Source organism: Rhodococcus chondri, assembly GCF_036327435.1.
GTDB classification, from domain to species: domain Bacteria; phylum Actinomycetota; class Actinomycetes; order Mycobacteriales; family Mycobacteriaceae; genus Rhodococcus; species Rhodococcus chondri.
In genome coordinates, this window is record NZ_JAUZMZ010000018.1 from 1 (window position 1) to 46,181 (window position 46,181).

A 46,181-nucleotide genomic window follows, 5' to 3' on the forward strand; every position below is an offset into this window, starting at 1 on the left:
ACGTAACCGGCCCCGTGGGAATGGGCTCCGGGCAGCGCCGCGAACAGGTCACCCGGGCGGATCTCCTGGGCGCGCAGGTCGATGCCGGTGACGGCGGCGGAGGGTTCGGCGGACGCGCCGGGAGTGTCCGGACCCACGGTGCAGTAATCCGCGCCGAGGGCGGCGGCCAAGTCCCGGAGTTGCGTCACCGGTGGATGTTCGGGTCGGCGTCCCTCTTCAGGGGAGGCCGGATCCGGACTCGATGGCACAGGCACCAGGTTCCTCTCACGTCGCCGCAGCGTCCTTCGGCTGCTGATGTTCGAACGGTGGCGGGTCGCCCCGCCGTGTCACGTTACCGGCGTGCCAGGTTACCGACGGCCGGCGGTGGCACCGACAGTGCACACACCATTGGTGGTGGCACCGGCGGCGCGGGGTCAGTCGACCTGCAGGATCAGTTTGCTCCCCGGCACCGGCGACAGGGGCACCGCTGCGCGCTGAAGCAACCACGAGGCGACGTCGTGGAACAGCGGCGCCGCGGATTGGCCCCCGCTGCCGTCCGAGCTGCGGGAGGGGGCATCGAGCATGATCCCGATCACGTAGCGGGGTTCGTCCGACGGAGCGATACCCGCGAAGGTGATCCAGTAGTCGGAGTTCGAGTAGCACTTGCAGTTCGGGTCGATCTGCTGGGCGGTACCCGTCTTCCCGGAGATCTGGTAGCCCTCGATGGCAGCGCCGGTACCGGTGCCGCGCTGGTTGCCGGTGTCGTCCTGGACCACCGACCGGAACATGTCTCGCACGGTCGCCGCGGTCTGCGGGCTGACAACCCGGATCGGTTCCGGAGGCGTCGTCGCGGTTCGGGTGCCGTCGGGACCGATCGTGGCGCTGACCACCCGCGGGGGGATCCGCTCACCGTCGTTGGCGATCGCCTGGTAGATGGCGGTCATCTGCAACAGCGTCATCGACAGGCCCTGACCGATGGGCAGGTTCGCGAACGTACCCCCCGACCACTGTTCTCGGCTGGGTAGCAGACCGGCCGATTCGCCGGGCAACCCGACCTCGGTCCGTTGTCCCAGACCGAACAGGCGCAGCATCTCGGCGAAGCGGTCTTCTCCCACCCGCTCTGCGAGCATCAGGGTTCCGACGTTGGAGGACTTCCCGAAGATTCCGGTCGTGGTGTAGGGCACCACTCCGTGGTCCCAGGCGTCCTTGACGGTGGCACCGGCCATGGTGATCGAGCCGGGTACCTGGAGCACTTCGTCGGGTGTCGTGAGCCCGTCCTCGATCGCCGCGGCCGCAGTGATGATCTTGTTCACCGAACCGGGCTCGAACGGCGAGCTGACCGCAAGATTGCCCTGCTCCACGTCGCGCGGGTTGTTCGCGACCCCGATCGACGGGTCGAAAGTGCTGTCGTTGGACATGGCGAGCACCTCGCCGGTCTTCGAATCGAGTACCACGGCCGACGCATTGCGGGCGCCGGAGAGATCTTTCGCCCGCTGCACCTGTTGCTGAACGTAGTACTGGAGATCGTTGTCGATCGTCAGCTCGACCGAGGAGCCGTCGACTGCCGGATGGCGGTCGCGCCAGCTCCCGGGGATCACGGCGCCATCCGACCCGCGATCGTAGGTCGACGAACCGTCCGTACCCGCGAGAGTCGCATCCATCGACGCCTCGAGCCCGATCAGTCCGTGACCGTCCCACCCGGTCGCACCCACCAGATTGGCCGCGAGAGACCCGCCCGGGTAGAGCCGGATGTCCTGGCGTTCGAGACCGATTTTGTCATATTCCTCGACCAGGTCCGAGGCGACCGAGGGGTCGACGCCGCGGGCGAGATACACGAAAGTCTCGTCGCTTTCGAGTTTCTCGAGCAGCTCCTTCCGGGGGGCCGCCGCGCCCAGCGCATCGTTGACGGCCTCCGCGACGCCGGCGAGATACTCGGAAGCTTCCGGCGCCGAAGGGTTCTTCGCGTGCGCCTCGTCGAGTTCCTTGCGCACCCGCACGGGCTGGAAGGTCAACGCCTTCGCTTCCATCGTGTAGGCGAGCGGGTTTCCATGCCGGTCGGCGATGGTCCCGCGGGTGGCCGGTTCGACCAGCCGGGTTGTGCGCTGGTCGGCCGCTTCGGCGGACAGTGCCGGGGCCTGGACGAGTTGGATCGACAGCAACTGCGCGGCGACGAGCGCGAGAGCGAGGAACATCACGGCACGGCCGATCTTGTTCCGGAATCCGAACCCGCTGGTGTCGGCGCCCCCGCGGTTCGGACGCCAACCCGCCCCACCTCTGCGGGGCGCCGGGCGGCGTCCCCTGTCGGGGCGGCGAGATGAGGAGCCTCGGCTCACCGGCGCCCGTCCTCGGGCTCCGCCGGCACCTCGAGAGGCGATTCGTTCTGCGACACGGGATTCTCGGACGCGCCGGCCGTCGTCCCGGTGTCCTGCGGCAACTCCGTCACGGGCACCAATTGTTCCGCCTCCGGGCGGGGATCGGCGGCATTGCCCGGTACCGGCGTGGCGGTCGGCGCGGCGGCTGCGGTCCGGCGGTCCGGCACCGGAGCCTCCTGCGGGGTGGGTTCCTCCCCGACCGACGACAGCGGTCGGGGGTTCTCACTCCCGGCGCTGCCCGCGAGCGGTGTCTGCACGGGTGCGTCGGCACGCGGCCCCGTCGGGTTGAGCGGCGCCGGCGGAGCGCCCTGGGCGGGCACCGGATCGCCGACGACCTGCACGCTGCCGTCCTCTGCGACGACCAGCCTGGCCACTTCGTCGGTGGGGATCATGCCGAGCTCGGCAGCCTGCATCGCCAGTACGGGCGCCGAGTTGCCCGCTTCCACGTCGCGCTGGAGCACCGCACGCTCTTGGACGAGACTCTCGTTGTACGCCCGGGCGGTGCTGAGTTCGTAGGAGTCCTCGGCGGCGCGTGTGGTCAGGAGCAACGTCAGCGCCATACCCACGCCGAGCAGCGCGATGATGGTCGCCACGAAGGGAATTCGTGTCGCCACACGCCCGGTACCGGTCGTTCTACTGCGAAGACCCGGCGCGGCGTCGCGGTGGGCCGCGCGCTGGCTCCTGCGCTCGTATGCGCGCTGCGCCGCCGTGGATCGAGCCGGCCGGCGGCGGGGCGGTGATGCCACCTGTGCGGTCATCGGTTACCTCCTGGCGATTCGTTCTGCAGCACGCAGGCGAACGGGCGCCGAACGTGGGTTGACCTCGATTTCCTGCTCGGACGCTCGTTCGGCCCCGCGGGTGAGGATCCGCAGTTCCGGGCCGGTTCCCGGCAGTTCCACCGGAAGTCCTTCCGGGCTGCGAGATTTCGATCGGGGCGTCAGTTCCTGTTTGACCACACGGTCTTCGAGGGACTGATAGGACATGAACACGATCCGGCCACCGACCGCGAGAGCGTCGAGGGCGTCGGGCACGGCTGCCCGCAACGAGTCGAGTTCGGCGTTGACCTCCACCCGCAGCGCTTGGAATGTGCGCTTGGCGGGGTGGCCTCCCGTGCGCCGCGCGGCCGCCGGGATCGCGCGATAGAGGAGTTCGACGAGTTCCCCACTCGTGCGGAACGGCTGCTTCTCCCGGACACGAACGATTTCCGACGCGATCTTGCCGGCGAAACGTTCTTCCCCGTAGGTATTCAAGATCCGGGCCAGGTCGCCGTGCCCGTAGGTGTTGAGGACGTCGGCGGCCGTGATGCCGGTGGTGGGATCCATGCGCATGTCGAGCGGCGCGTCCCTGGAATACGCGAAACCGCGTTCGGCTTCGTCGAGTTGCATCGAGGACACACCGAGATCGAAGAGGATCGCGTGGACGGAACCGATCCGGTTCAAGCCGCAAGATTCGAGCGCGTCGGCGATCCCGTCGTAGCGGGTGTGGACGAAGTCCGCACGGTCGGAAAACGGCGCGAGCCGCCGCTGCGCGATGGCGAGTGCGTCGGGATCCCGGTCGAGTCCGATGAGCCGGAGCCCGGGGAACGTGGTGAGGAAGTGCTCGGCATGACCTCCGAGACCGAGGGTGGCGTCGACGTAGACCGCTCCGGCACCGTCGGCACCGGCTGCCTCGATCGCGGGGCGAAGGATCTCCACGGCACGATCGAGCAGGACGGGAACGTGCGCAAAATCGTCGCCCCGGTCCCGTGCCGAAGCTTCGTCCGCGTCCTCGCCGTCCACCATGTCTCCTTCGGAATCCTGCTCGGTTCGATGCGTATCTCGGGTACTCGGCCAGGGACGGCGGTCGGTCGGGTCTGTTCACTCGGATACGGCGGCGGCGAATGTCCGGAGGTCTCTGTCCGACCTCGGGGACCTGACGCCGGGGAAGTGCGTCAGGGCTCCTGATCCGTACCTGGCGCTGGGGAAGTGCGTCAGGGTCGGGCGTCGGGCAGAGGCCTCGCGGACACTCGCCGCGATGCCGAAGCTTCGTCACAGAATGTCGTGCAATGCCTCATCTCTTGCTTCGGAGAAGTCCTCTTCGTGTTCGGCCAGGTAGGCCTCCCACGCCTCGGCGTTCCAGATTTCGAGGTACTTGACGGAACCGATCACGACGCAGTCCTTCGTGAGCCCGGCATACTTCCGGTGCGCAGCGGACAACGTGATACGGCCCTGCCCGTCGGGACGTTGCTCGTCGGTGCCCGACGCGAGACTCCGCAGAAACGCCCGCGCTTGCGGATTGCTCCGCGAAGCAGCCGCCGCGCGCTCGGCGAGCGCCGCGAACTCGTCACGAGGGAACACGGTCAGGCTGTGATCTTGCCCTTTGGTGATCATCAGCCCTCCCGCCAAGTCGTCTCGGTATTTCGCCGGCAACGTGAGCCGACCCTTGTCGTCCAGTTTCGGCGTGAAGGTACCGAGAAACACTCGGCACCTCCCGTCTTCCCCGGACGGACCATTCGTTTTCGGCTGAGCCTCCCTGCTGCTCCGCCGCGACCCACAGTACCCCACCTTCCCCCACCAGTAACCGATTACGCCGCTACATACACGCGTGTTGCGCAGGAACGCAGAGGTCGCCGCGAGTGGAAGGCAGTGGGGAAACGTCGGCTCGTGATCAGCCCACCGCGGGGCACGCCGTGTGGCGCCTGCCACACGGCAGACACGAGGTGAGCCCGGAGAACCCTCGAAGCACGCGACCCCTACCGCGCGAGGCAACGCGGAGGAAAGTGTGGGCGCAGTGGGGAGACCGCGCCGCGGCCCCAACGACGGAACGACGCGACCCGAAAGGGTCGCGTCGTTCCATTCGATTGCGCGGTGGGTGCGTCTAGTCCTGCTCGAAGCGCCTCCGGAAACGCTCCTCCATCCGATTCGTGAATCCGCCGGTGGATTTCTTGGCGTTCCGGGAGCCGCTACCGCTGCCACCCTTCCCCGAACCCGATCCGCTCGGAGCTGCACCCGGAGTGCTGCGCCGACGACCGTCGACGAGAACCAGGACTCCGGCCCCGAACATCACGAGAAACCCGAGCAGGCTGATAACGGGAAAACCGCCCGGCTTCACCGGCAGGGCGACGCCCGCAATCAACAATGTCAAACCGAGTACGAACAGAGCGCCGGCTTGTAGCCGGCGTCGGTTCGACGCCGACCCCAACCGACTTCCGCGGACGGTCGAGGCGAACTTAGGGTCCTCAGCATAGAGCGCGCTCTCGATCTGATCGAGCATGCGCTGCTCGTGCTCGGAGAGTGGCACGGTACCTCCCCCGGCACTAAACGGTGGCCACCTATCCGTGGGTGGATTCGGTGGGGGGCCGACTTTGACGGCCGCCTGAGTTAATAATACGAGTACATGATGCCCGGGACCACCAACTCCCCGGGTCAGTTCCGGGACCGGACCGAAAATGCTGCTCGATCAGGGTCCGAAGTCCCCTTTCAGGCACCGATTTGGTCCTCCCGGTCGTCTTCACCGGACAGATACGCCTCCACTTCGTGAAGGAACCGGCCGACTTCGTCGTAGAACGAGCCCGCATCGTCGTCGCCGACTCCGCGCACGACACCGGCCTCGATGGACGCGCGTGTCGCGGAACGATCCGCGAAGAAGTCTGCCCATCCGGCGAAGGTGTCGTCGGCCCGGACCATGAGCACCCACGCATTGCGGGTGACGGGCCGTCGCGCGGTCCGCTGCGGCGCGCGCAGTTCGGCGGCTGCCACCATGGCCCCCGCACCTCGCAGCGCGGCAAGATAGGCCAGACGGAACCGCTCGGCGGCATTCTCGGCACCGGCAGCAGCGGACAGCAAGCCGTCCGCCTTCCTCAGGAGGGTGTGCGCCCGACTCGACACGAGCCGGCCGACACACGGGCCGGATCCCACTGGGCGCTCCGCCTGCGTCCGGGAACCCCGCCCGGAGCCCGTTGTCGCGGCGTCCGCTGTTCTGACGGTGTCCGCTGTTCTGATGGTGTTCACAGTGGCCATCGCCCGTGCACCTCCTTGCGCCTGGCCGACGATTCGGCCGCGGTCCCGGATGATCCGGGGATGTTCGCTTCCCTCGAACATCACCGGATCACCGGTGTCGAACACGCGTTCGACGTATTCAATATAGCTGCACCCACCGACACCTCGTCAAGGGAAGGCGGTACCCGTCCCCATATGAGCACCGACGCCCTGTGAACCCCACGAATGAGCCGCGGATGAGTACGGACCCCAACCGCGAACCCGAGACACCGATCCTCGTCGACCTCACGCCGGCGGAGTTCCGTGCTCGGCTACCCGAGCTCCTGCCCATCTACGTAGCCGCGATGAGATACCCCCGGGGCACCGAACACCACCGTGCCCCGATGTGGTCGGAGCACGCGACCCGCCCCGGATGGCGCGCCCTCGGTGCTGCGCTGCCCTCGGACCCCGACACTCTCGTCGGAGTCACGTACGGCTACCGCGGAAACCCGCATCAATGGTGGAACCAGCAGGTCCGAGCCGGGATGCGACACGCCGGCCATTCCACGGCGGCGATCGAGGCCCTGCTCGACGACTACTTCGAACTCACCGAGCTCCACGTTCGACCCGATGCGCAGGGGCATCGCATCGGCGAGTCGCTGCTCCGTGAACTGCTCACCGGCCGTCCCGAGCAGGCCGTACTGCTGTCCACCCCGGAAGTGCCCGGCGAGGACAACCGCGCATGGCGTCTGTACCGGCGTTTCGCATTCCGCGACGTCGTGCGCCGCTTCGTCTTCACCGGAGACGCACGCGCCTTCGCGGTGCTCGGCCGCGAACTCCCCCTCGACCCCCCGCCCGGCACGAATCAGGAGATACCGTGACACCCGTGCTCGATGCTGTCGTGATCGGCTCCGGGCACAATGCCCTCGTCTCGGCGTGCTATCTGGCCCGCGACGGATGGTCGGTGGAGGTTCTCGAACGCGACACCGTGCCCGGCGGAGGGGTGTCCACGGTGGAGCGGTTCCCCGGATACGCCGTCGATCGGGGGTCCTCGGCCCACATCATGGTCCGCCACTCCGGCATCATCGAAGAGCTCGATCTCGCCGCATACGGGCTTCGCTACCTGGACTGCGATCCGTGGGCGTTCGCGCCGCCACCGTCCGGCACCGACCGGCCTGGGATCGTCTTCCATCGCGATCTCGAACGCACATGCCGGTCCGTGGAAGCGGCCTGTGGCCCGCGCGATGCCGACGCCTACCGTCGTTTCGTCCAGGATTGGGGTCCTCGCAGCGCGGCGGTGATGAAATCCTTCGCCGCGCCGCCCACGGGCCGGCACCTGCTCTCCTCGTTCTGGGGACTCGACGCGCAGGGCGGTGGCAGCGCCCTGTCGCGGCGGTTCCTCACGACCGGCGATTCCCTGCTCGACGAGTACTTCGACGACGAGCCGCTCAAGGCGGCTCTCGCCTGGTTCGGGGCCCAGTCCGGCCCGCCGATGTCCGAACCCGGGACAGCACCGATGGTCGGGTTCGCGGCTTTGATGCACACCCTCCCCCCGGGCCGCGCCGTCGGCGGCAGCGGCGCCCTCACCCAGGCCCTGGCCCGTCGTTTCGCCGCGGACGGCGGCACGCTCACGTGCGGCGACGCGGTCACCGAGATTCGCCGCACCACCGATCACTGGTCGGTGCGCACCGGGTCGGGGCGCACCCTCGAGGCGCGCACGGTGATTGCGGGGTGCCACATCCTGACCACGTTCGATCTGCTCGACGAGGGCGGTTTCGACCGCACAGTGCTCGACGACTGGCGACGGCGGATCCGAGTCGGTCCGGGTATCGGGATGGTGCTCCGGCTCGGCACCGATTCTCTTCCCCGGTATGCGGGTACCTCCGGCGACAACGGCGAGACGACGGGGTTGCAGCTGCTGGTCGACAACCGTGCACAGTTGCGGCTCGCCCACGGTGCCGCGCTGGCGGGGGAACTTCCGCCACGGCCCGCGGTGCTCGCGATGAGTTTCTCCGCGCTGGACCCGTCGATCGCCCCACCCGGGGAACATCAGGTGACGTTGTGGTCCCAGTGGCATCCGTACCGGCTCAGCGGAGGCCGCGCATGGGAGTCCGTGGCCGAGCGCGAGGCCGGGAGGATCATCGCCGAGATGGAACAGCGCGCCCCCGGCTTCGAGACGAGCATTCGTCACACCCACATCCAGACCCCGGCCGACATCGAGCAGGAACTCGGCATGCTCGGAGGCAACGTGATGCACGTCGAGATGAGTCTCGATCAGATGTTCCTGTGGCGACCGTTGCCGGAACTGTCCGGGTATCGGGTGCCCGGAGCCGACGGCCTGTATCTCACCGGGGCCTCCACTCATCCCGGCGGAGGCGTTTCCGGTGCGAGCGGCCGCACCGCCGCGAGGATCGCGCTCGCCGACTCCCGGGGCAGTCTGCTCCGCCGCACGCTCGGCCGATTTTCCCGATGACCACCCGAGGGTCGGCCGCGCTCCCCTGGATTCTCCTGGCAGGTGCGATCGCGGCCCAGATCGCGTACCCGCTCACCGACGGCGCCGCCCGCGACCGGGTCACGGTCGCCGTGGTCGTATTGCTGGCCGCGACGTGTCTCGTGCATGCGACGCTGCACCGCGGCGCGCGGTGGGCAGCCGCGCTGTTCGGGATCACCGCCGGTGTCGGTTACGCCTCGGAGGTGCTCGGCACCTCCACCGGATACCCGTACGGGTGCTATGCGTACGCCGTCGACCGGCTCGGCCCGTCCGTGTTCGACGTGCCGCTCGTGGTCCCGCTCGCGTGGACCGCCGGCATGTATCCCATCTGGTGTGTCGCGTCACGGATCTTCCCGCGGCCCGCCGCGCGCCTGGCCGCCGTGACCGTCGCGATGGTGGGATGGGATCTGTACCTGGACCCGCAGATGGTGGCGGACGGCCAATGGACGTGGTGTCACGGCGGTGGCCTGCCGGGAATCGAACACATTCCGCTCACCAACTACGCGGGCTGGACAGTGGTCGCGGCGATGATGGCGCTGGCCCTGTACGCCGTCGATCGGCGGGCCGGCGCACTGTCGCCCCGCGGCGACGCGGTACCCACCGTGCTGTTCCTGTGGACGTGGCTCGGTTCGGCGCTTGCGCACAGCGTGTTCCTCGACGCCCCCGAACTGCGCTGGTCGGCGCTCTACGGTGCCGTCGTGATGGGGACGCTCGGTGTTCCGCTGCTGGGGAAATGGGCTGTGCGGCGACAGCGGGAGGCACGACGGCGACGCGCCGCGTCGGGCCGCGTGGTCTGACGAGGACGCCCGAGCCTGGCACGATTGACACCGTGCAGCCGTCCTCCCCTTCCCTTCGCCGCCGAGTCGTCATCGCAGCAGGGCTACTGCTTTTCGTGGTTCCGTTCCTCACGGGGTGCCTGCGGGTGCAGGCATCGATGGGTATCTCGTCCGACGATCGGGTGTCCGGCCAGATCGTCGCGGCCACGATCCCCGCCGACGAGAACGACGCCGGTCCGCAGCTCACCGTGCCGTCGTCGCTGGCCGGCAAGGTCCGGGTGCAGGAGTACACGCAGGACGGGTATGTCGGCAGCCAGGTGTTCTTCAGCGACCTCACGTTCGGGGATGTTCAGCAACTGTCGACGCTGTCCGACCAGAGCGCCGGCATGTTCCAGTTGAACCTGCAGCGCGCGGGTGACCTGGTGGGCCTCACGGGCCGGGTCGATCTCGAGTCGGCACCCGAGCAGGGCACCGACGTCCAGTTCACCATCGCGTTCCCCGCCCGCGTCGCCACCACCAACGGCACCCGCGAATCCGATTCGATCGTGACGTGGAAGCTGCCCGCCGGTGAGGTGAGCACCCTGCGCGCGGAGGTGCGCTATTCCGATCCCAACACCCGCGGCTTTGCCGGGTGGGCAGGAATCGTCGCCGGCGTCACCCTGGCGGTCGCCCTCCTGATCGCCGCGCTGGCCTGGCTGAACCGCAATCCGGCCCCGCCGCGTCGGTCCGCGCAGGCCGGAGACAACCCCTGAACCGCATGTCCGGACCGATCCGGACGGCGGTCGCCGGCGGTGCGATGTTTGCGACCGCAGGGGCCGGCACCGCGCTGGTCAACACGCTCACCCTGCCCCGGTTGGCGCCGGGCCCGACGGTCCTCGAACCGGTCGTCGTGGTCGTGCCCGCCCGCGACGAAGCCACCCGGATCGGCGATATCGTCACCGATCTGCGGCGACAACGCGGCGTGCCGCGGCTCCAGGTGATGATCGTCGACGACGCCTCGTCCGACGGCACCGCCACGGTGGCCCGGCGCGCGGCGGACGACGATCCACGCATCACCGTGATGCGCACGACCGAGCCCCCGCTGCCCGGCTGGACCGGCAAGGCGGCCGCGTGTGCCCGGGGTTTCGACAGCGCGACCCGCGACGGGCGGGGGCATCCGGTTCCGCCGGACGGCATCGTGGTGTTCGTGGACGCCGACGTTCGCCTCGAACCCGACGCGATCGCCGCTGCGGTCGCCCTGCTCCGCGACAGCGACGCCGCGCTGGTGTCGCCGTGGCCGTATCAGGTGGCCGGATCCCTCGCCGAGCACCTGATCCAGCCGCTGCTGTTCTGGTCCTGGTTCACCGTGCTTCCGGTCGCCGTCGCACATCGCACCCTGCATCCGTCGACAGCAGTGGCGTGCGGCCAGTTCCTCGTGCTCGATGCGCGCGCATACACGGAGATCGGCGGACACGCCTCGGTCGCGTCCAGTCCCACCGAGGATCTCGAGCTGGCGCGGACGCTGCGGCGGGCCGGGCATCGCACGGTCGTCGGCGCGGCCGGCCCGTACGCGTCGTGCCGCATGTATATCGGGGCGCATCGGCTCACCGGCGGCTACACGCGCTGGTTGTGGTCGGCATTCGGTTCGGCCGGCGGGGCCGCCGCTGTGGCCTCGGTATACACGGCCGGGTATCTGTTGCCTGCTGTCGCGGTGCTCGCCGGACGCGGCCGGACCCGCCGGTGGGGGCTGCTCGGCGTCGGCGCCGCGTTCACGTCGCGGATCCTCGCACGCTCGGCCGAGCGCGGTGGCCGGCCTCGGCCCGGCGATGTCGCCGCGGCGCTCACTCAACCGGCTGCGATCACGGGGTTCGTGGGCCTGACGCTGCGGTCGCTGTGGTTGCGCCGGGCCGGTCGCGCGGAGTGGAAGGACAGGATTCTGCCCTGACAGCGCCGACCGTCCCGATGCCGTCTCAGGCCGGCTGCGCCGCCGGCAACTGCATCTCGATCCCCAGTCGGGAAAGGACCTCGCTGGTGGCCCGCGCGAAGTTCAGAGTGATGAAGTGGAGGCACGGCGCGCCCTCGGCGATGAGCCGCTCGCACATCTCGGTGGCAACCTCGATGCCGACCTCCCGGACAGCGGCCCGGTTCTCCTCGGGGCCGTCCCCGGCGGCGCGCACCAACCGCTGCTCGAGCGCGGGAGGCAATTTCGACCCGGACAGTTCGAGGCTGCGCCGCGCCGACCGCAGCGAGGTGATCGGCATGATCTCGGGGATGATCGGCTTCGCGCCCTGCTCGGCGTCGAACGCCACCACCCGGTCGCGTAGACGCAGGTAGTGCTCGACGTCGAAGAACATCTGGGTGATCGAGTACTCGGCGCCGGCACTCAGTTTCCGGACCAGGAACCGAGTGTCGTGCTCGAGATCCGGCGACCGGTAGTGCCCCTCGGGGAACGACGCCACCCCGACATGGAAGTCACCGAGATCCCGCACCAGACGGACGAGTTCTTCGGCGTATCCGAGGCCTTCGGGATGCCGCTCCCACTCCCCGAGGGGATTTCCGGGCGGATCCCCGCGCAGCGCCAGGATGTTGGTGATGCCGCGATCGGCGTAGGCCCCCACCATTGCGCGCAGCTCGTCGACGCTGTGCCCGACCGCGGTGAGATGCGCCACCGGCAGCAACGTGGTCTCTTCGGCGAGCTGACCGGTCACCCGCACCGTCCGGTCACGAGTCGATCCCCCGGCACCGTAGGTCATCGACACGAACGCCGGTCCGAGCCGTTCGAACGCCCGAACGGCACGCCAGAGTCGCGCCTCGGCCTCGGCATCGCGAGGCGGAGAGAACTCGACCGAGAACGGAATTCGGGAAGAACGCGCACTCGAGAGTCGATCGACGATCGAGGGAGTGCGCGACCCCGAGCCGTCTTCGGTTCCCCGGGCGAAATCGCTTGTCACCCGTACAGCATAGGGTGCCGCCGGATGCGGCCGGTGACCGGCGACCTCGAAGACAGCCGGTTAGGGTATCTCTCAGATGCCGTAGCGGCCCGTCGTGCGGCCTCCGCACCCGACCAGGAGGATTTCCCTGTCCACCGGATCCGACCCCATTTCTGCTCCCCTCCTGCCCGAACTCGTCGAGGGTGCCCTGCGGCAGTTCTTCGTGTCCCGCGCACCCGTCGTCGATTCGGTCGGCGGCGGCTACCGGGATGCGGTGACCGCTCTGGAGTCCTTCGTGCTGCGCGGCGGTAAACGCGTGCGGCCGTCGTTCGCGTGGACCGGATGGGTCGGTGCGGGCGGCGACCCCAAGGGCACCGATGCCGGCGCCGTTCTACGCGCCTGTTCGGCGCTCGAACTCGTGCAGGCCGGAGCCCTGATCCACGACGACATCATCGACGCCTCCACCACACGTCGCGGCTTCGAAACCGTGCACATCGACTTCGCGCGGCGCCACCGCGGTGCGGGATGGCACGGCCGGCCCGAACAGTTCGGGGAGGCCGTCGCGATTCTCCTCGGCGACCTCGCGCTGGTCTGGGCCGACGACATGCTCCGCGACTCGGGCCTCGACGCCGAATCCCTGGCCCGCGTCGGTCCCGTGTGGTCGGCCATGCGCACCGAGGTGCTCGGCGGGCAGTATCTCGACATCGCAGGTGAGGTCTCGGCCGACGAATCGGTGGAGGCCGCGACCCGGGTCAACCGGTACAAGACCGCCGCGTACACGATCGAACGGCCCCTGCATCTCGGCGCGGTCATCGCGGGAGCCGACGATGCACTCATCGACGCCTATCGCAGGTTCGGCACCGACATCGGTCTGGCGTTCCAGCTGCGCGACGACCTCCTCGGCGTGTTCGGAGACCCCCACGTGACCGGTAAGCCGTCCGGCGACGACCTGCGCTCGGGTAAGCGCACGGTGCTGTTCGCACTGGCGCTCGAAACCGCCGACGTCAACGACCCGGTCGCGGCAGAGGTGCTGCGTGAGGCGATCGGCACCGACCTGACGGACGAGCAGGTGGAGCGACTGCGCATGCTCCTGATCGAACTCGGCGCGGTCGAGCAGGTCGAGCAGCGCATCGCCACACTTACCGAGCGTGCCTTCGAGGCACTCGACGGATCGACGGCCACCGAGGTCGGGAAGGCGCACCTTCGCGCATCGGCGCTGGCCGCGACGCTTCGCACGGCGTGATGCGCAAACTGCGCAGTGTTCCGGGTGCGCAGCGGGTCGTCGTGGTGGGCGCCGGTCTCGCGGGGCTGTCGACCGCGCTCCACCTGCTCGGCGCGGGACGGGACGTCACGATCCTCGAACGCCACAGTTCCGTCGGCGGCCGCGTCGGCACCTACACCGGGCCCGGCTACGAGATCGACAACGGCGCGACCGTGCTGACCATGCCCGAACTGATCGCCGACGCTCTCGCGGCAGTGGGGGCCGACGCCGAGTCGGTGGACCCGCCGCTGCGGACGACGCGGCTCACGCCGGCCTACCGGGCGCGGTTCTCCGACGGCAGCACCCTCGATGTGCACCCGGATCCGGACGCCATGGTCGCGGAGATCACGCGGGTGTGCGGACCGGACGAGGCCCGACGGTACCTGCGGCTGCGCAGGTGGCTCGCAGCCGTCTTCGACACCGAGTTCGACCGCTTCATGGATTCCAACTTCGATTCCCCGCTGGACCTGGTCTCCGGTCCCACCGCCGTGCGCGACCTGTTGCGCCTGGTGCGCCTCGGCGGATTCGGCAGGCTCGGATCGCAGGTGGGCCGCCGGATCTCCGATCCGCGGCTTCAGCGCATCTTCACGTTTCAGGCCCTGTATGCCGGTGTCGCGCCGTCCCGGGCGCTGGCCGTCTACGGCGCGATCGCCCACATGGATACGTCCCTCGGGGTGTATGCCGTCGCAGGTGGCCTGCGAACCGTGGCACGGTCGATGGCCGACGCGTTCCGGCAGGCCGGCGGTGACCTGCGCCTCGACGCCGAGGTCACCGGTCTCGACTTCGACGGGCCCCGAGTCACGGCCGCCTGCACCGCCGACGGCACCCGCTATCCGTGCGACGCCATCGTTCTCACCCCCGACTCCCCCGTCGTCGATGCCTTGTTGCCGACCCGTCGGCACCGGCGCACGATCGCGGCGCCGTCGGCCGTCGTCCTGCACGGCACCGTGCCCACCGCGGTCAGCGACGGCTGGGGAGCCGGGCACCACCACCAAATCGACTTCGGCACGGCGTGGTCGCGCACCTTCACCGAGATCTCCGCCCGGCGGGGCCGGGGGCGGTTGATGAGCGACCCGTCGCTCCTGATCACGCGGCCCGCCCTGTCCGATCCCGGACAACTCGTCGAACGTGAGGGCACCCGGCACGAACCGTTGTCGGTGCTCGCCCCGTGTCCCAACCTCGAGAGCGCGCCCTTCGACTGGGCTTCGCTCACCCGCCCGTACACGGCGGAGCTTCTCGCCGTCCTCGAGGACCGCGGCTACCGCGATATCGCCGCCGAATTCCGTATCGATCACATCGACACCCCCGCGACGTGGCATGCGCAGGGCATGGTCGCGGGCAGCCCGTTCTCGGGGGCACACGTGTTCCGGCAGACCGGCCCGTTCCGGCGCCGCAACCTCGACCCGCGCTATCCGAACGTCGTACTCGCCGGATCGGGCACTGTCCCCGGGGTGGGTGTGCCGACCGTCCTGCTGTCCGGACGCCTCGCGGCCGAACGACTGGGCGTTTCACGGAGGCCGGTGAGCCGACGGCAACAGAATTCGCGTCTCGACTAAACTGGGTCATCGTTCGTCGTCACTGCGCATCGCGCCGTCAGGATTTCCGGGGGAGGAACCCACACCCATGTCGTCCTCGGCCGCTCCTGACGCCGAGCCGCACCATCGTGCGGCGGCCGACCGGGCAGCAGGCCCGGGAGCATCCCATCGGTTCAGCGGTTTTCTGCGTAGCCAGGCGGGCAATGCGGCCCTGCTGGGTATGTGCGGTGCGGCGCTGCTGACCTTCGGCAGTTTCGGGGCCGGCAGTGTGCGTCGCGAGGACCCCCTGCTCGAAGACATGTATCTGTCGTGGCTGCGGTTCGGACACGGCCTGCTGCTGTCGACGATTCTCATCTGGGTGGGTGTCCTGCTGATGATCGGGGCGTGGGTTCGAGTCGGCCGTGCCACGCTGAACGGCGCCGTCACCTTGCGCGATCTGTGGACGATTCTGCCCGCGTGGGTGACCCCCCTGCTCGTCGCGACCCCGATGTTCAGCCGCGACGCCTACTCGTACCTCGCTCAGGGTGCGCTGCTGCGCGACGGCTTCGATCCGTATTCCGACGGTCCCGTCGTCAACCCCGGGGTGCTGCTCGACAACGTCAGCAACGTCTGGACCACGACCACCACCCCGTATGGTCCCGTTCACCTGCTGCTCGGCGCAGGCATCACGTCTGTCACCGGCGACAACGTCGTCTCGGGCACCTGGCTGTGGCGCCTGACCATGCTGCCCGGTCTCGTCCTGATGGCATGGGCGGTTCCCAAGCTCGCCCGGCGCTTCGGCGGCAACCCCGCGATCGCCCTGTGGCTGGCGGTGCTCAATCCTCTCGTGCTGATCCACCTCGTCGGGGGCGTGCACAACGAACTGCTCATGGTCGGGCTGATGGCGGCCGGAATCGTGCTCGTCGTCGAGGGCCGTCATGTCGGCGGGATCGCGCTGGTGTCGTTCGGTGCGGCCATCAAGGCGACGGCGGGCATCGCCCTTCCGTTCCTGGTGTGGGTGTGGATGGTGCACGAACGCGACCGGGCTCGTGCCGAGGGTCGCCCACCGGTGGCCCCGGTGCGGTTGTTCTTCAAAGCGGCCGGTACGGGCTTTGTGGTGTTCGTCGCGGTGTTCGGCGGTACTTCGCTGCTCGCCGGGGTCGGCATCGGCTGGATGACCGCGTTGTCCGGGTCGTCGAAGATCATCAATTGGCTGTCGCTGCCCACCATGATGGCGCACGTCGTGACCTGGTTCACGCCGTGGCGCCTCGGTTCGGCTCTCGATGTGACCCGCATGCTCTGCGCGGTTGCGCTCGTGGTGATTCTTGTCGCGGCGTGGTGGCGGTTCCGCCGCACCGAGCGCGATGCCGTGCTCGGCATCGTTGTCACCCTCACCGCCGTCACACTGCTCTCTCCCGCTGCGCTGCCCTGGTACTACTCATGGCCGCTGGCGGTTGCGGCCGCGTTCGCGATGTCGCCGCGCACCCTGATGATCCTGGTCGGCCTGTCGACCTGGCTGATGCTGATCTTCAACCCCGACGGCTCCATCGGCATGTACAACCTGGCGCATGTCGCCCTCGCCGTCGTTGCGTCGGTGATCGCCGCATTGTCGCTGTGCACCGAAGACCCCTTGCGTCTACGGGCCCGGCCACGGGAGAAATCCGCCTCCACCGCCGACCCCGCGCGGCAGTGACCGATCGGGGTTCGGGGACCGATCAGGGTCCTGGCGAGAGCGTTCATCTCGAGGCGGCGTTTCGGCACTGCGCGACCCTGACCGCCGCACACGGCCGAACCTACAACCTCGCGGCCAGGCTCCTCCCACCTTCACGTCGCCGTGCCGTGCACGCGTTGTACGGATTCGCGCGCGTCGTCGACGACATCGTCGACGTCGGTGCCGTCGACGACCCGTCCGGAGCCGCCCGGCAGGTCGACGCGGCGCAGGCGCGTCTGCACGCGGCGCTGGTCGGCGATCCGGGAGCCCCGGACGAGGTCGGTCTCGTGGTCCGGGCTCTCGCCGAGACGATCGGCCGCTACGGAATCCCGATCGACCACTTCGACGCGTTCCTCCGCTCCATGCGGATGGATATCCCCGGCACGCCCGAGTTCCGGCCCCGCTACCGCGACATGAACGAGCTGCGTGAATACATGTACGGTTCGGCGGCCGTGATCGGGCTGCAGTTGCTCCCGGTGTTCGACGTGGACGACCCGGATGCGGCGCCGTACGCGTGTGCGCTCGGAGAGGCGTTCCAGCTCACCAACTTCGTGCGGGACGTCGGCGAAGACCTCGAACGAGGGCGGATCTATCTGCCCACCGATCTGTGGTCGGCATTCGGCGTCGACGACGGCCTCCTGCTGCACGGCCGGCGAACCGGCACCGTCGACCCACGGGTGCGGCGGGCGCTGTCCCACATGATCGCCGTGACCAGAGCGGAGTATCGACGTGCCCGGCCGGGCATCGAACTGCTGCCCGAACGGATCCGTCCCGGTATCCGTGCCGCGTTCACGTTGTACGGGCGGATCCTCGACCAGGTCGAGCGCGACGGATTCCATGTTCTGGACCGGAGGGCCGCGGTGCCCCGCCGCACGCGGGCGGCCGTGGTCGCGGCCGCCGTCGCCTCGGGCGGCCGGCAAGCACTGGCCCGGACATCCTGACGGGTTCACCCGCCCGTTCGGGCAGGCGACTGCCCCGTCGGAACGCGAGGGCGCGGATCAACAGGCCTGAGCCGGGGTCAGAACGCGAGCGCCTGGGCTCGGCGCACGACCTCCCGCGCGGACTGGGTGTGCATCGCGGCGATGGCGCTGCCGCCGGGCAGCGAGTCGTCCTCCCGGAACATCCACTCCAAGATTTCCTCGTCGCGGTAGCCCCCGTCGTGCATTACCGCAATCAGACCCGGAAGTCCGCGAACGATTCTCCCGTCTCCACCGAAGAACGCCTCCGGAACCGACGGGACACTGTCCCTCCGTACCGCCAGAATCTGCCGGTCGCGGATCAGCTGGTGCACACGGGTGATGGGGAGATCGAGTTGTTTGGCGACGTCGACGAGCTGCAGCATGGACACGGAACTGTCCAGGATGTCATCGGCATAGGGAATGGCGCTCACATACCTACGGTATCGCCGTCTCGCGGCGGGCATGAAGGCAGGCATGTACGCGACAGGTGGTCGGTCGCTCTGGCTACGATCGACGGGGTACGACATCGGTCCCGCGACGGTACATCCGGTGCCGATACCGATCGACGCAATCGAGACACGGGGGTATTCCGGGTGACCGCTGGAGGTGACCGCACAGCCGGCATCGTGCTCGATCGCCGCTACCGCATCGAATCGCCCATCGCGCGGGGGGGCATGTCGACGGTGTACCGTGCGACAGACCTGCGGCTGGATCGACCGGTGGCGGTGAAGATCATGGATCCGCAGTTCGCTGCCGATCCCCAGTTCCTCGCCCGGTTCGAATTCGAGGCCCGCTCGGTGGCGCGACTCAATCATCCGGGGCTGGTGGCGGTATACGACCAGGGGCACGACGGCGATCACGTTTTCCTGGTGATGGAGCTCGTCGAGGGCGGCACGCTGCGCGAACTGCTGCGCGAGCGCGGCCCGATGCCCCCGCACGCGGCGACGGCGGTGGTTGCGCCGGTGCTGGGGGCACTCGCCGTGGCGCATCGGGCCGGGCTCGTGCACCGCGACGTCAAACCCGAGAACATTCTCATCTCGGAGAGCGGCGAGGTGAAGATCGCGGACTTCGGTCTGGTTCGTGCCGTCGCCGCCGCGACCACCACGTCGCGCAGTGTGATTCTGGGAACCGCCGCATACCTGTCGCCGGAACAGGTGACCACAGGCAGTGCGGATGCCCGCAGCGACGTGTACTCGACGGGTGTGCTGCTGTTCGAACTGCTCACCGGACGCCCTCCCTTCTCGGGCGACACCTCGCTGTCGGTCGCATATCAGCGGGTCGAGAAGGATGTGCCCGATCCGAGCGCGTGGATCGACGGCGTTCCGGAAGAGTTCGACGGGCTCGTGCGGCACGCGACCGAGCGTGAGCCCGGCGAGCGGTTCGCCGATGCAGGTGCCATGGCAGAAGCCCTCACCGCGGTCTGCGAAGCACTCGACCTGCCGCGCTACCGGGTTCCCGCGCCGCGCCGGACCGCCGCGCGTTCCGCCCCCGGCGCGGCGGCGACACCGCCGTCCGCGGCGGGGCCACCCGCCGCAGTCCCACCCACTGCCGTGCTCGCGTCGCCGGTGCGAGCGTCCTCCGCGCCGCCGACGGCGGTGCAGTCACAGGTGGGCGCCCCGGCCGCGGACGGCCACCGACCTGCCCAGCCCCTCGCGAACGCACAACACCCTGCGCCGCCTCAGCACACCAAGGTGGTGACCCAGCCGCATCCGCGATCCGACCACGGCGACCGTCCGGTGACGCCGCGCCTCGACTATGCGCAGGAACGCCGTCGGCAACAGCGCTCCACCGCGGGGTGGCTGATCGCAATTCTCGTACTCGCGCTGGCCGTCGGATACGCGGGCTGGTGGCTCGGTACGGGCCGGCTGACGGATGTGCCCACCGTGCTCGGTCTCGACCGGGCAGCCGCCGAGTCGGTCATCGAGGACGCCGGATTCTCGAGCGAAATCCAGGGCCGGTACTCCGACGACATCGCCGTCGACACCGTTCTCGGAACCGATCCCGAAGCGGGTGCTCGCGTCCCTCGCGGCGAGACCGTCGCCCTGCTGGTGTCGTTGGGCCGGCCGACGGTGCCGAACATCCCGGGTGCCGGCGACCGCGCCATCGTCGAACAGGAGTTGCGCCGCCGTACGTTCGAGCCGGTGGCGGGCGGCTCCGCATTCAGTTCGACCGTGCCCGAGGGCGGCGTTGCCGCGCTCGAGCCGGGTCCCGGCAGCGTCCTCGCGGTCGGTTCGGCGGTGAAGATCGTCGTCAGCAAGGGCGCCCCACCGGTCGATCTGCCCGACCTCGCCGGTCGCAGCGTCGAGGACGCCCGAAAAGTCCTCGACGAGGCCGGACTGACCGTTCGGGACGTCCGGGAGGTGTTCGATCCGGATGTCGACGGTGGTCGTGTCGCGGGCACCGATCCGGCGCAGGGCACAGAAGTGCGGGCCGGCGGCACCGTCACCCTGCTCGTGTCGAATGCTGCGAAGGTGCCGTCGATGCTGGGTCGATCGGTCGGTTCCGCACGCGAGGAACTGGAGCGGCTCGGCTTCGCCGTCGAGGTGCGTCAGGTCGCCGACTCGGATCGGTCGCTGGTGATCGGGCAGAGTCCCGGTGCGGGTGCGCGCGCAGAACAGGGCAGCACGGTCGTGCTGACCGCACTGCCCTGAAAACACTGCCCGGTGCGGCCTCTCAGCCGCGCAGCATCTCCGCGACGAGGAATGCCAGCTCGATCGACTGCTGGGTGTTGAGCCGCGGGTCGCATGCGGTCTCGTAACGTCCGTGCAGATCGAGATCGGAAATGTCCTGAGCGCCGCCCAGGCACTCCGTGACGTCCTCACCGGTCAGTTCGACATGGATCCCGCCGGGGTGCGAACCGAGCGCGCGGTGCACCTCGAAGAAGCCCTGCACCTCGTCGACGATGCGGTCGAAGTGCCGTGTCTTGTATCCGGTCGAGGCCGCATGCGTGTTGCCGTGCATCGGGTCGCACTGCCAGATGACCTTGTGGCCGGTCGATTCGACTCTCTCGATGATTCCGGGCAGCAGATCACGGACCTTGTTGTGTCCCATCCGCGAGATCAGCGTGAGCCGGCCCGGCTTGTTGGTGGGATCGAGACGTTCGACGTACTCGACCGCCATCTCCGGTGTCGTGCTCGGGCCGATCTTGAGCCCGATCGGGTTGGACAGCAGTTCGGCGAACGCACTGTGCGCTCCGTCGAGCTGACGCGTCCGGTCGCCGATCCAGAGGACGTGCGCAGACAGGTCGTACAACCGCGGCTCGTCGCCGGTGGTGTCGAGCCGCAGCATCGCGCGCTCGTAATCGAGGACCAGCGCTTCGTGGCTCGCGTAGATGGTTGCGGCCCGCAGGTTCGGGTCGACGACGCCGCAGGCATCCATGAACCGCAGGCCGCGGTCGATTTCCGAGGCGAGGGCTTCGTAGCGCGCACCGGCCGGGGAGGCCGCGACGAATGCGCGATTCCAGTCGTGCACGCGGTGCAGGTCGGCTTCGCCGCCGGAGGTGATGGCCCGCACCAGGTTCATCGCAGCGCTCGCGTTCGCGTATGCACGAACCAACCGCGACGGGTCGTGCGCTCGCAGCGCGGCGTCGGCGACGAGAGAATTGACCATGTCGCCGCGGTAGGACTGGAGTCCGAACGCGTCGATGTCCGAGGAGCGAGGCTTGGCGTACTGCCCGGCGATGCGCGCCACCTTCACCACGGGTGTGGAGGCACCGTACGTCAGCACCACCGCCATCTGCAGCAGCGTGCGGATGTTGCCCTTGATGTGCGGTTCGGTGTTGTCCGCGAACGTCTCGGCGCAGTCACCTCCCTGCAGCAGGAACGCTTCCCCGCGAGCCACGGCCGCGAGCTGGTTCTGAAGCTCTTCGACTTCCCGTGGAACGGTGATGGGCGGCACGCTCTCGAGCACGGTTCGGATCGCGGCCGCCTGGTCCTCCGGCCAGGTCGGCTGCTGCAACGCCGGCTTGGCGAGTGCTGCATCGAGCTGCTCACGCAACTCCGAAGGCAGCGGTGGGAGTTCGGGCAAGCGGTCGATCGGTACGTCGACAGTCCAGTTCACAGTGTCAAGGATATGGCCCGACCGCCTTGCCGGTCACACAACCCCGGATCCGGCATCAACGTGAACGCCGCACAGCCTCGATCGCTTCGAATTTTGCGAGGTTGTGCCGTGCGTCGGCGAGCGCGTCGTGGTTGTCGTCGGGTACCGGCGGCAACGGCGGACGACCGTACTGTTCCCAGTGCTGGCGCAACTCCCGCGTGAAACGGGGAAGGACATCGGGCAGCTGCGGCATCGTGCCCCACAACTGGGTCAGCACGACGTGATCGTATGCGCCGATCCAGGCCCACAGTTCGGGCTGAATGCCCGGACGGGGAACGAGGAACTTCAGCAGGTCCTCACGAATCCGGGATCGAGACCGCCACGCGGGATCGGCCGGGGAAGGCAGTTTCGGCAGCACATTGCGGCGGACCCATGTGCCTGCGCGTTCGGGATCGAACTCCGTGGAGACCGCATAGAACTCTCGGCCGTCCTCACACGCCACACCGATCGACACGAGTTCGATAGTGAGACCGTCCTCGATGAACTCGCAGTCGTAGAAGTAGCGCACGTACTGGAATTATGCCGGGGCGGTGTGTGAGGTGGCTCGGCGGGGTCACCGACCGCCCACAGCGGTCAGCCGGCTTGCGTGTCGGGAAGCCGATCGGTGTCTGCGGCGGATTCGGGTGCCGTGGCCGGGTCCGCGACGACCGGATCGGGATCGGTTTTCGATGCGATCGGCTTCTTGTCTTTCAGCGATGCCGCATAGATGTCCACGTATTCCTGGCCCGAGAGCTGCATCAGCGCGTACATCACCTCGTCGGTGACGGTGCGTTCGACGAAGCGATTACCACCCATCCCCTCGAAGCGGGAAAAATCGATAGGTTCACCGATCCGGACGGTGACCTTCGCGGGCTTCCACATCTTCGAACCGATGGGGTTCATCTTCTCGGTCCCGATCATCGCCACCGGAATGACCTTGACACCGGTTTCGAGTGCGAGACGCGCCATGCCGGTCTTGCCTTTGTAGAGTCGGCCGTCAGGTGAGCGAGTGCCCTCCGGATAGATCCCGAGCAGCTTGCCCTGTGAGAGGACACGTACTCCCGCGTTGATCGCGTCCTGCGCGGCGTCGGCGCCGGTGCGATCGATCGGCACCTGTCCCGCGGAGGAAAAGAACCACCTCTGGAACGCGCCCTTGAGGCCGGCGCCGGTGAAGTACTCGCTCTTGGCGAGGAACGTGATGCGACGGGGCACGAGCAGCGGCAGGTAGAACGAGTCCAGAACCGCCTTGTGGTTACTGGCGAGAATCGCCGGACCGTCGACCGGGATATTCTCCCCGCCTTCGAATTTCGGCCGTCCCATGAGCCACAGCAGCGGGCCCAGCAGAACGTATTTGAACAGCCAGTACCACATGGCATCCTTCCCGGAGTCGAACGAGGCAGGCTCACCTGCCCGCCGACAGACTCTACGTCGACACAACGGTCGGACGCACCTCGTCGACGTGCTGCGACCCACGCCGGGCCGCCGAAGTGGCGAAGATCTCGGTCGCCGCGGTCACTTCACCCTGCGGTGTGCAACTCACCCGCGAGGAGTGCCGCGCCGATCAGCCCCGCCGCGTCGCCGAGCTGCGCGGCACGAACCCGGGCGAGGGGCCGGTGGCCGGCGCCGGTGGCGGCGGCAGCGTAGTGGTCGCGTGCATCGTCGAGGAACAGCGACGCCGATCCCGACACTCCCCCACCGATCACCACGAGTTCGGGATCGTAGACGTCGGCGACCATCGACAGTCCCAGGCCCAGCCAGCGCGCGAACTCTGCCATTGCCGCGACTGCGAGAGCGTCACCGTCGTGCGCCGCGCCGGCGATCCGGCGGCCGGTGAGTGAGCCGGGATCCGCGGCGGCGTCGGCGGCAAGCTGGGAACGGCCCGGATCGGCGGCGAGCATCTCGACAGCGATGTCGACGAGCGCTGTACCGCTGCAGTATCTCTCCCAGCACCCGCGTTTGCCGCATGCGCACGGCCGTCCGTCGGGCACCACCCGGAGGTGGCCGAGTTCGGGCGCGATTCCGTGTGCGCCCCGGAAGATTCGGCCGTCGAGAAGCAATGCCGCGCCGATCCCGGTGCCGAGCGCCACCACCACCGCGATGCGGCTGCCGGCCGCCGCACCGAATCGGTACTCGGCCCACGCGGCGGCGTTCGCGTCGTGTTCGAGCACGACCGGTAGGCCGAATCGGTCCGTCAGCCGGTCGGCCACCGGCGCGTTCACCCACGGCAGGTGCGGCGCGAACCGCACCGTCCGGCGGTCGGCGCTGACGAATCCGGCGATCGCGACACCGACGCCGGAGACGTCGTTGCGCTCGGCGAGGTGCCGAACCGTGCGATGCAGCGTCGTTTCGAGCACCGGCACGGACCCCGGCGTCGGTGCTCGGATGGAATCGACGACGACCCCGTCGCTGTCGACGACCGCGGCCCGAATGGTACTGCCGCCCACATCGATTCCGATGGTCAGGCGATCGTTCGCGCTCGTGTTCGCACTCATCGGTCAGGGGCGGATGGTGACCGAGATCGGGACGAAGCCACCACCGCGTGCCGGTGGCTCGGGTGTCGGCCCGCCCGGATCGTCCGTGTCGTCCGGACCGGGGTGCGGCGACGGCAGGTACCGGGCGAGCAGTTCGCGTACGAGTGCCATGAGTGCCGCAAGGTGCGACGCGAGCCGGTCGATCAACTCGTGGTTCTCACCGCGCAGAAGTGCGGCGACCGCGCACAGCGGGCACCACGTACAACCGTTGTCGGAGGCCGGGACGGCCGCCGCGTCGGAATGTGCAGCGGCAGCATCGCTTTTCGTGTCGGGCGTCTGTTGCACGGCCGTCTCGATCCGGTCGAGGACCGTCTCGACCAGTACCCGCAGATCAGCGAGCAGTGCATCGTGGTCGGCGCTCATCGCGGCCACACCGCCGGGTCGGGGACGAAGCGCACGATCAGGTCGCTGCCGTCGAACTCGGCGGCCGATACGGTGCATCGCCGCAGACCCGAGGCGAGCCGCAGTCGACGGCGGATGCCGTCGGCGCCGATCACGAGATCGTCGTCGACGCGGCCGAGGGTCAGCGATGCCGGATCGGCCAGCGGAAGATGCATACGCATCGCATACACGGCATCCACCCCTGCCCCTGATTCGTGCTGTACGCGGATCGGATCGGCACCGGACGGCACCCGCGTACCGCTGTCGTTTCCGACGAGCACCGCGCCGAACTCCCGCAGAGGCGCCAACCCTACCGGTTCGGCGGCACGACGCTCGCATTCGACGACCGGCACCCCGTCGACCGCAGCGACGATACGCGTGACAACCTCCCGCTGCGCGGTGCGACATGTCTCCAACCACTGCGCTGCAGCGCCGTCCTCGCCGGCGAGGTCGGGCAGGATTCCGTTGACCATCACCCGGTCGAGCCGCAGGCCGGACAACGCCAGCCAGGACCGGATCCGGCGGAATTCGGCGAATCCGGCGCGATCCGGTGTCGAGACCAGTGTCGCGGTGATGCGTTCCCGATCTTCGAACAGCTCACACGTCCCATGGATGCTCGCGAGGACACGATCGAACAATGCCACCACCATCGCCAGGCGTGTATCCGGACCGGTGGCGGCTTCGACGCGGCGGTGCTGCGGCCAGATCCGCTCGACGTAGTCGGCCACCATGCGCGGCGCCGCGAGCGTCCTGAACGCATCTGCCGATGCGGGTGCGTCGACGATGAGGGTGTGCCAGCGTCCGTCGTCGGCGAGGCGCGCCACCTCGGCGAGTGCGAGTAGCTCCTGGATCCCGGGCAATCCGGTGAGCTCGGCCGGGGCGGGCAGTTCGAACGGTCCGGCATGGTCGTGCGCACCCGCCAGCGACATCAACCCGGACAGCATCGAGAACCGGTCTTCGAGCAGCGCGAGCGAATCGATTTCGAGGACGTCGAGACCGTCCTCGACGGCCCGTACCCCGGTGTCCGGGGCCGTGTCGAGTACGTCGGTCAGCGAATGCGCTTGGTCGATGGAGACGAGGAGGACGGGTTTGTCGACCCGGGCCGCGGCGAGGGCCGTCGCTGCCGCGAGCGTAGATTTCCCGGCGCCGCCTTTTCCGACGAACAGCCGTACGCGTGCGGGCACGGCGTCGCGCGGGCTCAGCCCTCCACCTGCTTCTTGAGTTCCTTGAGCGCGGTGTCGGTGATGACCTTCTCGGCCTTGCGTTTGAACAGGCCGATCATCGGGATCGTCAGATCTACCGTGAGTTCGTAGTCCACGACCGTGCAACCGTCGGGGGTGTCGCTGAGCGCGTAGGACCCGGACTGGGCCTTCTGGATGTCACCACTTTCGAGCTCCCAGCTCACGGCACGCCGGTCGGACGCCCACCGGTACCGCAGGACGTAGGTGTCCTTGACGACGCCCGCATCCAGGACGAAGCGCACCCGCTCGGCCTGACCGTCCGGCCGCCATGCGAGGACCTCCACCGACTTCGCCGCGGCAACCCAGGTGGGATAGGCGGCGAAATCAGCGATCACAGCCATCACCTGCTCGGCAGGCGCCTCGATGGTGATCGACCTCTTGGTCTTCTCGGCCATCCGATGAACGCTCCCTTTCCGTTGTCCTGCCCCGCAGGCACTTCGGGCCGAGGCACTCGGCCCCGGCGCTATTGTCTACTACACACGCTATCGATTCGCATCGACTCGGTCGACGTCAGGGCCGCGGAGGCTCACCGGCCGCCCGGCCGGCCTCGAGGCGTTGCTTGACCTCGAACGCCATCTTCTTGCCTTGCACCCGCCGCGCGCGGGTCATCTCGGCCGGGTTCAGAGCGGCAACGCGTTCGGGTGCGACTCCTGTCGGCTCACAGTGCAGGAAGTAGTGCACGACGGCGCCGTCCAGGACTGCCTCGACCCAGACCTCCATCGTCCCCTCGATCGGCCCGGACACCGCCCAGCGGATTCCCTTCTCCGCACGGTCCTCACGGATCGTGAGAACAAGGTCGGGCCACCATGCGCGTTGCCGATCCGGCGCTGCCACAGCCGCCGCGATCCGCGCGGGAGACGCGGCGATGAAGGTTTGATCCGCCACCTGAATGCTGCTCACCCGGATAGCTTCACACACGGCAGCGTGCCGCCTTTTCGTCACCCCACTTTTCGCGACGGCGGTTCGGCGGCGGGTGTTTCGGCACCGAGCAGGCCGCGCAGCTTCGCACCGAGAACATCCCAGCGCCACTGGGTGGAGACCCATTCCCGTCCGGCCGCTCCCATGGCGGCGGCGCGGTCGCGGTCGGCGAGGGCACCGGTGACGGCAGTCACGATTGCGGTCACCGAGGTGCCGTCGACCACGAACCCGGTCTCGCCGTCGCGCACGGTTTCCGGTGCGCCGCCCGAGCGCCCGGCGACCACGGGTACACCGGTGGCGGAGGCCTCGAGGTAGACGATGCCGAGTCCTTCGACATCCAGTCCGGCGCCGCGAGTACGACACGGCATGGCGAACACATCCGCGATGGTGTGGTGCGCGGCGAGTTCGACGGCGGGCACCGTGCCGGTGAAAACCACGTCGTCGGCGACACCGGTGGTGTGTGCGAGTTGCCGCAGCCGGTTCTCGTAGGGTCCGCCGCCCACGATCACGAGGACTGCGCCTTCGACGCGGCGCCGGATCTCGGGAAGGGCTCTGATCAGCATGTCCTGCCCCTTGCGCGGCACCAGTCGCGACAGGCACAGCACGGTCGGGCGGTCACCGAGCCCGTAGCGGGCGCGCAGTTCGGCCCGAGCCGCCGGGTCCGGGCGGAAGACGTCGGTGTCCACACCCGATGGCAGGTGCTCGAGGCCGGCATCGGGGCCGAAGGCCGACGCGAAGCGTCCGCGCGTGTAGCGGCTCACGTAGGTGACGGTGTCGGTCGTGTTGCCGATGCGACGAAGCGCCTGCCGTCCCCCGGGCACCATCGACCAGCCCACTTCGTGACCGTGGGTACTGGCCACGATGCGCCGGGCGCCAGCGCGTCGCAGTACCGGTGACAGCAGGGCGAGCGGTGCGGCGGCGCCGAACCACACGTTCTCGCATCCGAGATCGGCGAGCAGTCGCGTGGCGCGCCGGGCGACCGACGGTGTGGGGAGCATCAGCGTGGTGGGATGCCGTACCACCTCGAACGGCTGCCGCGCATCGAACTTGGTGTGGCTGTCGCCGCGCCAGCGCGGCGCGTACACGACGAGGTCGTCGGCGGGCAGTTGAGCCGCGAATGCTTGGAGGTACGACTGGATACCACCGGGGCGAGGCGGAAAATCGTTTGTCACCAGCAGTGTTCGCGACATGGCTACACCGTAGGGTGTGCGGATCGTGTGGGCTGAAGCGGGTTACCCGCGGACGCTGTCGACATTTGCGGACAGCCACCGTGCCCAGCGTTCGAGGAAGGTGTCGGTGTCCAGTCCCGTGGTTTCGGAGAGCACCGCGTCGAGTCGGCCCGCCGGGACGGGCCCGGCGGCGAGGGCCCGGTAGAGCGATGTCAGCCGGTCGAGACCGAATTGGTCCGCGGTGAATGCGGCGAGCGACCACGACGTCTCGTACGCCGCGCGGGATCGAATGGGATCGGTGAAGTCGCCGTCCGGCGGCAATGCCACCGGCGGCCCTGTCCCCCGGACCTTCTCGGTGAGCGCGGGCGCGATTCGGGCCACATCGCCTCCGACGACGCGGTCGCCGTGGCTGCCGCGGTATCCGATGTAGTCGGCATACCCCTCGAGAATCCACAGCGGAGACCCGTCGACGGTCCGCGAACGCGCGGCGATGTGTACCAACTCGTGGCGGAGCACGGCGCGCAGGCCGGCCCGGGACAGCCTCTCGCCGGCCGTGGGACTGAAGACGATGCGTTGGCCGGTGGCCGTGTCGCGAGCCGGATCCACTGCATCGGAGACCGCGACGGCCGCGATCTCGGCACCGTTGTGCGAGGTCCCCACCAGATGGGTGAATTCCTCCTGAGAGCCGGTGACGACCACGAGCGCACGCTGTGACCACGTGGCACCCCACACCTCGGAGACGGCGTCCACGGCGGATCCGAGTTCGGCTGCGACGGCCTCGATCAGCTCACGACGGTCCGGATGCCCCATGACCAGGGAGCTACCACCGGCGGTGCCGGTATCCAGGACGACCAGCGGCCCGTAGTCCCACGGGCCCCGCCAGGTGCCGGAATCGCCACCCGGATCGGCAGCGGCCGCCTCGTCGTCGACGAGGCGCCAGCCGGAGGGACGTTCGACGAGCAGCGCCGTAACGGGTTTGCGGGTCGGGGGCTCGTCGATCCCGTCGACGGCATAGCGCAGGTAGACCGTCGCCTCGCTGACGGGATCGTCACCGAACCGCGCCGCGACGTCGCCGGCGACCGGGGTGAGCGGTTCGGGCCCGAGTTCGTAGCCGAAATCGGCGAGAGGGACGGCAGCGAGCGCGGACATGCGCCGAAGTTCCGCGGTCAACAGTCCCCGGGCCGCATCGGGGTCGATCACCGCGGCGAGTGCGTCCTCGTCGCCGGCACGGATCGCGCCCGCCCACGCATCGAGCAGCGCCTGCACCGCGACTCTGCGGTCGGTGGCCGTGGAGTCGGCGGGAGCTATCACAACGAGCCCACCGACCACGATCACCGCGAGGAGCAGTCCGGCGAGACCGTACCGTTCCCAGCGCGGAGCATCAGGTGCCCGCCGGCGGACACCGGCTGCAGACGACGAGGGGGCGGGCGCAGGCACGGCGAACAGTGTAAGCGTGGCCCTCCGCCGGGTCCGCTACCGCAGCCGTCAGTACCGGCGGGCGCTGTGGAACGGGAAGCTGTCCATCGCCTGCACCTTCACGGGCACACCGAAGGTGGACGCATGCACGATGTTGCCGTCGCCGGCATACAGGCCCACATGGGATGCGTCGTTGTAGAAGATGACGACGTCGCCGGGTTGCAGATTTTCCCGCGACACCGGTATCCCGCCCTGGGCCTGAGCTTGGCTCGACCGCGGAAGCGTCTTGCCCGTCTGCTTGTACGCCCACACCACGAGCCCCGAGCAATCGAATTGGTTCGGGCCGGTAGCGCCCCATACGTAGGGGTCGCCGATCCGGGTCATCGCCGCGCGCAGCGCTCCACCTCCGGTGCCCGGCACGAGATGCGACAGGATCTTCTCTGCGTCGAGACCCGGGGGGAACGGAGTTCCGGCGAGGACGGCCTTCTCCTGGTCACCGAGCGCGTCGAATGCGTCGAGGACACGCTCGATCTGCGTGTCGAGTTCGCCACGTTGCCGTTCGAGATCGTCACGCAGAGACTGGGCCTGCTCTGCCGCACGTCGTGCTGCCTCGGCGGAATGCTGTGACGCCGCGGCGGCTTCGGCGGCGGCGGCGGTGGCGACACGGAACTTCTGCACGTCCTGGGAGGTCTGTTCACCGAGGACGTCGAGCAGCACCATCTGGTCGAGCATCTGCTGCGGTGAGTCGCTGACCATAACGGCGAACAGTCGGTTGGTACGCGCCCCGCGGTAGTTGGCCCGCGCGAGCTTGTCGACGACCGGTCGGAAGCGCGCGACCTCCGTCTGCGCCGCCGTCAACGCCTCCCGGTCGGCTACGGCCCGGCTCTCGGCGGCGTGCTGCTCGGCGATTCTCGCGTCGAGGTCGATTCCGGCCTGGTGCATGGCTTCTGTCGTCTGCTCGGATCGGCGCGAGAGATCCGCGAGGTGCTCGAGTTGTGCCGTCGGACTGTCGCCGGCCGGGTCCGCCGCTGCGGGTGCGGAGGTGATGCCGAGGAGGAGAAGTACCGTGCCGGCGAGAACGGTGCGAACAGCCGATTTCGTCCTGTCGGAAACCACGAGGAGTGCGTCCTTTCCCAAAGATCTCGATCAGGTTACGGAATGGCATAGGTTTGTGTCTACCCGGCAGTAGCAACACGGATCGGCACCCCGGTAACGACGTGAGGGTGGGCCGGCACGAAGCCGACCCACCCTCACGCGGATGCCTCGATCAGACGCGGGACGCTCCGATCGGACTCGAAATCAGAAGCGGCGTGCGCCGTCGACCGGCATCGAGTTCAGCGGCGCGATCTTGACCGGCTGGCTCGAGGTCGACGCGTGGACGATGTTGCCGTTGCCGATGTAGATGCCGGTGTGGCTGCCGCCGTAGAACGACACGACATCGCCGGGCTGCAGGGCCGAGACCGGCACCGACTGGCCCGCGGACGCCTGCTGGTAGCTGGTGCGCGGCACGTTCAGGCCCACCTGCTGGAACGCCCACTGGACGAGACCGGAGCAGTCGAACGCGTTGGGGCCGGCCGCACCGTAGACATACGGGGCGCCGATCTTGCTCTGGGCGACATCGGCGGCGCGCTGACCGACCGAGGAGTACGGCGCGGTGAACGGCGCCGGAGCCGCGGCCGGAGCAGCCTGCGGAGCCTGGGGAGCCGGCGGCAGAAGGTTGGTGACCTCCGCCGGGACCGTCACGCCGGCGGGAAGGTCGAAGGTGCCGACGCCGGGGATGCTGACGGGTGCCGCCATCGCGGGCCCGGTCGAGACGGTAACTGCGCCGAGTGCCAGCGCGCCGACAACAACTGCACGCCGAACGGAACGCATACGATTCTGTGAGACCACGAGGGGATGTTCTCCAATTCTTCCGTTACCCGCCGACCGAGTTAGCTGACGGGTTCGGGCCGGAAGAATTCAGCCCTACCCCTCTGTCCGCTGACGCGGTCGAGGGGATTCACCCCAGGTACTAAGTGGGTCCCCGGCTCGGGCACCTGTGTGGGTGTCCCGATTAGGCGGTGGCCGAGCGGCTGCGACCCGGTGGGCCGCCAAACTCTCCGCTTGGTCTCAGGAAGATTACGAAACGGCATCGAAGATGTCGAACACTCCAAGTGAGGGTTGTCCCATTTGGGGTGGTTACCCGTTTCGGGACGGGCGGCAGGCCTATCCGATAACAGTCGTGTAACGACGAAGGGGATGGGCCTGTCCCCATCGCCCCCGGCTACCCCTCCGTGAGCGACGGAGCGAGAACGATTTCCCAGGCAGGGGCCGGATTCGAGTGCCCCGAGCCGTCGAGACGGCCGCCCGGACGACGGGCGCCGCGCACCCCCGTCCGCGCGGATCGACCGCCACCCACCGCTACCCTCCCCGGCGAAACCACGATTCGATGTGACGCTCGTCTCCCTCCCCGGCCCGTAGCGGCTTTTGCCGGGTTCGCGCGGAGCTGTCGGTGCCGCTTTCTAGGCTCACCCACATGACGCCGTCGCCCAGATCCACCGACAACGGACCGGGTGTCCAACTCAGTTTCGACGAACTGGACACGCCCTTGCGCGAAACCACCTTTGTCGTCGTCGACCTGGAGACCACGGGAGGCAGCGCGAGCGAAGACGCCATCACCGAGATCGGCGCGGTCAAGGTCCGCGGCGGCGAAGTCCTCGGAGAATTCGCCACCCTCGTCGACCCCGGACGTTCGATCCCACCCGACATCGTGCGGCTCACCGGCATCACCACGGCCATGGTCTACGCCGCCCCGCGAATCGAGCAGGTGCTCCCCTCTTTCCTCGAGTTCGCGGCCGGCTCCGTCCTCGTCGCCCACAATGCCGGGTTCGACGTGGGATTCCTGCGGGCCGCCGCCACGCGCTGCGACCATTCGTGGCCGCGATTCCAGGTCGTGTGCACCGTGAAGCTGGCACGCCGAGTGCTCGGCCGCGACGAAGCGCCGTCGGTGCGCCTATCCGCACTCGCGGAGCTGTTCCGCGTCTCGACCCAGCCCACCCACCGGGCGCTCGACGACGCCCGCGCCACCGTGGATGTGCTGCACGCGCTGATCGAACGAATCGGCAACCTGGGCGTTCACAGCCTGACCGAACTGCGCGACTACATCCCCGCGGTCACCGCCGAACAACGCGCCAAGCGCTCCCTCGCCGCGCACCTTCCGCACCGGCCCGGGGTGTACCTGTTCCGTGGCCCGTCCGACGAGGTTCTCTACGTCGGCACCGCGGTGGACCTCCACCGCCGCGTCCGCAACTACTTCACCGGATCGGAAACACGACCGCGACTCCGCGAGATGGTGGCCCTCACCACCCGCATCGACCATGTCGAGTGCTCCCACGGGCTCGAGGCCGGAGTACGCGAATTGCGTCTGCTCGCCGCCCACACGCCTCCGTACAACCGTCGTTCCAAGTACCCCACACGCGGCTGGTGGATCGTTCTCACCGACGAAGCCTTCCCTCGGCTCGCCGTCGGCCGCACACCTAGCGCCGACGCGGTGGGACCGTTCTCGTCACGCGCCGCAGCCACGGAGGTTGCGGCTACCCTCGCCGAGTTCTGCGGCCTGCGCACCTGCACGCGCCGGATCGCGCGGTCGGGCCGCCACGGCGATCGCTGCCTGCCCGGCGCGGTCGGTGCGTGTTCCGCCGCTGCACACGGCCTTCAGGACCCGCAGCAGTACTCCGCTCAGGTCGAACACGCGCGCGCCGTGATCCACGGTCGCGACGACACGGTCCTCGCACGCCTCCACACCCGCATCGAGCAGCTGGCAGCAGCCGAACTGTTCGAGAACGCCGCGCGCCTACGCGACCGAGCCGCCGAAACAGTACGAATACTCCGGCGCACGCAGCGACTCGCCGCGATAGCCGCGATCGACGAACTCGTCGCGGCGCGCCCCTGCCCCGAAGGGGGGTGGGATTTCGCCGTGATCAGAGCGGGAAGACTGGCCTCGGCGGGGGTGGCCGCCCGGCACGTTCCCCCGATGCCGGTCGTCGAGGCCATCACGGCAGGTGCCGAAACGATTCGCCCGCTGTCCGGACCGTTACGCGGCGTACCGGTCGAGGAGATCGGGTTGCTCGCCCGGTGGCTCGATGCGGACGGCGTCCGGATCGTGCGCACGACGCACGGCTGGGCCGAGCCGGTATACGGCGCAGGACGCCGCTCCGCATGGGCAGACCTCGCCCGTCAGGCCCGCGCGTCGGCCGACCCCGTCCCCGACGAACTCCGGCACCACTTAGTCTGAGATCCCCCGAGGAGGTAAGGAGCCCTCATGATCAACGCCATCGTCCTGATCGACGCCGACGCTCACCGGATCCCGGAAGCCGCGCAAGCGGTCGCGGACATTGCCGGGGTCGACAAGGTGTACTCGTGCGCCGGGGACGTCGACCTCATCGCGCTCGTGCGCGTCCGCGACCACGAACAGATCGCCGAGGTGGTCACGCGCGGAATCAACAAGGTCGAAGGCGTGAGTAAGACCGTCACCCACATCGCCTTCCAGTCGTATTCGAGCGCGGATGTCGAGGCGGCCTTCTCCATCGGCAACTGAGGCCTCACGCCGGCACCCGGTGCAGGCGGGTCCGTGCCCCTTTCGGGATGCGGACCCGCACCGCTCAGGCCGATCCGGCGAGGCGTGTGGTGACCTCGCTCCACTTCTGCAGGACAGCGGCGGCGCCACCGCTGTCGATCGCCGCGGCAGCAGTCTGCAGTCCCGCGGCGAGGGCGTCTTCGAGGCTGCCGTCCACTCCCCGGAACGCGGCGATCGCCCCGGCCGCATTGAGTAGCACCGCGTCGCGCACCGGACCTGTTTCACCGGCCAGCACGGCGCGAGCTATCACGGCGTTCTCTCCGGCGTCACCCCCACGCAGAGCCTCGAGCGGAACCCGGGTGATACCCAGATTCGTCGGATCGAGCTTGTCGACGCGTACCTGCCCGTGCTGCACGATATGGACCGTCGAGGTGGTCGAGGTCGTGAGTTCGTCGAGCCCGTCGTCGCCCCGAACAACCAGCGCGGAGTTGCCCCGCTGCGCCAGCACCCCGGCGATCGTGCCGAGCAACCCCTCGAACGCGCACCCGATCAACCCCGCTCGGGGACGGGCGGGGTTCGTCAGCGGGCCGAGCACATTGAAGACCGTGGGGATACCGATCTCCTTGCGCGGCGCCCCGGCAAAACGGAGGGCCGGATGGTAGACCGGCGCAAAGCAGAACCCGATACCTGCCTCGGCGAGCGACTGCGCGACCTCCTCCGGCCCGAGGTCGATGTGCACGCCCAGTGCCTCCAGCACGTCGGCTCCACCGCTCTTCGACGACGCGGCCCGGTTGCCGTGCTTGACGACCCGGATCCCGGCGGCCGCGACGACCAGGGACGCCATCGTCGAAATGTTGACGGTGTTCGCCCGATCGCCGCCGGTGCCCACGATGTCCACCGCATCGTCGTCGACCGGCACCAGCCGGGCGTAACCGAGCATCGTGTCCGCGAGCGCCCGCACCTCGTCGGGTGTTTCACCCTTCATCTTCAGGGCCACGCCGAACGCCGCGATCTGGGCAGATGTCGCGTTATCGGAGAAGATCTCCTCCATCGCCCACTGGGCTTCGGCACGTGACAGATCACGTCCGGCAGTGAGGGCGCCGAGCACCGACGGCCAACTCGAACCCGTCTCGTCCGCCGATCCCTTCGCGTTCATCGCACCTGCCCTCGCCGCATTCCGCTCCCTACCGGACACGCGTGTGCCCTCCGCCGCGTGAGCTTAGTCAGCCGTAATCTTCGGGTCACGCTCGCCCGGTTGCAGTGCGTCCCATCCCAGCGCAGTGCCGCCGAGCCGCTGCGCCAGCGACACCATTCGCGACTTCTCCTGGGCACAGTGCAGCGCATCGAGAATCTGGACCCTCTGCAGCACGAGCGCGGCCCGACCCTTCGGCACGGCCGCTCCGCCCGCCGACAGCGCCGGCAGGTAGCCATCCTGCCCGGCGAGCGCGGCAGCTTCCTCCACCGCACCGGCCGGCAATTCGAGATGGTGCCGGAGTACCGCTTCCTCGTCGGGAATCCATTGCGGCGCCGCCATCGCGCCCCGATCGAGCACCGTCGAACACGCCTCCGCATCGTCGAACGAGGACACCACCACAACGAGGTCCGTCCGGTGCGGATCGAGCGGCTCGCTCCGGCCCCCGCCGAGCAGGCTGCGTAACCGTTGCCATATCCCTGTCACAGCGCCCATCCCACCACGATTATCTTGTTTCGGCGCCCGTTCAGGACCATCAACCAGCACAAAGTTAACGGCTGGACCTGCATGGACGCGCCGATTTCGGCCCCGATTGCCCAAGACTTACTACGACGGGTCATACTAGCCAGCGTGACGAGCGCAGTAGGGACTTCAGGATCTGCAATCACACAGCGCGTGCACTCGTTGAACCGGCCCAACCTGGTCAGCGTCGGCACCATCGTGTGGTTGTCCAGTGAGCTCATGTTTTTCGCAGGGCTCTTCGCCATGTACTTCGTGGCACGGGCGCAGGCGCCGGAGGGCATGTGGCCTCCGCCGCCGACCCATTTGAACCTCTGGTTGGCGGTGCCGATCACCATGGTGCTGATCGCGTCCTCCTTCACCTGCCAGCTGGGCGTCTTCGCTGCCGAACGCGGCGACGTGTTCGGCTTGCGGCGGTGGTACATCATCACCCTCGGCATGGGCACCTTCTTCGTGCTCGGTCAGGGCTACGAATACATCACCCTGGTCAAGGACGGCACCTCCATTTCGAGCAGCGTGTACGGCTCGGTGTTCTACATGACCACCGGTTTCCACGGTTTGCACGTGATCGGCGGCCTCGTCGCCTTCGTGTTCCTGCTGGTCCGTACCCGGGTCAGCAAGTTCACCCCGGCGCAGGCCACCGCGGCGATCGTCGTCTCCTACTACTGGCACTTCGTCGACATCGTGTGGATTGCGCTGTTTGCCACGATTTATTTCATCCGTTAGCCAGCTGAACGCCCAGGCAGCCCCCTGACGTCCAGTCCGTCCCGACATACAAAAAGGGATACAGATGAGTTCATCCCCACCTCTCGCATCCGAGGGTGACATGCCCGGTCAATCGGCAGCTGCCGCTGCCAAGTCCCGTCGCCAGCGCAAGCTCCGCCGTCGCGTCACGGGCGCGCTGGTCCTCGCGCTCGGCCTGCTCAGCGCCGGCTTCCTGGCTTCCGCGTTGACACCCGCCCCTCAGGTGGCCACGGCGCAGGACGACCAGAGCGCACTGATCCGCGACGGCAAGCAGCTCTACGAGACTTCCTGCGTGACATGCCACGGGGTCAATCTCCAGGGCGTCCAGGACCGCGGTCCGACACTGATCGGTGTCGGCGAAGCGGCCGTGTACTTCCAGGTCTCCACCGGACGTATGCCTGCCATGCGGAACGAGGCCCAGGCCCTTCGCAAGGACCCGAAGTTCGACGCACGGCAGACCGACGCCCTCGGCGCCTACATCCAGGCCAACGGCGGAGGCCCCACGGTCATCCGTGACGAGAACGGCGAGATCGCCCAGTCGTCGCTGCGTGGCGACGACATCGGTCGCGGTTCGGAGCTGTTCCGCCAGAACTGCGCGTCGTGCCACAACTTCACCGGCCGCGGCGGTGCCCTGTCGTCCGGCAAGTTCGCGCCGAACCTCGATCCGGCGAACGAGCAGCAGATCTACACCGCGATGGTTACCGGCCCCCAGAACATGCCGAAGTTCTCGGATCGCCAGCTGACCATCGAGGAGAAGCAAGACATCATCGCGTACGTCAAGTCGGCCAGTGAAACGCAGGACCCCGGTGGATACGGGCTCGGCGGGTTCGGTCCGGGAGCCGAGGGACCGACCATGTGGGTCGTGGGCATAGTCGCCGTCGTCGGCGCTGCACTGTGGATCGGAGCTAGGTCATGAGTGGCGGCGAAACGCCGAACAAGCACGCGGTCGAGAACCTCGACCGGATGAGCCGTGACGACCTCGTCACGCTCGGCACGAACCTCGACGGTGTCGATGTCGCGTTCCGCAAGGACCGGTGGCCCGTCGAAGGCACCCGCGCCGAGAAGCGCGCGGAGCGCAACGTCGCCTTCTGGTTCGCGCTCGCCGGCGTCGCCGGAATCGCGTTCATCGCGATCTACCTGTTCTGGCCGTGGGAGTACGCAGGTCCGGGAGAGGAGAACTACGGGCGCTACAGCCTCTACACCCCGCTGCTCGGTCTCACCCTGGGTCTGTCGATCCTCGGGATCGGCGTCGGTGCAGTGCAGTTCACCAAGAAGTTCATCCCCGAAGAGGTGTCGATCCAGGATCGTCACGACGGGCAGTCCACGGAGGTTGATCGCCGGACCATCGTCGCCGAACTGTCCGATTCGCTCGACACGTCCACGCTGCCGCGCCGGAAGCTGATCAAGCGGACCGCGATTTTCGGTGGCGGGGCGCTCGGCCTCGGTCTGATCATGCCGCTCGGCGGCCTGATCAAGAATCCGTGGGCCGAGGGCGACGACTCCCCGCTGTGGGTTTCCGGCTGGACTCCCCGCTTCGAGGGCGAAACGATCTACCTGCGCCGCGATACCGGCCGCCCCCAGGACATCGTTCTGGTGCGTCCCGAGGATCTCGACGCCGGTGGCATGGAGACGGTCTTCCCGTTCCGCGAAAGCGATCGCGGCGACGACCATGCGCTGCTCGACAGCCTGCGCGGTATCCGCAACGCCGTGATGCTCATCCGTCTGCGGACCGAAGACGCCGAGCGCGCCATCAAGCGCAAGGGCCAGGAGAGCTTCAACTACGGCGACTACTTCGCCTTCTCGAAGATCTGCACCCACCTCGGCTGCCCGACGTCGCTGTACGAACAGCAGACCAACCGGATTCTCTGCCCGTGCCACCAGTCGCAGTTCGATGCGCTGGAGTACGGCAAGCCGATTTTCGGTCCTGCTGCTCGCGCGTTGCCGCAGTTGCCTATTACAGTGAACGAAGAGGGCTTCCTGGTCGCCAGAGGTGACTTCATCGAGGCACTCGGCCCGGCATTTTGGGAGCGTCGCCCGTGAGTACTGCAACTCAATCCCACGCCGCCAAGGCGGCCGAGAATCTCGATTCTCGGTATCACCTCTCGGCGGGTATACGCCGGCAGATCAACAAGGTGTTCCCCACCCACTGGTCCTTCCTGCTGGGTGAGATCGCGCTCTACAGCTTCATCATCCTGCTGATCTCGGGCGTCTTCCTGACACTGTTCTTCGACCCGTCGATGGCGCACGTCACCTACGACGGCGTCTACACACCGCTGCGCGGCGTGGGCATGTCCCGCGCCTACGAAACCACCCTGAACATCTCCTTCGAGGTGCGCGGCGGTCTGTTCGTGCGGCAGATTCACCACTGGGCAGCTCTGATGTTCGCGGCGTCGATCGTCGTGCACCTGCTGCGTGTGTTCTTCACCGGCGCGTTCCGGCGCCCGCGTGAGGCCAACTGGGTCATCGGCTCCCTGCTGCTCATCCTGGCGATGTTCGAAGGCTTCTTCGGCTACTCGCTGCCCGACGACCTGCTCTCCGGCACCGGCCTCCGCGCCGCGTTCTCGGGTATCACCCTGTCGGTCCCGGTGATGGGCACCTGGCTCCACTGGGCGATCTTCGGTGGCGATTTCCCGGGTGAGCTGATCATCCCGCGCTTCTACGTGCTGCACGTGCTGCTCGTCCCGGGCATCATTCTCGCTCTGATCGCCGCGCACCTCGCGCTGGTCTGGTACCAGAAGCACACCCAGTTCCCCGGCCCCGGCCGCACCGAGCAGAACGTCGTCGGCGTGCGCATCCTCCCGGTGTTCGCGGTCAAGTCCGGCGCGTTCTTCGCAGTGACCTTCGCGGTGCTCGCCCTGATGTCCGGCCTGCTGCAGATCAACCCGGTCTGGAACATCGGTCCGTACAACCCGTCCCAGGTCTCTGCCGGTTCTCAGCCCGACATCTACATGATGTGGACGGACGGCCTGGCACGTATCTGGCCCGCGTGGGAGCTGTACCTCTTCGACCGGTACACGATTCCTCAGCCGTTCTGGATCGCGCTGATCATGGGCCTGGTGTTCGTGGTGCTGACCATCTACCCGTGGATCGAGAAGAAGTTCACGAAGGACGACGCGCACCACAACCTGCTGCAGCGTCCCCGTGACGTGCCGGTTCGCACCGGCATCGGCGCAATGGCCCTGGCCTTCTACATCGTGGCCACGCTCATGTGCATCAACGACATCATCGCGTTCAAGTTCGACATCTCCATCAACGCGACGACGTGGATGGGCCGTATCGGCCTGGTCGTGCTGCCGCCGCTCGCGTACTACATCGCCTACCGCATGTGCCTCGCACTGCAGCGCAGCGACCGTGAGGTGCTCGAGCACGGCATCGAGACCGGCATCGTCCGGCGCCTGCCGCACGGTGAGTACGTGGAGATCCACCAGCCGCTCGGCCCGGTGGACGAGCACGGGCATCCGATCCCGCTCGAGTATCAGGGCGCTCCGGTGCCCAAGCGGATGAACCGTCTCGGTACCGCCGGCAAGCCGGGTATCGGCAGCTGGTGGAGCCCGGATCCGGCCGACGAGGCGGCAGCTCTCGAAGCAGCCCACCACGAGGCGGAGATCGAGCAGCGCACCATCCTGCGCGAGTACCAGGACCGCATCCACGGTGACAGTGGCACCTCCCTCACGAAGGGCGACGGCAAGGCGCACTGACGCCTGACCGACCAAATCGAAGTAGGGCCCCGAACCATCGGTTCGGGGCCCTACTTCGTCGGAGGAGATGTACCGCGCCACTTCGTCTGCACTCATCCGTCCTCCCCGTGGCCATCAGGTCAGTTCGGACGTCTGAACATTGGCGATGTGGCTATTCGTCGCTGTGATGTGCAACATAGTTCTGACCGAACCTGCGATCGCTGCCGATGTTTACTCGATGGAGGAAGATATGACCGAGGTCGACGCTCCTGCGATGCGTGAACTGCTCGGAGACAATGCTCCGAGCAACTGGGGTAAATGGGGACCCGACGACGAGTTGGGTGCACTGAACTACCTCGATACGAGGGAAGTTCTCCGCGGAGTGCAGCACATCAAGACCGGCGAGACCTTCACGCTGCAGATTCACATGGGACGTACCGAAAGCCCCGGCGACCCGCTGTGGCCCGGTCGCGAAGGCATCAAGCGGCAGAATGTGCTCGACGAGAGTTCGTGGGACGGCGACGGCGCTCCGGCGTTCCCGGGCGGGCTCCACTACGCGGACGACACGGCACTCGTCTTCCTCCAAGGATCGACCCAATACGACGCGCTCGGGCATGTCTGGTACGACGGCAAACTCTGGAACGGATACGACGCACGCAGCACCGTCGGAGGGATGGAGAAGGCATCCGTTCTCCCGATCGCGGAGAAGGGTGTCGTCGGCCGTGGAGTTCTGATCGACATGGCCCGTCATCGCGGCAAGCCCTATCTCGACAAGGGTGAGACGTTCGATCACCGCGATCTCGAAGAAGCGGCGGCCGCACAGGGCGTGACCATCGAACCGCACGACATTCTGATCATCCGTACCGGATGGCTCAAGTACTGGTACGAACTGAACAACCCCGAGCAGTTCTACGACGGATTCTGCGAGCCGGGTCTGACGTACTCACCTGAACTCGTCGAGTGGTTCCAGGACAAGGAGATTCCGAATCTGGTGACCGATACGATCGCCAACGAGGTGACCTACGATCCGCAGAGCGGTGTCGCACTCCCTCTGCACTGCGCCCTGATGCGCAATCTGGGTATCGCGTTGACAGAGATCGCCTGGCTCGACGAGCTCGCCGACGCCTGCGCAGCAGACGGCCGATGGAGCTTCCTCTACACCGCTGCACCGTTGAAGGTTGTCAACGGCACCGGCGCCCCGGTGAATCCCCTCGTCATCCGCTGAGAAGCCGAATCATGAGCATCTACGACGAGAAGGTGTGGCTGTCGCAGTACAGCCCGGCGCAGCGAGAACCACGCACGTTGGAGTTCGACGACGCGCTGGCCATGTTCGACGCCACGGTCGAACGCTCCCCCGACACCGACATCATCCGATACTTCGACGGCAGCATCACCGCACGCGAACTCGACGAACTGAGCCACGCGTTCGCCGCCGGCATCATCGATGCGGGATTCCGGTCGGGTGAGCGCGTGGTCATCTACGCACAGAATGTTCCTCAGTTCGTCATCGCCCAGGTCGGAACGTGGAAGGCCGGCGGTATCGCGGTCTCGGCCAACCCCATGTACCGCGAGCGCGAACTCGAGGAGATCCTGCGTGATTCCGGTGCCACGGTCCTGGTGGCGCTGCAGTCGCTGTACACGGACGTGGCAGCGAAGGTTGTCGGGGCGACCGACGTGCGCACCGTGATCACGACCTCGGAACTCGAGTTCCAGAGCGCAAACAGCGGAGCCCTGGCCGGTGCCGAGCGCACCGAGTGTCCTGGCACCATCGACATGGGGGAAATGCTTACGGCCTTCCGTGGTCGGACCGTTCCCCCGGCCGAGATCGGCCCTGACACAGTGGCGTTTCTGACGTACACGTCCGGTACCACGGGTCCGCCGAAGGGGGCGATGACCACCCATCGCAATGTGGTGTTCAATGCACACACCTACCGGGATTGGATCGGTATCGGTGCCGACGACGTAATCCTCGGTGTCGCCCCCTTGTTCCACATCACCGGACTCATCGGTCACATCGCACTGTCGTTGCTGACCGGTGCCCCATTGGTGCTGATGTACCGGATGGATCCGGTCGATACCGTCGAGACGATCGAAAAACAACGAGCGACCTTCACCGTCGGGTCCATCACGGTCTTCATTGCGCTGATGAACGCGGAGAACGCGAACAGGGACGCGCTCTCCAGCCTTACGAAGATCTGTTCGGGCGGTGCACCGATTCCCCCGAGCACGATCGCCGCGTTCGAGGAGAAGTTCGGCCACTACATCCACAACATCTACGGGCTCACCGAAACGACGTCGCCGTCGCATTGTGTGCCGTTCGGTACACGGGCGCCCGTCGACGAACTCACCGGGGCCACCTCCGTCGGTGTACCGGTCTACGACACGGTGGTACGAATCGTCGATGACAACGGACACGACCTTCCTCCGGGCGAAGTCGGGGAACTGGTGACAACAGGTCCGCAGGTGGTAGCCGGGTACTGGAACAAACCCGAAGCCACCGCGAATTCGATACCCGACGGTGTGCTGCACACCGGCGACGTCGGATACATGGACACCAACGGCTGGTTCTACATCATCGATCGTAAGAAGGACCAGATCAACGCCAGCGGATACAAGGTGTGGCCGCGCGAGGTCGAGGACGTGCTCTACGAGCACGACGCCGTCCGGGAAGCGGCGGTGGTGGGTGTGCCCGACCCGTACCGTGGAGAGACGGTCAAGGCGTTCGTGAGCCTCCGGCCCGGGGCCACGGTCACGCCCGAGGAATTGATCGCGTTCACCAAGAGCCGACTGGCCGCCTACAAGTGCCCCCGCGCCATCGAGATCATGTCCGACATCCCCAAGACGGCGACCGGGAAACTGCTGCGCCGAGAACTACGAGCAGCACCAACCGCTTCGGCGTGACGCCGATGAGCTGGGAGGAGAACCCCGTGGGCAAGGTGGTCATGTACAGCTCGGTGTCGGTGGACGGCTTCGTCGCGGACGAGCACGACCGGCCCGGACCGCTGTTCGACTGGTTGTCCAGCGGTGACATACCGTTGGACGAGAGCGGCGAGATCAAGATGTCGCAGACGTCCTACGATTACATCCGGCCGTACTGGGACCAGATCGGGGCGACACTCGTCGGCCGTCACGTCTTCGATATGACGGACGGCTGGGACGGGAAGCCTCCGGGCGGGATCGACCACGTGGTCGTCGTGACGCACCGGCCGGAGCCCGAGGACTGGGACCCGGAGGCGCCGTTTCACTTCGTCGACGGCGTCGAGGCAGCCGTGGGCAAGGCGCAGGAGCTTGCGGGTGACCGCATGGTCGAGGTCGCCGCCGGCGACGTCGGTGGACAGGTGCTTGCCGCAGGTTTGGTCGATGAGGTGCGCATGGACGTCGTACCCGTGGTCTTCGGGTCCGGCAAGCGCTACTTCGGGTCGGTCCACGCGCAGCACCTGCTGGAGGATCCTGACGTGGTGATTCAGGGCAACCGGGTGCTTCACCTGCGCTATCGGGTGCGCCGTCGACCGATCTGAGCCGGTACCCGAAGAAGCCCTCTGCGAACGGTGACCGGGGGTGCACACGACGAAGCGGGCGCCGCACCCTGAGGTGCGACGCCCGCTTCGTCGTGTAGGAGAGAGGCTCAGTGCTTCTCGGGACCGAGATGGTACTCGAACACCAGACCTGCCGCAGCGGCGACGACGAGCACAACAGCCAGCACGATCATCCACGGCTGGAAGAATGCCAGCGAGACTGCGGCGAACGCGGCCGCACCGGCAAGCAGGATGGGCCAGAAGCTGCCCGCGCTGAAGAAGCCGAGGTCGCCGGCGCCGTCACTGATTTCCGCGTCCTCGTAGTCCTCGGGGCGGGTATCGAGCCGTCGGGCGACGAAGCGAAAGTACGTTCCGACGATGAGGGTCAGGCCGGCGGAGAGCACGAGCGCGGTCAGACCCGCCCACTCGGTGCCCCGCTCCGACAACGCGGTAAAAGTCCCGTAGACGATGGCGACGAGCACGAAAAACACCGTCACGACTTCGAAGAGCTTGGCTTCGATCTTCATATCAGCACTTGTCCTTGTCGGTGAGAGGTGGAGCCGGTCACTCGCCCGCGGCGACGGACGCCGAGCGGTCCGTGCGCTCGGTCTTGAACGGCGACGTGGAGGTCGCGATCGGCGACTCGCCGATGGCCTCGAGCGCGCGGGCGTTGGACAGGCCCTGACCCCCGTCTTCGACCGGCTTGCGCAACTCGATGTACTCCGCGAACCGCTCCGGACTCACGGCCCGTACCTCGAAGTTCATCATCGCGTGGTAGGTGCCGCACATCTCGGCGCAGCGACCGACGAACGCGCCCTCACGATCGATCTCGGAGATCTGGAAGATCGGGTCGGATGCGTTGTTGGCGGGGTGGGGGTTCACGTCACGCTTGAACAGGAACTCCGGAACCCAGAAGGAGTGAATGACGTCCGACGAGGCGAGGTTGAACTCGATGCGCCGGTTGGTGGGCAGCACCAGGACCGGGATTTCCTCACTCGAACCGAGGGTCTCGATCTTGTCGAAGTTCAGGTACGACAGATCCTCGGTGGGCAGACCGTGGATCGGGCCGGCCGACGCGTGCTCGTCGCCCTCTGCGGCGACATGCTCTTCGGGCTGCACCGCTGCCTGAGCGATCTCGTCGATGCCGTTGTAGGGCGCGGCTCCGTCACCGAGATCGACTGTCCGGTAACCGAACTTCCAGTTCCACTGGTACGCCGTGACGTTGACGACGACGTTGGGGTTGTCTTCCTTCTCGAGCACGTAGTTCTGGACCACGACTGTGAAGTAGAAGAGCACACACACGGCGACGAACGGGGCCGCGGTGTAGAGCAGTTCCAGCGGGACGTTGTATGCCGTCTGCCGCGGGAACTCGGGGGAATCCCTCTTCTTGCGATATGCGATCACCACCCAGAAGGTGAGTGACCATACGAGAATTCCCATGACGAGGGCGGCGACTGCCGACCACGTCCACAGTTCACGCATACGCTCGGCCTGGGGAGTAATACCCTCCGGCCAGCCGAAACGAAGGACTTCTTCGCTCGAGCACCCGGTCAGCACCATGGCTGCAATGCCGAGTGATGCTGCGAGTCCGAACCGCCGAAGGATCCGACCTTGCGCCACGTTCACGCCTTCCTGATCGCCGCAATTCCACTAGGGCACACCCGGAGGGCAGGCCCAATTACTACGCAGCGTAGACCAAACCCGGGCGCTATCCACCCTCGGGGCGCGCAGAAAGTGTCGCCCGGGTGACAACAACCCGGTCACGGGCGATGTGACGACGTGTTTTCCGTAGTGCCGCCGGGGTCCGGTCCGGGGTCTGCGGCATACTTCACGTGACCAACGTCGGACCCTCCGCGCAAAGTTCCAGCGACACGACGCTGTGTTCGCCGGCGGGGGGACGGCTCCTCTCCCCGACCGGAATCGAGGTAGCGAACGCCGTGTGCGGATTGCTCGGGTTTCTGACCACTGGCGGCACGAACGACGAGGCCGTCGCGCAGGTGGCCGCCGCCATGCACTGCCTGCGTCACCGCGGACCGGACGAGCACGGCACGTGGCACGATGCCGATCTCGTCTTCGGATTCAATCGACTGTCGATAATCGACATCGCGCATTCCCACCAGCCGCTGCGATGGGGACCGCCCGAACAACCCGATCGCTACGCGCTGACCTTCAACGGGGAGATCTACAACTATCTCGAACTCCGCCGGGAACTGAGCGAGAAGTACGGCGCGTCGTTCGCCACCGAAGGCGACAGCGAGACGATCGTCGTGGCGTTCCACCACTGGGGTGCCGATGCCGTGCGCAGGCTGGGCGGCATG

The 46,181-nt window shown here is 67.8% G+C and carries 44 protein-coding genes, 2 pseudogenes and 1 riboswitch; of the genes and pseudogenes, 21 read left to right on the forward strand and 25 right to left on the reverse strand.

From position 1 onward, the window contains the following. The 7 genes and pseudogenes from Q8814_RS05200 to Q8814_RS05230 form a co-directional block, all read right to left on the reverse strand. Window positions 1-188, reverse strand: a pseudogene (locus tag Q8814_RS05200) (UDP-N-acetylmuramoyl-L-alanyl-D-glutamate--2,6-diaminopimelate ligase); the annotation flags it as partial. Between the two features lie 225 nt (window positions 189-413). Then, window positions 414-2,312, reverse strand: coding sequence for a peptidoglycan D,D-transpeptidase FtsI family protein (locus Q8814_RS05205; protein ID WP_408015838.1), 1,899 nt, complete (start codon window positions 2,310-2,312; stop codon window positions 414-416). Beyond that, window positions 2,309-3,109: a hypothetical protein gene (locus tag Q8814_RS05210; RefSeq protein ID WP_330150956.1), complete on the reverse strand. Its 801-nt coding sequence runs from the start codon at window positions 3,107-3,109 to the stop codon at window positions 2,309-2,311. Before Q8814_RS05210 ends, Q8814_RS05205 begins: the two co-directional genes overlap by 4 nt. 3 nt (window positions 3,110-3,112) lie before the next feature. Continuing rightward, window positions 3,113-4,132 carry a 16S rRNA (cytosine(1402)-N(4))-methyltransferase RsmH gene (gene rsmH / locus Q8814_RS05215; RefSeq protein ID WP_330150957.1) on the reverse strand — a complete coding sequence of 340 codons (1,020 nt, stop codon included), beginning with the start codon at window positions 4,130-4,132 and terminating at the stop codon, window positions 3,113-3,115. Between the two features lie 246 nt (window positions 4,133-4,378). Continuing rightward, the gene (gene mraZ, locus Q8814_RS05220) at window positions 4,379-4,810 is read right to left on the reverse strand and encodes a division/cell wall cluster transcriptional repressor MraZ (protein ID WP_330150958.1); all 432 of its coding nucleotides are present in this window, start codon (window positions 4,808-4,810) and stop codon (window positions 4,379-4,381) included. A 397-nt stretch (window positions 4,811-5,207) separates the two neighbouring features. Further along, entirely contained in the window at window positions 5,208-5,630 is a 423-nt protein-coding gene (locus Q8814_RS05225) for a DUF3040 domain-containing protein (RefSeq protein ID WP_330150959.1), read from the reverse strand. A 179-nt stretch (window positions 5,631-5,809) separates the two neighbouring features. Next, window positions 5,810-6,175 carry an SAV_6107 family HEPN domain-containing protein gene (locus Q8814_RS05230; RefSeq protein WP_330150960.1) on the reverse strand — a complete coding sequence of 122 codons (366 nt, stop codon included), beginning with the start codon at window positions 6,173-6,175 and terminating at the stop codon, window positions 5,810-5,812. 234 nt (window positions 6,176-6,409) lie between these two features. On the opposite strand from Q8814_RS05230, the gene Q8814_RS05235 reads away from it, so the two are divergent. Genes Q8814_RS05235 through Q8814_RS05260 form a run of 6 tightly spaced genes read left to right on the forward strand, consistent with a single transcriptional unit; the run spans window position 6,410 to window position 11,498 of the window. Beyond that, on the forward strand, window positions 6,410-6,544 hold the full coding sequence (locus Q8814_RS05235; protein ID WP_330150961.1) for a hypothetical protein: 135 nt from the start codon (window positions 6,410-6,412) through the stop codon (window positions 6,542-6,544). A 20-nt stretch (window positions 6,545-6,564) separates the two neighbouring features. Continuing rightward, window positions 6,565-7,188: a GNAT family N-acetyltransferase gene (locus Q8814_RS05240; RefSeq protein ID WP_330150962.1), complete on the forward strand. Its 624-nt coding sequence runs from the start codon at window positions 6,565-6,567 to the stop codon at window positions 7,186-7,188. Between the two features lie 5 nt (window positions 7,189-7,193). Further along, entirely contained in the window at window positions 7,194-8,780 is a 1,587-nt protein-coding gene (locus Q8814_RS05245; RefSeq protein ID WP_330150963.1) for a phytoene desaturase family protein, read from the forward strand. Next, window positions 8,777-9,595, forward strand: a complete 819-nt coding sequence (locus Q8814_RS05250) for a carotenoid biosynthesis protein (protein WP_330150964.1) — start codon at window positions 8,777-8,779, stop codon at window positions 9,593-9,595. Before Q8814_RS05245 ends, Q8814_RS05250 begins: the two co-directional genes overlap by 4 nt. Window positions 9,596-9,627: 32 nt before the next feature. Further along, window positions 9,628-10,326: an LppM family (lipo)protein gene (locus Q8814_RS05255; RefSeq protein WP_330150965.1), complete on the forward strand. Its 699-nt coding sequence runs from the start codon at window positions 9,628-9,630 to the stop codon at window positions 10,324-10,326. 5 nt (window positions 10,327-10,331) lie between these two features. Further along, entirely contained in the window at window positions 10,332-11,498 is a 1,167-nt protein-coding gene (locus Q8814_RS05260) for a glycosyltransferase (protein WP_330150966.1), read from the forward strand. A gap of 25 nt (window positions 11,499-11,523) precedes the next feature. On the opposite strand, the gene metF is transcribed toward Q8814_RS05260, so the two are convergent. Further along, complete coding sequence (gene metF / locus Q8814_RS05265) at window positions 11,524-12,504, reverse strand: methylenetetrahydrofolate reductase [NAD(P)H] (protein WP_330150967.1); 981 nt, start codon at window positions 12,502-12,504, stop codon at window positions 11,524-11,526. A gap of 94 nt (window positions 12,505-12,598) precedes the next feature. Here metF and Q8814_RS05270 point away from each other — a divergent pair, with 94 nt between their 5' ends. The 4 genes from Q8814_RS05270 to Q8814_RS05285 all read left to right on the forward strand — a co-directional run bounded on the left by Q8814_RS05270 (window position 12,599) and on the right by Q8814_RS05285 (window position 17,910). Further along, a complete protein-coding gene (locus Q8814_RS05270) occupies window positions 12,599-13,726 on the forward strand; it encodes a polyprenyl synthetase family protein (protein WP_330150968.1) in 1,128 nt (375 codons plus the stop codon). Next, window positions 13,726-15,300 carry a phytoene desaturase family protein gene (gene crtI / locus Q8814_RS05275; RefSeq protein WP_330150998.1) on the forward strand — a complete coding sequence of 525 codons (1,575 nt, stop codon included), beginning with the start codon at window positions 13,726-13,728 and terminating at the stop codon, window positions 15,298-15,300. Before Q8814_RS05270 ends, crtI begins: the two co-directional genes overlap by 1 nt. A gap of 67 nt (window positions 15,301-15,367) precedes the next feature. Next, on the forward strand, window positions 15,368-16,951 hold the full coding sequence (locus Q8814_RS05280; protein ID WP_330150969.1) for an alpha-(1->6)-mannopyranosyltransferase A: 1,584 nt from the start codon (window positions 15,368-15,370) through the stop codon (window positions 16,949-16,951). A 77-nt stretch (window positions 16,952-17,028) separates the two neighbouring features. Continuing rightward, a complete protein-coding gene (locus Q8814_RS05285) occupies window positions 17,029-17,910 on the forward strand; it encodes a phytoene/squalene synthase family protein (protein ID WP_408015840.1) in 882 nt (293 codons plus the stop codon). A 77-nt stretch (window positions 17,911-17,987) separates the two neighbouring features. Here the strand turns inward: Q8814_RS05285 and Q8814_RS05290 are convergent, their stop codons facing one another. After that, window positions 17,988-18,359 (reverse strand): Rv2175c family DNA-binding protein, encoded by a 372-nt coding sequence (locus Q8814_RS05290; RefSeq protein ID WP_330150971.1) that lies wholly within the window; start codon window positions 18,357-18,359, stop codon window positions 17,988-17,990. Between the two features lie 162 nt (window positions 18,360-18,521). On the opposite strand from Q8814_RS05290, the gene pknB reads away from it, so the two are divergent. Further along, window positions 18,522-20,579 (forward strand): Stk1 family PASTA domain-containing Ser/Thr kinase, encoded by a 2,058-nt coding sequence (gene pknB, locus Q8814_RS05295; RefSeq protein WP_330150972.1) that lies wholly within the window; start codon window positions 18,522-18,524, stop codon window positions 20,577-20,579. Window positions 20,580-20,601: 22 nt separating this feature from the next. On the opposite strand, the gene Q8814_RS05300 is transcribed toward pknB, so the two are convergent. The 12 genes from Q8814_RS05300 to Q8814_RS05355 all read right to left on the reverse strand — a co-directional run bounded on the left by Q8814_RS05300 (window position 20,602) and on the right by Q8814_RS05355 (window position 31,551). Next, entirely contained in the window at window positions 20,602-21,987 is a 1,386-nt protein-coding gene (locus tag Q8814_RS05300; protein WP_330150973.1) for a class II 3-deoxy-7-phosphoheptulonate synthase, read from the reverse strand. 55 nt (window positions 21,988-22,042) lie between these two features. Beyond that, window positions 22,043-22,534: a polyadenylate-specific 3'-exoribonuclease AS gene (locus Q8814_RS05305; protein ID WP_330150974.1), complete on the reverse strand. Its 492-nt coding sequence runs from the start codon at window positions 22,532-22,534 to the stop codon at window positions 22,043-22,045. A gap of 65 nt (window positions 22,535-22,599) precedes the next feature. Next, window positions 22,600-23,376 carry a lysophospholipid acyltransferase family protein gene (locus Q8814_RS05310; RefSeq protein ID WP_330150975.1) on the reverse strand — a complete coding sequence of 259 codons (777 nt, stop codon included), beginning with the start codon at window positions 23,374-23,376 and terminating at the stop codon, window positions 22,600-22,602. Between the two features lie 146 nt (window positions 23,377-23,522). Continuing rightward, the gene (locus Q8814_RS05315) at window positions 23,523-24,497 is read right to left on the reverse strand and encodes an ROK family protein (protein WP_330150976.1); all 975 of its coding nucleotides are present in this window, start codon (window positions 24,495-24,497) and stop codon (window positions 23,523-23,525) included. Window positions 24,498-24,500: 3 nt separating this feature from the next. Then, a complete protein-coding gene (locus tag Q8814_RS05320; RefSeq protein ID WP_330150977.1) occupies window positions 24,501-24,899 on the reverse strand; it encodes a hypothetical protein in 399 nt (132 codons plus the stop codon). Continuing rightward, a complete protein-coding gene (locus tag Q8814_RS05325; protein WP_330150978.1) occupies window positions 24,896-26,101 on the reverse strand; it encodes an ArsA family ATPase in 1,206 nt (401 codons plus the stop codon). Before Q8814_RS05325 ends, Q8814_RS05320 begins: the two co-directional genes overlap by 4 nt. 14 nt (window positions 26,102-26,115) lie before the next feature. Next, complete coding sequence (locus tag Q8814_RS05330; protein ID WP_330150979.1) at window positions 26,116-26,553, reverse strand: SRPBCC family protein; 438 nt, start codon at window positions 26,551-26,553, stop codon at window positions 26,116-26,118. Between the two features lie 115 nt (window positions 26,554-26,668). Next, entirely contained in the window at window positions 26,669-27,058 is a 390-nt protein-coding gene (locus tag Q8814_RS05335) for a polyketide cyclase / dehydrase and lipid transport (protein WP_330150980.1), read from the reverse strand. Between the two features lie 38 nt (window positions 27,059-27,096). Continuing rightward, window positions 27,097-28,266, reverse strand: a complete 1,170-nt coding sequence (locus tag Q8814_RS05340) for a glycosyltransferase family 4 protein (RefSeq protein WP_330150981.1) — start codon at window positions 28,264-28,266, stop codon at window positions 27,097-27,099. 42 nt (window positions 28,267-28,308) lie between these two features. Then, entirely contained in the window at window positions 28,309-29,682 is a 1,374-nt protein-coding gene (locus Q8814_RS05345; protein WP_330150982.1) for a hypothetical protein, read from the reverse strand. A 48-nt stretch (window positions 29,683-29,730) separates the two neighbouring features. After that, on the reverse strand, window positions 29,731-30,777 hold the full coding sequence (locus Q8814_RS05350; RefSeq protein ID WP_330150983.1) for a C40 family peptidase: 1,047 nt from the start codon (window positions 30,775-30,777) through the stop codon (window positions 29,731-29,733). A gap of 183 nt (window positions 30,778-30,960) precedes the next feature. Further along, window positions 30,961-31,551 (reverse strand): C40 family peptidase, encoded by a 591-nt coding sequence (locus Q8814_RS05355; RefSeq protein WP_408015839.1) that lies wholly within the window; start codon window positions 31,549-31,551, stop codon window positions 30,961-30,963. A 15-nt stretch (window positions 31,552-31,566) separates the two neighbouring features. Continuing rightward, a riboswitch (cyclic di-AMP (ydaO/yuaA leader) is annotated at window positions 31,567-31,731 on the reverse strand. A gap of 445 nt (window positions 31,732-32,176) precedes the next feature. On the opposite strand from Q8814_RS05355, the gene Q8814_RS05360 reads away from it, so the two are divergent. Then, entirely contained in the window at window positions 32,177-33,934 is a 1,758-nt protein-coding gene (locus tag Q8814_RS05360; RefSeq protein ID WP_330150984.1) for a DEDD exonuclease domain-containing protein, read from the forward strand. Window positions 33,935-33,961: 27 nt separating this feature from the next. Beyond that, a complete protein-coding gene (locus Q8814_RS05365; RefSeq protein ID WP_330150985.1) occupies window positions 33,962-34,237 on the forward strand; it encodes an Lrp/AsnC family transcriptional regulator in 276 nt (91 codons plus the stop codon). Between the two features lie 64 nt (window positions 34,238-34,301). Here Q8814_RS05365 and trpD read toward each other — a convergent pair whose 3' ends face one another. Together trpD and Q8814_RS05375 are read right to left on the reverse strand one after the other, a co-directional pair. Further along, window positions 34,302-35,372, reverse strand: coding sequence for an anthranilate phosphoribosyltransferase (trpD, locus tag Q8814_RS05370; protein WP_330150986.1), 1,071 nt, complete (start codon window positions 35,370-35,372; stop codon window positions 34,302-34,304). 63 nt (window positions 35,373-35,435) lie between these two features. Continuing rightward, the gene (locus Q8814_RS05375; RefSeq protein ID WP_330150987.1) at window positions 35,436-35,903 is read right to left on the reverse strand and encodes a hypothetical protein; all 468 of its coding nucleotides are present in this window, start codon (window positions 35,901-35,903) and stop codon (window positions 35,436-35,438) included. A 135-nt stretch (window positions 35,904-36,038) separates the two neighbouring features. Between Q8814_RS05375 and ctaE the strand changes: the two genes are divergently transcribed. The 7 genes from ctaE (at window position 36,039) to Q8814_RS05410 (ending at window position 43,866) form a co-directional block, all read left to right on the forward strand. Continuing rightward, window positions 36,039-36,653 carry an aa3-type cytochrome oxidase subunit III gene (gene ctaE, locus Q8814_RS05380; protein ID WP_330150988.1) on the forward strand — a complete coding sequence of 205 codons (615 nt, stop codon included), beginning with the start codon at window positions 36,039-36,041 and terminating at the stop codon, window positions 36,651-36,653. A gap of 64 nt (window positions 36,654-36,717) precedes the next feature. Continuing rightward, window positions 36,718-37,587, forward strand: coding sequence for a cytochrome bc1 complex diheme cytochrome c subunit (gene qcrC, locus Q8814_RS05385; RefSeq protein ID WP_330150989.1), 870 nt, complete (start codon window positions 36,718-36,720; stop codon window positions 37,585-37,587). Then, entirely contained in the window at window positions 37,584-38,711 is a 1,128-nt protein-coding gene (gene qcrA, locus Q8814_RS05390; protein WP_330150990.1) for a cytochrome bc1 complex Rieske iron-sulfur subunit, read from the forward strand. The genes qcrC and qcrA overlap by 4 nt, the downstream gene beginning before the upstream one ends. Further along, entirely contained in the window at window positions 38,708-40,369 is a 1,662-nt protein-coding gene (gene qcrB / locus Q8814_RS05395; RefSeq protein ID WP_330150991.1) for a cytochrome bc1 complex cytochrome b subunit, read from the forward strand. Before qcrA ends, qcrB begins: the two co-directional genes overlap by 4 nt. Window positions 40,370-40,598: 229 nt before the next feature. Continuing rightward, a complete protein-coding gene (locus Q8814_RS05400) occupies window positions 40,599-41,573 on the forward strand; it encodes a cyclase family protein (RefSeq protein ID WP_330150992.1) in 975 nt (324 codons plus the stop codon). A gap of 11 nt (window positions 41,574-41,584) precedes the next feature. Then, window positions 41,585-43,249, forward strand: a complete 1,665-nt coding sequence (locus Q8814_RS05405; RefSeq protein ID WP_330150993.1) for a long-chain-fatty-acid--CoA ligase — start codon at window positions 41,585-41,587, stop codon at window positions 43,247-43,249. Window positions 43,250-43,275: 26 nt separating this feature from the next. After that, window positions 43,276-43,866, forward strand: a complete 591-nt coding sequence (locus tag Q8814_RS05410; RefSeq protein ID WP_330150994.1) for a dihydrofolate reductase family protein — start codon at window positions 43,276-43,278, stop codon at window positions 43,864-43,866. Window positions 43,867-43,973: 107 nt separating this feature from the next. Here Q8814_RS05410 and Q8814_RS05415 read toward each other — a convergent pair whose 3' ends face one another. Both Q8814_RS05415 and ctaC read right to left on the reverse strand, forming a co-directional pair. After that, window positions 43,974-44,390, reverse strand: coding sequence for a cytochrome c oxidase subunit 4 (locus Q8814_RS05415; protein WP_330150995.1), 417 nt, complete (start codon window positions 44,388-44,390; stop codon window positions 43,974-43,976). A gap of 37 nt (window positions 44,391-44,427) precedes the next feature. Further along, window positions 44,428-45,489 carry an aa3-type cytochrome oxidase subunit II gene (ctaC, locus tag Q8814_RS05420; RefSeq protein WP_330150996.1) on the reverse strand — a complete coding sequence of 354 codons (1,062 nt, stop codon included), beginning with the start codon at window positions 45,487-45,489 and terminating at the stop codon, window positions 44,428-44,430. Between the two features lie 311 nt (window positions 45,490-45,800). Here ctaC and Q8814_RS05425 point away from each other — a divergent pair. Continuing rightward, a pseudogene (locus tag Q8814_RS05425) lies at window positions 45,801-46,181 on the forward strand (asparagine synthase (glutamine-hydrolyzing)); the annotation flags it as partial.

What these genes read in the sequence shown, in the direction of transcription:
- Q8814_RS05375 (WP_330150987.1), bottom strand. Translation starts at nt 35,903, where the DNA reads ATGGGCGCTGTGACAGGGATATGGCAACGGTTACGCAGCCTGCTCGGC.
- Q8814_RS05260 (WP_330150966.1), top strand. Translation starts at nt 10,332, where the DNA reads ATGTCCGGACCGATCCGGACGGCGGTCGCCGGCGGTGCGATGTTTGCG.
- Q8814_RS05320 (WP_330150977.1), bottom strand. Translation starts at nt 24,899, where the DNA reads ATGAGCGCCGACCACGATGCACTGCTCGCTGATCTGCGGGTACTGGTC.
- Q8814_RS05315 (WP_330150976.1), bottom strand. Translation starts at nt 24,497, where the DNA reads ATGAGTGCGAACACGAGCGCGAACGATCGCCTGACCATCGGAATCGAT.
- Q8814_RS05415 (WP_330150995.1), bottom strand. Translation starts at nt 44,390, where the DNA reads ATGAAGATCGAAGCCAAGCTCTTCGAAGTCGTGACGGTGTTTTTCGTG.
- Q8814_RS05235 (WP_330150961.1), top strand. Translation starts at nt 6,410, where the DNA reads ATGTTCGCTTCCCTCGAACATCACCGGATCACCGGTGTCGAACACGCG.
- Q8814_RS05360 (WP_330150984.1), top strand. Translation starts at nt 32,177, where the DNA reads ATGACGCCGTCGCCCAGATCCACCGACAACGGACCGGGTGTCCAACTC.
- Q8814_RS05405 (WP_330150993.1), top strand. Translation starts at nt 41,585, where the DNA reads ATGAGCATCTACGACGAGAAGGTGTGGCTGTCGCAGTACAGCCCGGCG.
- Q8814_RS05400 (WP_330150992.1), top strand. Translation starts at nt 40,599, where the DNA reads ATGACCGAGGTCGACGCTCCTGCGATGCGTGAACTGCTCGGAGACAAT.
- rsmH (WP_330150957.1), bottom strand. Translation starts at nt 4,132, where the DNA reads ATGGTGGACGGCGAGGACGCGGACGAAGCTTCGGCACGGGACCGGGGC.
- Q8814_RS05310 (WP_330150975.1), bottom strand. Translation starts at nt 23,376, where the DNA reads ATGTGGTACTGGCTGTTCAAATACGTTCTGCTGGGCCCGCTGCTGTGG.
- crtI (WP_330150998.1), top strand. Translation starts at nt 13,726, where the DNA reads ATGCGCAAACTGCGCAGTGTTCCGGGTGCGCAGCGGGTCGTCGTGGTG.
- qcrC (WP_330150989.1), top strand. Translation starts at nt 36,718, where the DNA reads ATGAGTTCATCCCCACCTCTCGCATCCGAGGGTGACATGCCCGGTCAA.
- Q8814_RS05340 (WP_330150981.1), bottom strand. Translation starts at nt 28,266, where the DNA reads ATGTCGCGAACACTGCTGGTGACAAACGATTTTCCGCCTCGCCCCGGT.
- Q8814_RS05365 (WP_330150985.1), top strand. Translation starts at nt 33,962, where the DNA reads ATGATCAACGCCATCGTCCTGATCGACGCCGACGCTCACCGGATCCCG.
- Q8814_RS05250 (WP_330150964.1), top strand. Translation starts at nt 8,777, where the DNA reads ATGACCACCCGAGGGTCGGCCGCGCTCCCCTGGATTCTCCTGGCAGGT.
- trpD (WP_330150986.1), bottom strand. Translation starts at nt 35,372, where the DNA reads ATGAACGCGAAGGGATCGGCGGACGAGACGGGTTCGAGTTGGCCGTCG.
- Q8814_RS05210 (WP_330150956.1), bottom strand. Translation starts at nt 3,109, where the DNA reads ATGACCGCACAGGTGGCATCACCGCCCCGCCGCCGGCCGGCTCGATCC.
- Q8814_RS05280 (WP_330150969.1), top strand. Translation starts at nt 15,368, where the DNA reads ATGTCGTCCTCGGCCGCTCCTGACGCCGAGCCGCACCATCGTGCGGCG.
- qcrA (WP_330150990.1), top strand. Translation starts at nt 37,584, where the DNA reads ATGAGTGGCGGCGAAACGCCGAACAAGCACGCGGTCGAGAACCTCGAC.
- Q8814_RS05240 (WP_330150962.1), top strand. Translation starts at nt 6,565, where the DNA reads ATGAGTACGGACCCCAACCGCGAACCCGAGACACCGATCCTCGTCGAC.
- Q8814_RS05330 (WP_330150979.1), bottom strand. Translation starts at nt 26,553, where the DNA reads ATGGCCGAGAAGACCAAGAGGTCGATCACCATCGAGGCGCCTGCCGAG.